Genomic DNA, 57,017 nt, shown 5'->3' on the forward strand with positions numbered 1-57,017 from the left:
CTTCCCTTCGGTGTTTCCGACTCTATCAGATCTTTTCTCGACCCGATTTCCTCGGTGCTTTCCAGGTTCCCGCTCTCGCGTTTCCCTTTCCGGCGAATCCGACTTTATCAGAGATTCTGAGTCGGCATTTCCATCCCGCTGAGGTTTGCTCCTGACGCGCGGATGCGCCGGGTTCCCCTGCTGGCGGAGCCGTAAACGTACTGGAGCGGGGCGCCCCGATGCAAATCGGGGCGCCCCGCTCCGGTTACAGCCGTGTCCGGGCTTGACGGGCCCTCAGACCTCAACCACCACGGGCAGGATCATCGGCCTGCGCCGATACGTGTCCGAGACCCACTTGCCCAGGGTCCGGCGCATCAGCTGTTGCAGCTGGTGGGGTTCGACGACCCCGTCCTGCGCCGACTTCTCCAACACTTCCGTGACCTTGGGGAGCACAGCGGCGAAGGCCGAGTCGTCGATGCCCGAGCCACGGGCCTGGACATGGGGACCGCCGGTGATCTTGCCTGTCGACGAGTCCACCACGACGAAGACCGAGATGATGCCCTCGTCGCCGAGGATCTTGCGGTCCTTGAGCGCGGGCTCGCCGACGTCGCCGACCGACAAACCGTCGACGTACACGTAACCGGCCTGGACCTTGCCGGAGATCTTCGCCTTGCCCTCGATGAGGTCGACGGCGATGCCGTCCTCGGCGATGACGATCCGGTCGTGCGGGACACCAGTCAGGGCCCCGAGTTCCGCGTTCGCCCGCAGATGGCGCCACTCGCCGTGAACCGGCATCAGGTTCCTCGGCCGACAGATGTTGTAGAAGTACAGCAGTTCGCCCGCGGACGCGTGGCCCGAGACGTGCACCTTGGCATTGCCCTTGTGCACGACGTTCGCGCCCCAACGGGTGAGGCCGTTGATCACGCGGTACACCGCGTTCTCGTTGCCGGGGATCAGCGACGACGCCAGGATCACGGTGTCGCCCTCGACGATACGGATCTGGTGGTCCCTGTTTGCCATACGGGACAGGGCTGCCATCGGCTCACCCTGGGAACCCGTGCAGACGAGGACCACTTGTTCGTCCGGCAGGTCGTCAAGGGTCCTCACGTCCACGACCAGGCCGGGCGGGACCCTCAGGTAGCCCAGATCCCTCGCGATGCCCATGTTGCGGACCATCGAACGACCGACGAAGGCCACCCGGCGACCGTACTCGTGAGCCGCGTCCAGAATCTGCTGGATCCGGTGGACGTGGCTGGCGAAACTCGCCACGATGATCCGCTTGCGGGCACTCGCGAACACCTGACGCAGGACGTTGGAGATGTCTCGCTCGTGGGGGGTGAACCCGGGGACCTCGGCGTTGGTGGAGTCGGTGAGGAGAAGGTCGATGCCCTCCTCACTCAGACGTGCGAACGCGTGGAGGTCCGTCAGCCGGTTGTCCAGCGGCAACTGGTCCATCTTGAAGTCGCCCGTGTGGACCACCATGCCGGCGGGGGTGCGGATGGCGACCGCGAGGGCGTCCGGGATGGAGTGGTTGACCGCGATGAATTCGCAGTCGAAGGGGCCGACGCGCTCGCGCTGCCCCTCGGCGACCTCCAGGGTGTACGGGCGGATGCGGTGCTCCTGGAGCTTGGCCTCGATCAGTGCGAGGGTCAGCTTGGAGCCGATCAGCGGGATGTCGGGCTTCTCCCGCAGCAGGAACGGGACGGCGCCGATGTGGTCCTCGTGCCCGTGGGTGAGCACGATGCCCTCGACATCGTCGAGACGGCCGCGGATGGACGAGAAGTCCGGCAGGATCAGGTCGATTCCGGGCTGCTCCTCTTCGGGGAAGAGCACTCCGCAGTCGACGATCAGCAGGCGGCCGCCGTACTCGAAGACGGTCATGTTCCGGCCGATCTCCCCGAGGCCGCCGAGTGGGGTGACCCTCAGGCCGCCTTCGGGGAGCTTCGGCGGCGGTCCGAGTTCTGGATGCGGATGACTCAAAAGACTCTCCTCACGATGCGCGCCACGTACCTGTAGGGCACGCGGCGCGCATGACGTTCGTGCAAAAGCAGTTGTCGGTGTGGGGTGCAGGCACCTGTGTCCTGCCTATTCAGTTGTGAAGTCTTTGTCAGAGCTGTACCCCGCCAGCCGCAAGATCGATCTTGAGCTGGGCGGTCTCCTCCGGAGAGAGCTCGACCATGGGTGCGCGCAGCGGTCCGGCGGGCCGGCCCTGGAGGGCGAGGGCGGCCTTGGTGGTCATGACGCCCTGGGTGCGGAACATGCCGGTGAACACCGGGAGCAGCTTCTGGTGAATTTCCAGGGCCTTGTGGACGTCGCCGCTCACATAGGCCTCGGCCATGGCGCGCAACTCGGGCGTGACGACGTGGCCGACGACCGAGACGAAGCCGACCGCTCCCACGGAGAGCAGCGGCAGATTGAGCATGTCGTCGCCCGAGTACCAGGCAAGGCCGGACTGGGCGATGGCCCAGCTGGCGCGGCCGAGGTCACCCTTGGCGTCCTTGTTGGCGACTATCCGCGGGTGCTCCGCCAGGCGGACGATGGTCTCGGTGTTGATCGGGACACCGCTGCGGCCCGGGATGTCGTAGAGCATGACCGGCAGCTCGGTGGCGTCGGCGATGGCCGTGAAGTGCCGGTAGAGGCCCTCCTGCGGGGGCTTGTTGTAGTACGGCGTGACGGTCAGCAGACCGTGTGCTCCGGCCTTCTGTGCCGCGCGCGCCAGTTCGATGCTGTGGCGGGTGTCGTTAGTGCCGACACCGGCGACGATGTGGGCGCGATCGCCGACCGCCTCCAGGACGGCTCGTACGAGCTCCGATTTCTCCGCGTCGCTGGTGGTCGGGGACTCGCCGGTGGTGCCATTGACGATCAGGCCGTCGTTGCCCGCGTCCACCAGGTGGGTGGCGAGTCGCTGCGCGCCGTCGAGGTCAAGTGCGCCGTCCGCCGTGAAGGGCGTGACCATGGCGGTGAGGATCCGCCCGAAGGGGATCTGCGGAGTGGAGGTCGGAGCCATGGGTAACACGCTACTCGTTGCCCCGTGTGCGGTCTTCCCTCGGGGGGCGGGAAAAGTCCGGACAAAGATGGAACCCGGCACTGCCTGCTCGGGGGTTCAAGCAGTGCCGGGTCCGTTCGATCAGGCTAGATGAACTTCTGGAAATGCCGCAATACGGACACTTCACTCGGCTCACCGTGCATCTCCGTCCGGCCGGAGTGCGGGTGTGCGCTACGGCGCCACACGGCCGTTGGCATTGAAGGCGGCGTACGTGAGCGGCATGAGCCTGGCCCACTCGGCCTCCATCTTCTCGCCGACCATCTCGATCTCCCGCTGCGGGAAGGACGGGACCTTCGCGAGTTCGTGCTGGGTGCGCAGGCCGAGGAAATGCATCAGAGAGCGGGCGTTGCAGGTCGCGTACATCGAGGAGAACAGACCGACCGGCAGGACCGAACGGGCGACCTCGCGAGCGACGCCTGCGGCGAGCATCTCCTGATACGCCTCGTACGCGTGTACGTACGCGTCCTCCATCACGCGCCCCGCCAGCTCCTGCTGGGCCTGGGTGCCCTCGACGAACCGGTACTTGCCCGGACGGCCCTCCTGGACGAGCTTGCGGGACGCGTCGGGGACGTAGAAGACCGGCTCGAGCTCCCGGTACCGGCCCGACTCCTCGTTGTACGACCAGCCCACGCGGTGCCGCATGAACTCTCGGAAGACGAAGATCGGGGCGCTGATGAAGAACGTCATCGAGTTGTGCTCGAAGGGACTGCCGTGCCGGTCCCGCATCAGGTAGTTGATCAGACCCTTGGAGCGCTCGGGGTCCTTCTTCAGCTCGTCCAGGGACTGCTCACCGGCCGTGGAGACGCGGGCGGCCCACAGCACGTCGGAGTCGGCCGCGCTGTGCTTGACCAGTTCGACGGTGACGTCACTGCGGAAGCTGGGCTTGAGGTCGTCGGCGGGGGTGTCGGTCACGGTGCAGGAGGTCCTTCCCATCACAGGCTCGGGCGGCGCCCACTCTACGGCCCGGCACTGACAACGGGGCGTTCGGTACCGGGCCGCGACATTCGTTCGCGAACTTCTGCGAATTCGGCGAAACAGGGCACCTTCCGCATCGATCGCTCGTCTGTCTTGGTGACAACGACTTGTTCCAGTGCCGCGGCAGGCGACGTTCGCCCCGTCGGCACCGGCCTCCCAGATCCCCGCCCGTTTCGAGACCCAGAGGAGAAGCGCTCCCCATGTTCCGTCGGCGCGAGCCCGTACCGTTCGCCTTCCTCGCCGAAGCCGACTCCTTCCGCAGCAATGTCACTCCGCCGCCGCGCGAGCGTGCGTCCGCAGCTCAGAAGGCGACACGCTGGTTGATGGGGCTCACCATCGTCGGGGGGCTCGTGGGCGCCCTGATCATAGGGATGCCCTCCATGTCCCATCAGTCGCCCGCGGCGACGCAGCACTCCGAGGCCTCCGACGGACGCTGAGGCCCCCTTGGGCCCCCGAGGGTGGTGAGCTGGGACATGGCTCGGTAGCCTCACCGGGCACAGCCCCAAGGACCGAGTGAGGATCAGTCGTGCCCCTGCCCTTTCTGACGGCCGACCCTGCGTCCGACCAGGTAGCGGATGATCTCCCGCTGCCCTACGACGACCATGACCGCTGGCGGCGCCCCTACCGCCCCGGTCCGTGGCGCGTGGGCGCTGCGGCGATACTGCTCCTGATCGCGTCGTACGTGTTGTTCGCGGCCGTCATCATCGCGCTCACCGGCACACCGTCCAGCGCCGGCACGGTCTTCGGCATCGCGCTGGTCCTCATCGTCGGCGCCCTGCGGATGCTCCGCATGGGTGTGTGGGTGAGCGCTCAAGGGCTGCGCCGGGTGGGCTTCTTCAGGACGCTTACGACGTCCTGGCAGAAGGCGGACTCGGTACGGACGGTGCAGCAGCCGGTGCGCTGGCTCGGACTGCCGCGCACAGTACAGGGACAGGCGCTGGTCCTGGTACGCAAGGGTCGTGCGCCCGAGGACATGCCGCCGCTGCTGACCACACACAATGCCGACTTCCTCGCCCGCCCGCAGGCCTTCGACCGGGCGGCGGACGCGGTCGAGGCCTGGGCCGCGGAGTACCACCGGGACTGACGCGGTACGACGAAGGGGCCGCCTCGTTCACGTTCGGCGAGGCGGCCCCTTGCTCGTCCTTGCGCGCCGTTCGTCCCTACGGACCGGGCCGGAGCGTCGGCGCGCATCGTCGGCCGGGCCCGGGACGGGCGATGGTCAGGACGTGACCGTGCCGGCGTCGTGCAGGGCGATCGCCCGCTGCATCGCCTTGCGGGCGCGGGGCGTGTCCCGCGCGTCGTGGTAGGCGATCGCCAGGCGGAACCAGCTGCGCCAGTCGTCCGGGGCGTCCTCTGTCTCCGCCTTGCGCCTGGCGAAGACCTCATCGGCCGAGTCGCGGTCGATCCGGCCGCTGGGCGAACGCCTCAGCTCGTCGACGGGCAGGCCGCCCTCGGCGTCCAGCTCGGCGGCGAGTCGGTTGGCCTTGCGGACGAACTGCGTGTTCTTCCAGAGGAACCAGACGCCGATGACCGGCAGGATCAGCACCGCGATACCGAAGGTGACGGTGATCGCGGTGCCGTGCTGGATCAGGAGCACACCGCGGCTGCCGACCAGGACGAAGTAGACGACCAGGACGCCGGCCGTGACGGCGTAGGTGATCTTCGCGCGCATCGTGGCTACTTCAGATCCAGGAAGTGCTCGAGGCCGAAGGTGAGGCCCGGAGTGGTCACGACGCGGCGGACACCGAGCAGGATGCCCGGCATGAAGCTGCTGTGGTGCAGCGAGTCGTGGCGGATGGTGAGGGTCTCACCCTCGCCACCGAGCAGCACCTCCTGGTGGGCGAGCAGACCACGCAGGCGGACCGAGTGCACCGGGACGCCGTCGACGTTCGCGCCGCGGGCGCCGTCCAGGGCGGTCACCGTGGCATCGGGCTGCGGATCGCTGCCGGCCTTCCGGCGGGCGTCGGCGATGAGCTGGGCGGTGCGCGTGGCGGTGCCGCTGGGGGCGTCCGCCTTCTTCGGGTGGTGTAGCTCGATCACCTCGACGGACTCGAAGTAGGGGGCGGCCACCTCGGCGAACTTCATGGTCAGCACGGCGCCGATGGAGAAGTTCGGAGCGATGAGGGCGCCCGTCTCCGGGGACAGCGCGAGCCAACCCTTCAACTGAGCAAGGCGCTCGTCGGTCCAGCCCGTCGTGCCGACCACGGCGTGGATGCCGTGCCGGACGCAGAAGTCGAGGTTCCCCATCACCGAGGCCGGGGTCGTCAGCTCGACCGCCACCTCGGCGCCGGTTTCGACGAGGGTCTCCAGTTTGTCGCCCCTGCCGAGGGCGGCGACCAGTTCCATGTCCTCGGCGGCCTCGACGGCCCGTACCGCCTCCGAACCGATCCGGCCCTGGGCCCCGAGGACCGCCACGCGCAGCTTGCTCATGTTCCTGATTCCTTGGTCGAACGTGTCGAGGACTTATGCGACCGCGTCGTGCAGACGGGACGCCTGCCTGTCCTTGAGCGGGCCGATCACCGAAAGCGAGGGACGCTGGCCCAGGATCTCGCGGGCCACGGACCGGACGTCGTCCGGGGTGACCGCGGCTATCCGGGACAGCATGTCATCTACGGACATCTGGTCGCCCCAGCACAGCTCGCTCTTGCCGATACGGTTCATCAGCGCACCCGTGTCCTCGAGGCCGAGAACGGTGGAGCCCCTCAGCTGACCGATCGCGCGAGCGATCTCGTCATCCGGCAGGCCGTGCTCGGCGACGTGGTCCAGCTCGTCGCGGCAGATCTTGAGCACGTCGTGCACCTGGCTCGGGCGGCAGCCGGCGTACACACCGAAGAGGCCACAGTCGGCGAAGCCCGAGGTGTACGAGTACACGCTGTACGCGAGGCCCCGCTTCTCCCTCACCTCCTGGAAGAGGCGCGACGACATGCCGCCGCCGAGAGCGGTGTTGAGGACGCCCAGCGCCCAGCGGCGCTCGTCGGTACGGGCCAGGCTGGGCATACCGAGGACGACATGCGCCTGCTCGGTCTTGCGGCCCAGCAACTCCACGCGGCCGGCGGTACGGATGGCACGGCGGCCGACGCGCGGGGCGATGGGCGTGGCGTCCAGCCGCTTGAGGGCACCGGCCTTCTCGAAGGCGGCACGCACCTGGCGTACGACCTTGTGGTGGTCGACGTTGCCGGCGCAGGCGACCACCAGGTGAGTGGGGTCGTAGTGCTTGCGGTAGAAGCGGCGGATGCGGTCGGCGGTGAGGGCGTTGACCGTGTCGACCGTACCGAGGACCGGGCGGCCGAGCGGGGTGTCGCCGAGCATCGTGTGCGCGAACAGGTCGTGCACACAGTCGCCAGGATCGTCCTCCGTCATCGCGATCTCTTCGAGGATCGCGCCGCGCTCCACGTCGACGTCCTCCTCGCGGATGAGCGAGCCGGTGAGCATGTCGCAGACGACGTCGATGGCGAGCGGCAGGTCGGTGTCGAGCACACGCGCGTAATAGCACGTGTACTCCTTCGCCGTGAACGCGTTCATCTCGCCGCCGACCGCGTCGATCGCGGCGGAGATGTCCAGCGCGCTGCGGCGTGAGGTGCCCTTGAAGAGCAGATGCTCCAGGTAGTGCGTGGCGCCGTTCAGGGACGGCGTCTCGTCGCGCGAGCCGACGTGCGCCCAGATGCCGAAGGTGGCGGAACGGACGGAGGGCAGGGTTTCCGTGACGATGCGCAGACCACCGGGGAGGGTGGTCTTACGGACGGTGCCGATGCCGTTCTCGCCCTTGATGAGGGTTTGGGTACGGGCGACGGCCCGCCCCTCCGAAGAGGTGCGGGCCGTCGCCTTGAAGCCACGGGACGTCACTTGTCGGTGTCGTCCTTCGCCTCGTCGCCCTCGCCCTCGATCACGGGGATGAGGGAGAGCTTGCCGCGGGAGTCGATCTCGGCGATCTCGACCTGGACCTTCTGGCCCACGCCGACCACGTCCTCGACGTTCTCCACGCGCTTGCCGCCGGCGAGCTTGCGGATCTGCGAGATGTGCAGCAGGCCGTCCTTGCCCGGCAGCAGGGAGACGAACGCGCCGAAGGTGGTCGTCTTGACGACCGTGCCCAGGTAGCGCTCGCCGACCTCCGGCATGGTCGGGTTGGCGATGCCGTTGATCGTGGCGCGGGCGGCCTCGGCGGAGGGGCCGTCGGCGGCACCGATGTAGATCGTGCCGTCGTCCTCGATCGTGATGTCGGCGCCGGTGTCCTCCTGGATCTGGTTGATCATCTTGCCCTTGGGGCCGATGACCTCGCCGATCTTGTCGACCGGAATCTTGACGGTGATGATCCGCGGGGCGTTCGGGGACATCGCGTCGGGCCGGTCGATGGCCTCCGTCATCACGTCGAGGATGTGGAGGCGGGCGTCGCGGGCCTGCTTGAGGGCCGCGGCCAGGACGGAGGCCGGGATGCCGTCCAGCTTGGTGTCGAGCTGGAGGGCGGTGACGAACTCCTTGGTACCGGCGACCTTGAAGTCCATGTCGCCGAAGGCGTCCTCGGCGCCGAGGATGTCGGTCAGCGTCACGTAGTGCGTCTCGCCCTCGATCTCCTGGGAGATCAGGCCCATGGCGATACCGGCGACGGGGGCCTTGAGTGGCACACCGGCGTTCAGCAGCGACATTGTGGAGGCGCAGACGGAGCCCATGGACGTCGAGCCGTTGGAGCCGAGGGCTTCGGAGACCTGGCGGATCGCGTACGGGAACTCTTCGCGCGTGGGCAGCACCGGCACGAGGGCACGCTCGGCCAGCGCGCCGTGACCGATCTCGCGGCGCTTGGGGGAGCCGACGCGGCCGGTCTCACCGGTGGAGTACGGCGGGAAGTTGTAGTTGTGCATGTAGCGCTTGCGGGTCACCGGGGAGAGGGTGTCCAGCTGCTGCTCCATGCGGAGCATGTTCAGCGTGGTGACGCCCAGGATCTGGGTCTCGCCACGCTCGAACAGGGCCGAACCGTGAACCCGCGGAATGGCCTCGACCTCGGCGGCCAGCGTGCGGATGTCGGTGACACCGCGGCCGTCGATGCGCTTCTTCTCCTTGATGACGCGCTCACGGACCAGGGTCTTGGTCAGCGAGCGGTACGCGGCGGAGATCTCCTTCTCGCGGCCCTCGAACTCCGGCAGGAGCTTCTCGGCGGCGAGCTGCTTGACGCGGTCCAGCTCGGACTCGCGCTCCTGCTTGCCGGCGATGGTGAGCGCCTGGGCCAGCTCGGGGCGGACGGCGGCGGTCAGCGCCTCCAGGACGTCGTCCTGGTAGTCGAGGAAGATCGGGAACTCGGCGGTCGGCTTGGCGGCCTTCGCGGCGAGGTCCGCCTGGGCCTTGCAGAGCACCTTGATGAAGGGCTTCGCGGCCTCCAGACCGGCGGCGACGACCTCCTCGGTGGGCGCCTCGGAGCCGCCCTCGACAAGCTTGATGGTCTTCTCGGTGGCCTCGGCCTCGACCATCATGATCGCGACGTCGCCGTCCTCAAGGACGCGACCGGCGACGACCATGTCGAACGCGGCGTCCTCGAGCTCGGAGTGCGTCGGGAAGGCGACCCACTGGCCGTTGATCAGCGCGACGCGGACGCCGCCGATCGGGCCGGAGAAGGGCAGACCGGCCAGCTGCGTGGACGCGGAGGCGGCGTTGATCGCCACGACGTCGTACAGGTGGTCGGGGTTGAGCGCCATGATCGTGGCGACGACCTGGATCTCGTTGCGCAGGCCCTTCTTGAAGGACGGGCGCAGCGGACGGTCGATGAGCCGGCAGGTCAGGATGGCGTCCTCGGAGGGGCGACCCTCGCGGCGGAAGAAGGAGCCGGGGATCTTCCCGGCGGCGTACATCCGCTCCTCGACGTCGACCGTCAGCGGGAAGAAGTCGAGCTGGTCCTTGGGGTTCTTGGACGCGGTGGTGGCCGACAGGACCATCGTGTTGTCGTCCAGGTACGCCACGGCGGAACCGGCGGCCTGCTTGGCCAGACGGCCCGTCTCGAAGCGGATGGTACGGGTGCCGAAGGAGCCGTTGTCGATGACGGCCTCGGCGTAGTGGGTCTCGTTCTCCACTAGCTTTTTCTCCTCGTCTTCGTCCCGGCTGCCCGTGTGGCAGCGGGACGGTGGCGGAGAAGCGCTCTGCGGGCCGGTCTTCGATCGAAGCACCCGGGGATCAATTCCCCCGGGGGCCACTACCGAGGACCGGCGGCTGCGCGGTGCGCTCCTCCTCGTTCGGTGTGTGCGACGGCACCTGGCGTGCCCAGGTGCTGTCACACTGCGTCGTACGTATGGCGTTCTGCTACCACATTACAAAGCCGCGGTGACAGTCCGCACGTACAGCAAAAGGGAGCGGCCCCCTATCGCGTGGGAACCGCTCCCCTTCACGGCGTCTTACTTGGCGCCGCCGGCCGCACCGCGGCGGATGCCGAGGCGGTCGACCAGCGCACGGAAGCGCTGGATGTCCTTCTTGGCCAGGTACTGCAGCAGGCGGCGACGCTGACCGACCAGGATCAGCAGACCACGGCGGGAGTGGTGGTCGTGCTTGTGGGTCTTGAGGTGCTCGGTCAGGTCCGAGATGCGGCGGGACAGCAGCGCGACCTGGACCTCGGGGGAGCCGGTGTCACCCTCCTTGGTACCGAAATCGGCGATGATCTGCTTCTTCGTAGCGGCGTCGAGCGACACGCGTACTCCTCGTGATCTTCTGGTGGCCTCCGAGTGCCCCTGGTCTGCTTCTCAGGGGAGCTTCCGTGACTCGGGAGGCGGGGATCCGCTGGGCGCGACCTCCAGATTCCCGCTGCGGCCCTTTCGGGCTCGGGTGGGGTCCGGGGGTGCGTACACGAACGGCCGTCACACAGGCTACCAGCCTGGGCGGAGGTGCCTGGCCGGCCGGTCGCTCGCCGACCCCTCGCACGCCGGCGATCTCCTGGGCGCGACTCGGCGCTGCCGACGCCGCCAGCCACCTGTATCGGGTCCTTGGCGTGATCGTCGTCCGGCATGAGCTCCCGCTTCGCGAGGAAGACGCGGTCCCGGTCGATGACGGTGTCCGTATTCCAAGGAGTGCTCAGCTCGTACCGGTCATCGCTCGCAAGGGTGAAAAGAGGAATGGTGTCTCCTTCCGGTGCGCGAGTTCCGGAGGACGACCGCGCTCAGGCCGACCCGCCCGCGGTCGGCCGGTACACCGGAAGCCGGCCTCCGCTCATCCGCAGCGGGTGAATGGGGTCCTGTTTCCCGTCCCTCGAGTTACACAGAAGGAGGTTCCGGAGACTCTCGGCAAGCGAAGCCCCCCGGAGAGGCCTCGCCATCAGGTCAGAGCGACGGCCGCGGGCGGAGAGCGTCGTCGAGGCCGACAGAACGGTCGCCCCTGTCTTCTGCGCGGATGAGAAGACCACGCCACCCTCTGTGCCGTGTCTCTCACGTGATATTGGGCGTCGGCCTGGCCCACGACAGGGGGACCCGGGTGCGGGGGCCTGGATCCGGGTCCTACACCCCGCAGCGACAGGCTTGCCCAAGTACTGTGAACGGGTAGCTCGTTCGTACATCGTGAAGGGACCCGTCCACCATGGCCGATGCGCTGGACAAGGAACTCAGGGAACGCAAGGAGCGCGAGAAGGACGAGCTCTACGCCCTGGACATCTCGGGGGTCGAGTGGCACAGCGCACCGGGTACCGAGGAGCACGAGGAACGGGTCGAGATCGCCTATCTGCCGGACGGCGCCGTCGCCATGAGGTCGTCGCTCGATCCGGACACCGTGCTTCGGTACACGGAGGCGGAGTGGCGGGCGTTCGTACTCGGAGCGCGGGACGGGGAGTTCGACCTGGAGCCGGCGCCGCACAACGGCGGGCTCGCTGCGGAGTGATGTGAGACGGAACGGGGTGCCACTCGTATGTGACGCCCCCTTCTCACGTCGCACCGGCACTGGCGTTGCTCGCGGGGAAGCTGCGGATGACTCGCTGCGGCAAGCATCAACTGGGCTGATGCACACGGGCGTTGGTGCAAGTGGCACGGATGGTGGGCGCGGGGCTTCCCGGTTCGACCACGATCAACTACCCACGGTGTGACGCGATACCCAAGCCTGGAGCGGTCAACGGGCCTGCCCTGGAAACACGCTTGGTGACTAGGCTGGGACTGGGCGCTCCACGAGATCCGATGACGGTCCGTCGGCGCCCTGGGGGACAGCCGGGCGGAATCGGACGGCGTCGGACGGTTTCGTACAACGAAAGCGGTCGCCCCAGCACGGCATGAGGGTGCTCGACCACACCAGGAGGAACTGTGAACAGCGATCGGAACGGGATCCGCGGGGGCTGGGCTTCACCCGACGATGACCAGTCCGACGCCGAGTCCGCCATGGAGATGACGGGCGAGTTCACCATCGACTACGCGCCGCCCGCCTGGTACACGCAGAACGCGTCCGGGGCGTCGGCGGACCAGTCCTCGACGGGCACGGAGAGCGAGGCTGCAGCCACTCCCGATCCCGCGCCGCCGGCACCCGCCGTGGGCGGGGACGAACCCGCGCCGGTCGTTCCGGCGCCGGTCGGAAACCCCGGCGATGTGCCGAACTCCGCGTTCGGCGAGGGTTCGCCGGCGTGGAGGCTGTCGGCCGACGTACCCGCGGCCGAGCCGTCCAATGGAGACCTGGCGAGCGGCGCCACCATGCGGTTCTCCCGGTCCGCCCTCAAGCGTGAGTTCGAGCAATTGGCTGCCGCGAGGAATGCGGCCGAGGGCGTCGACGCGGCGTCGGCCGAGGGCGCACGGGAGACGGAAACCTCCGAAGACGACGGCGACTTCGAGTTGAGCGCGCCCTCCGCGGACACCGCAGCTACGGCCTCGGGTGATGAGGCTTCGGAGGCCGACACGGGCGGTGGCGCCGCCGAGAGCGACCTGGACCCCGCCGCCCTGGACACGAGCGGTGCGGTCGGCGACGCGGGTGCTGCCGCCCCGGAGGGTGCGAGTGAGAAGGAGGGCGCGCCCGCTGGGGATTCCGCGTCCCAGGGGGTGACGGTTCCGCCGACCGCGGACCCGGCCCCGGCAGCCGCGGAGCCCACGTCCGCCGGCACCGAGGCCTCGCCCCGGCCGTCGGACTCCGCGCCCGAGTCCCCGTCCTTCACCTCCCCGGCGCCGGAATCCGCGCCTTCCGAGTCCCTGGTCTCCGAGCCCTCTGAGCCTCTGTCGTCGACCTCCGAGTCTCTGTCCTCGACCTCCGAGCCCTCTGAGCGCCCGTCTTCGGACTTCGCGTCCCCTGAGCCCCCGTCTTCGGACTTCGCGTCCCCTGACGTCCCTTCCGCCGAGTCGGACTCAGCGGCCCGGAGTACGAAGGAAGCGGATGCCGAGGAGGCCACCGACGAGAGCACGGTGCCTGCGGACGCCAAGCCCGCGGATGCCGAGCCCGCGGATGCCGTACCCGCTGACGCCGAGTCCACCGACGCAGTACCCGCTGACGCGGCCACCGGTGCGCCCAGAGCCCCGGAGGCTGTGGATGCCTCCGGGAGCGAACAGTCGCCAGGCTGGGCCCCGCCGCCGGTGCCGCAGAGCACGGTCCCGCCGTTGCCGCCCGCCTACCAGCCGGCCGCTCCGACTCCGGCGGCGCAGTGGCCTGCCACCCCCCAGCCCGCCGATGCCGCTCCCGCAGCGGCCGCGCAAGGTGAGGCGCCTGCTCAACCACCCGTACCGCCCCAGCGGCAGCCGTTCCAGCCGCAGGCACCGCAGCCCGCCCCGGCCGCCTGGAACCAAGCCGCGCCGAGCGGGCCCGCCGACGCACCGCAGCCCGGTTACGGCTTCCCACAGCCCAACACCACCGCGCCGCAGCCCGGTTACGGCATCCCACAGCCCAACACCACCGCGCCGCAGCCCGGTTACGGCATCCCACAGCCCGACGCCGTCACTCCCCCGACGTCCAACCCCCCTGCACCCCAGCCCGGTTACGGCTTCCCACAAGCCAACGGGCCCGTACCCCAACAGAGCGGCTACGGCTTCCCACAGCAGACCGCCCCGGCCCCGGCTCCGCACCCCCAGGCGTCCACCCCGACCACCCCCGCTCCGCAGCCCCAAGCACCCACCCCGAGCCCGACCCCTCAGGTGTCACAGCCTGCGGCCCCCGCTCCCACACCGCACCCCGCCCAGCCGCAGCCCCCGGCCCCCCAGGCCGACTACGGATTCCCACCGCAGGCCGCGCCCAACTCCCCGGTCCAGCCGGGCGGTTATGGATTCCCTCAGCCCCCCGCGCAGCCGCAACCCCCGATCGACCCTCGAGCGGGCACCGCATGGCCGCAGCCCGTGCAGCACGACCAGCGGCAGCCGACCAACCCCGGTGCCGCACCGATCGGTTACACCGCCGCGGTGGAGCTGTCCTCCGACCGGCTGCTCAACAACAAGAAGCAGAAGGCGAAGAGCAACCGTCCGGTCGGTGGCGGCCGGTTCAAGTTCGGCGCCAAGAAGGAGGAAGCCGAGCGGCAGCGGAAGCTGGACCTGATCCGGACACCGGTGCTGTCGTGCTACCGGATCGCCGTCATCAGTCTCAAGGGCGGTGTCGGCAAGACCACCACGACCACCGCGCTGGGCGCCACGCTCGCCACCGAACGGCAGGACAAGATCCTCGCGATCGACGCCAACCCCGACGCGGGTACGCTCGGCCGCCGCGTGCGCCGCGAGACCGGGGCCACCATCCGTGACCTGGTCCAGGCGATCCCGTACCTCAACTCCTACATGGACATCCGGCGGTTCACCTCGCAGGCGCCCTCCGGCCTGGAGATCATCGCCAACGACGTCGACCCGGCCGTCTCCACGACCTTCAACGACGAGGACTACCGGCGCGCGATCGACGTGCTCGGCAGGCAGTACCCGATCATCCTGACCGACTCGGGCACTGGTCTGCTGTACAGCGCGATGCGTGGAGTGCTCGACCTCGCCGACCAGCTCATCATCATCTCCACGCCGTCGGTCGACGGTGCGAGCAGTGCGAGCACCACGCTGGACTGGCTGTCCGCGCACGGGTACGCGGACCTCGTCTCGCGCTCCATCACCGTCATCTCCGGGGTCCGCGAGACCGGAAAGATGATCAAGGTGGAGGACATCGTCGCGCACTTCGAGACCCGGTGTCGCGGTGTCATGGTCGTACCGTTCGACGAGCACCTGGCGGCGGGCGCGGAGGTCGACCTCGACATGATGCGGCCGAAGGTGCGCGAGGCGTACTTCACGCTGGCCGCGATGGTCGCCGAGGACATCGTGCGCCACCAGCAGTCGCACGGCCTGTGGACATCGGACGGCAACCCGCCCCCGGTCGCCGCCCCGCCGCTGCCGGGCCAGCCTCTCCCGGGCCAGATCCCCAGTCAGCCCATGGCCGGACAGGTCCCTGGCCAGCCCATGCCCGGCCACGTCCTGGGCCAGCCCATGCCCGGACAGGTCCCAGGCCAGCAGATCCCTGCTCAGCACGCCCCCGGCCAGGTTCCGCAGCCGCCGCAACACGCACAGGCACACCCGCAGCCGGGCCAGCAGCCCTATCCGCAGCCCGGGTCTCACCCCGGCGTGCCACAGCAGCCACAGCAGCCGGGCCAGCAGCCCCCGGCCCACCCGGCGCAGCCCCAGCCCGGACACCCGTACCCGCAGGCCCAGCAGCCCTATCCGCCGCAGCCGCAGCCGGGTCAGGCCCCGCCTCCGCCGCCGTCCCAGCAGTAGCTCACAGAAACGGGGCGGCCCGCACCTGATGGCGCGAGCCGCCCCTCTCTCGTGGCACCGTCAGCGCGGGCGGCTACGGCCTCATCCCGCGTCGTTCGCGTCATGCGCCGCGATCAGCTCACGGCAGCACTTCACGTCCTCCGCCATCTGCTCCAGCAGGGCTTCCAGCGACTCGAACTTGGCCTGGCCGCGGACGAAGGCGAGGAAGTCGACGGCGACGTGCAGCCCGTACAGGTCCAGGCCCACCCGGTCGATGGCGTACGCCTCCACGGTCCGCTCGGTGCCGTCGAACTGCGGGTTCGTACCCACGGAGATGGCGGCCGGCATCGCCTCGCCCTCGACGTGCAGCCACCCGGCGTAGACACCGTCGGCCGGGATCGCGGTGTGCGGGAGCGTCTCCAGGTTGGCCGTCGGGAAGCCCAGCTCCCGGCCTCGCTGGGCGCCGCGCACCACCACGCCCTCGACCCGGTGCGGACGCCCGAGGACCTCGCGCGCGCCCTCGACGTCACCCGCGGCGATCAGCCGCCGGGTCAGCGTGGAGGAGAACGGCTCGCCGCCGCCCGCCTCGCCGGACTCGTAGAGATCCACCACCTCGACGTCGAAGTCGTAGGTCTCGCCCTGCTCGGCCAGGAACTCGACATTCCCGGCGGCCTTGTGCCCGAAGCGGAAGTTGGGGCCCTCGACCACACCCTTGGCGTGCAGCTTGTCGACCAGGACCTTGACCACGAATTCGGCGGGCGAGAGCCGGGAGAACTCGGTGGTGAAGGGAAGGATGAGGACCGCGTCGACGCCCAGCTCGGCCATCAGTTCGGCGCGGCGGTGGTGCGGGGCGAGCAGCGGCGGGTGGCTACCGGGGCGCACGACCTCGCTGGGGTGCGGGTCGAAGGTGACGACGACCGAGGAGACGCCCAGCTCCCGAGCGCGTTCCACGGCATGCCGGATGATCAGCTGGTGCCCGCGGTGGACTCCGTCATAGGAGCCGATGGTGACGACGCTGCGCCCCCAGTCCTGGGGGATGTCCTCCAAGCCACGCCAGCGCTGCACTGTCACCGCTCCTCGTCGAACCCGTGTCCGTCTCTGCCTCATTGCGCAGGTCTAAGAGTGCCATGCCGGGTCGCCCCGGCCCGCATCGGCATGGGAGCTGTGACGGGCGGCACTCGGGGCCCGCCCGGAACGGCGCGAGACGAACGCGCCCCCTTCTGCTCCCTCGCTTCACCCCTGAGCGCCTGCCCGATGGGGTGAAAAGCCGAGTGAGCAGGGATACATCTCTGTGAGGGGGAACCCCGGGGGACCGTGGAGCGGCGACCGCCGACTCGTGATCGCCGCTCCACGGGCAGGGCCGCCCTCGTGACCGCCGTGCGCGGTCAGCCGAACACGGCGAGGCTCTTCGCCTTGCCCTTCTGCTCCTCCACAAGCGCGAGGAACCGCCCTTCCGGGGCGAAGACGGCGACGGGTCCGGCTCCCGCGTACTCGTCCGGCATCTCCAGGCGCACGCCGTTGGTGAGCAGCCTGGCCCGCCTGGCGTCCACGTCCCAGCGTGGGAACGCGGCGGCGGCGGCCTCGGCGATCGGCATCACGGTCAGCTCCTGCTGGAGCTGGTCCAGAGTCCGCGCGGAGTCGAGCTTGTAGGGCCCGACGCGCGTGCGGCGCAGCGCGGTGAGATGCCCTCCGACGCCGAGGTCCGCTCCCAGGTCGCGGGCGAGCGCCCGGATGTACGTGCCGGACGAGCAGACCACGGACACCACCAGGTCGAGGACGGGGGTGCCGTCCTCGGCGACGGCATCCCGGATGTCGTACACGGTGAAGGAGGAGACCGTGACCGGCCGGGCCGGGATCTCGAACTCCTCGCCTTCCCTCGCCCGCTTGTACGACCGCACGCCGTCGATCTTGATGGCGCTGACCTTGGACGGCACCTGCAGGATGTTCCCGGTCAGCTTCGCGATGCCGGCGTCGATGGCGGCGCGGGCGATCCCGGAGGCGTCGGCGGAGGAGGTGATCTCCCCTTCGGCGTCGTCCGTGACGGTGTTCTGCCCGAGCCGGACGGTGCCGAGGTACTCCTTCTCCGTCAGGGCGAGGTGCCCGAGGAGTTTGGTGGCCTTCTCGACGCCGAGGACCAGGACGCCGGTCGCCATGGGGTCCAGGGTGCCGGCGTGGCCGACGCGCCGCGTCTTCGCGATCCCGCGCATCTTGGCTACGACGTCGTGCGAAGTGAAGCCCGACGGCTTGTCGACGATGACAAGGCCGTCGGGCGTGGTGTGCTTCGAGGTCATTCGGCGGCGTCGTCCGTCTCGTCGGCGGAACCGGGCTTCTTGTACGGATCGGCTTCACCGGCGAACGAGGCCCCGGTGGCCGTCTCCCGCACCTGCGCGTCGGAGGCGCGCGCCTTGTCGAGGAGGTCCTCGATGGTCCGGGCGGTGTCCGGGAGGGCGTCCGCGACGAAGGTGAGGGTCGGCGTGAACTTCACCCCCGCGGCGCGTCCGACCTCGGAGCGCAGGATGCCCTTGGCGCTCTCCAGGCCGGCGGCGACTGCCTTCCGCTCCTCCTCGTCCCCGTACACCGTGTAGAAGACGGTCGCCTCCCGCAGATCGCCCGTCACCCGGGTGTCCGTGATGGTGACGTGTGTGCCGAGCCGCGGGTCCTTGATCCCGCGCTGCAGCTTCTGGGCCACCACCTCTCGGATGAGGTCCGCCAGCCTCTTCGCCCGCGCGTTGTCGGCCACTGGTCCGTCTCCCTGTCTTTCCTGTCTGGTTCTCTGGTCAGTCGTCGTCGCCGTGGAGTCGCCGTCGGACGGACAGCAGTTCCACCTCGGGGCGCCCGGCGACCAGCCGTTCGCACCGGTCGAGTACGTCGGTCAGGTGCCCCACGTCGCCGGAGACCACCGCCAGGCCGATGCAGGCCCGCCGGTAAAGGTCCATGTGGTCCACCTCAGCCGCGCTCACCGGGTACTTCCGCTGGAGTTCGGCGACGATCGGGCGGACGACTGAGCGCTTCTCCTTCAGCGACCGCACGTCGCCGAGGAGGAGGTCGAAGGACAGAGTCCCCACGTACATGTGTGTATCCGGATGACCCGCCGGTACGGGATCGATGGCCCTGCCGCCGGTAGGGGCAGGGACACCAAAACCGTACAACGAACACCCGAACGGCTCGACGGGGTTTTTCCGGGCCCACCCCGGCACCGGCGAGGGTCCCGCCAGGCTGGGCGCCCGGCCCCGCACACGCCAAGGACCCACGCCAGAGGGCGCGGGTACCGGCCGGACGGAGCCGACTACGGCACTCCGATGAGGCCGGCCTCGGCGGGACGGGCAAGGCCGGTCGGCGGGGACTTGTCCCCGCCGACCGGCCAGAGCCGTCAGACGCGCGGCTTCTCGCGCATCTCGTACGTCGCGATGACGTCGTCGACCTTGATGTCGTTGAAGTTGCCGAGGTTGATACCGCCCTCGAACCCTTCGCGAATCTCGGTGACGTCGTCCTTGAAGCGACGCAGGCCCTCGATGTTGAGGTTCTCCGCGACGACCTTGCCGTCGCGGATGAGGCGCGCCTTGGTGTTGCGCTTGACCTCGCCCGAGCGGATGAGGACACCGGCGATGTTGCCCAGCTTGGACGACTTGAAGACCTCGCGGATCTCCGCCGTACCGAGCTCGACCTCCTCGTACTCCGGCTTCAGCATGCCCTTCAGGGCCGCCTCGATCTCCTCGATCGCCTGGTAGATGACCGAGTAGTACCGGACGTCCACGCCTTCGCGCTCGGCCATCTGCGCCGCGCGGCCGGCCGCACGGACGTTGAAGCCGATCACGATGGCGTCGGAGCCCATCGCCAGGTCGATGTCCGACTCCGTGACCGCACCGACGCCGCGGTGCAGCACCCGGATGTCGACCTCTTCGCCGACGTCCAGCTGGAGCAGGGAGGACTCGAGGGCCTCGACCGAACCAGAAGCGTCACCCTTGATGATCAGGTTCAGCTGCTGGACCTCGCCGGCCTTCAGCACCTTGTCCAGGTCCTCCAGCGACACACGGCGCGTGCGCTTGGCGAACGCCGCGTTCCGCTCGCGGGCGGCACGCTTCTCCGCGATCTGGCGGGCCGTACGGTCCTCCTCGACCACGATGAAGTTGTCGCCGGCGCCCGGGACGTTGGTCAGGCCCAGGACCTGGACCGGCGTCGACGGGCCGGCCTCGTGCACGTTGTTGCCGCTGTCGTCGAGCATCGCCCGGACGCGGCCGTACGCGTCGCCGACCACCATCGTGTCGCCGACCCGCAGCGTGCCTCGCTGGACGAGGACCGTCGCCACGGCACCACGGCCGCGGTCGAGGCGGGACTCGATCGAGATGCCCTGCGCGTCCTGGTTCGGGTTGGCCCGAAGATCCAGGGCGGCGTCGGCCGTGAGGACGACCGCCTCGAGGAGGCTGTCGATGTGCAGGCCCTGCTTGGCGGAGATGTCGACGAACATGGTCTCGCCGCCGTACTCCTCGGCCACCAGGCCGTACTCGGTCAGCTGACCGCGCACCTTGGTCGGGTCCGCACCCTCGACGTCGATCTTGTTGACCGCGACCACGATCGGCACGTCGGCCGCCTTGGCGTGGTTCAGGGCCTCGACCGTCTGCGGCATCACACCGTCGTTGGCCGCGACCACGAGGATCGCGATGTCCGTCGACTTCGCACCACGGGCACGCATGGCGGTGAACGCCTCGTGACCCGGGGTGTCGATGAAGGTGATCGCCCGGTCTTCGCCGTTGACGTGGGCACCGACCTGGTAGGCACCGATGTGCTGGGTGATGCCACCGGCCTCGCCCGCGATGACGTTCGTCTTGCGGATGGCGTCGAGCAGGCGGGTCTTACCGTGGTCGACGTGACCCATGACGGTCACGACCGGCGGACGGACGACCAGGTCCTCCTCGGAGCCCTCGTCCTCACCGAACTCCAGGTCGAAGGACTCGAGCAGCTCGCGGTCCTCCTCCTCGGGGCTGACGATCTGAATCGTGTAGTTCATCTCGCCGGCGAGGAGCTGCAGCGTCTCGTCGGAGACGGACTGCGTGGCCGTGACCATCTCGCCGAGGTTCATCATGACCGCGACGAGAGACGCCGGGTTGGCGTTGATCTTCTCCGCGAAGTCGGTGAGCGACGCACCGCGCGACATGCGAATGGTCTCGCCGTTGCCGCGAGGCAGCATCACGCCGCCGACCGACGGGGCCTGCATGGCCTCGTACTCCTGACGGCGCTGCCGCTTCGACTTGCGGCCGCGACGCGCCGGACCGCCGGGACGGCCGAACGCACCCTGCGTGCCACCACGGCCGCCCGGACCACCGGGACGTCCGCCGAAGCCGGGACGACCGCCACCGAAGCCGCCGCCACCACCGGGGCCGCCGCCACCGGGACGACCGGCGAAACCGCCGCCGCCACCCGGACGACCGCCGCCGCCACCGGGACGACCGGCGAAACCGCCGCCGCCACCCGGACGACCGCCGCCGCCACCGGGACGACCGGCACCGGCCGGGCCACGGCCGCCGGGGCCGCCACCGGGACGCGGGCCGGCAGCGGGACGCTGCGGCATCATGCCCGGGTTCGGACGCGGGCCGCCGGGACGCGGACCGCCGCCCTGCGGACGGGGCATCGAGCCCGGCGTCGGACGGGAACCGCCCGGCGCCTGCGGACGCGGACCACCGGCCGCACCCTGCGGACGGGGACCACCCTGGCCGGCGCCCTGCGGACGCGGGCCACCCGGGGCACCGGGGCCGCCGGGACGCGGGGCACCGCCCGGCCGGGGCGCCTGCGGGCGCGCCATGCCGGTGGAGCCACCGGAGGTGAAGGGGTTGTTACCCGGACGGGGACCGGCCGGACGGGCACCCGGACGCGGGCCCTGACCGGACGGACGCTGGCCACCGGGACGCGCGCCCTGACCCTGACCCTGACCGGCCGGACGGCCGCCGGGCTTCGGGGCGCCGGGGCCGGGACGGGCACCCGGACGCGGGGTCTGGGCAGCCGGAGCCGCCGGGGGCGCCGTGAACTCGGGCGCGGCCGGGGCGGGCCGCGGCGCGGGCTTCGGGCCCGGCGTCGGGCGGGGACCCGGGGCGGGCGCCGCGGGCTTTTCGGCAGCCGGAGGCTTGGGAGCCGCCGGGCGCGGGGCAGCCGGACGTTCCCCCGCCGCCTTGGCGGCGCGGGCGATGCCCCCAGGCTGCGCCGGGGAAGGCGCGGCCGGTTTCGCCGGGGATGCCTTGCGGGGGGCGGCGGGCTTCGCGCCACCGCCGTTGCCCTGCTGCAGGGCGTCAGTCAGCTTGCGTACTACGGGCGCCTCGATCGTCGAGGACGCCGAACGGACGAATTCACCGAGTTCCTGGAGCTTGGCCATGACGACCTTGCTCTCCACGCCGAACTCCTTGGCGAGTTCGTAGACCCGGACCTTAGCCACTTCGCTCCTTTGAGGTCCGGGTTGCGGCCGGACCGTCGCTAGTTCATGGGCGTACTCATCGCGTACTCATCGAGTGCTCATCGCAATCTCGACCTGCTTTCGACTCGCGAGGTACCAGACCGCACAGGGAGTCCGTGCGGTACGTCTTACTCTGTTGCCTGCTCAGCAAGGTGCTTCTCAGCAACCTTCTGTCTGCCCGACGTACTGACGCAACGCCTTTATGTCGAGCGGTCCCGGGACGCGGAGCGCCCGCGGGAACGCCCGGCGGCGCACCGCCAGGTCGAGACACGCCGGCGCGGGGTGTACATACGCACCCCGGCCCGGCAGCGTACCGCGAGGATCGGGAACGCATGCATCCTCGATCGCCACGATGCGCAGCAGTTCGTTCTTGGCCGCTCGCTCCCGGCACCCCACACAGGTGCGCTCAGGGCATGAGCCGACAGGCGTCCGGCCAGACACGACTAAGTCTACCTCCCCGCACCGACCTCACCCCTTTGGGGCAAGAATCGAACACTAGCTGTGCGCAAAACTGTCGTGATCTCAGCGACGCCCGGCCGGGATCTGTTCCCGGCCGGGCGTCGGATGCTTCAGTCCTGCTTGTCCGCGGGCTGCTCGGTGTCGGGCCGGATGTCGATCCGCCAACCGGTCAGCCGGGCCGCGAGACGGGCGTTCTGCCCTTCCTTGCCGATCGCCAGCGACAGCTGGTAGTCGGGGACCGTCACCCGCGCGGAGCGAGCCGCGAGGTCCACGACCTCCACCTTGGAGACGCGGGCCGGGGAGAGCGCGTTCGCCACCATCTCGGCCGGGTCGTCCGACCAGTCGACGATGTCGATCTTCTCGCCGTTCAGTTCGCCCATGACGTTGCGCACACGGCCGCCCATCGGGCCGATGCACGCTCCCTTGGCGTTCAGACCCGATCGGGTGGAGCGCACCGCGATCTTCGTGCGGTGACCGGCCTCGCGTGCGATCGCGGCGATCTCGACGGACCCGTCGGCGATCTCCGGGACCTCCAGCGCGAAGAGCTTCTTCACCAGGTTGGGGTGGGTGCGGGACAGGGTCACGGACGGGCCTCGCACGCCCTTCGCCACCCGTACGACGTACGACCGGATCCGCCGGCCGTGTTCGTACGTCTCGCCCGGCACCTGCTCCTGCACCGGCAGGATGGCCTCCAGCTTGCCGATGTCCACGAGGACGTTCTTGGGGTCACGGCCCTGCTGGACGACACCGGTGACGATGTCGCCCTCGCGGCCCGCGTACTCGCCGAGCGTCGCGTCGTCCTGGGCGTCGCGCAGGCGCTGCAGGATGACCTGCTTGGCGGTGGTGGCGGCGATGCGGCCGAAGCCCGACGGGGTGTCGTCGAACTCTCGCGACTCCTGCCCCTCCTCCAGGTCCTCGGGGTCCTCCTTCGCCCACACAGTCACATGGCCGGTTTCCCGGTTGAGCTCCACGCGCGCGTGGCGGCGGCTTCCCTCGGTGCGGTGGTAGGCGATGAGGAGGGCCGCCTCGATCGCCTCGACCAGCAGGTCGAAGGAGATCTCCTTCTCCCGAACCAAGCCCCGCAGGGCACTCATGTCGATGTCCACGGCTACGCCTCCTCCTCTTCCTTCATGTCCTTCATGTCCTTGCGGTTGAACTCGACCTGGACCCGCGCCCTGGAGATGTCCGGGAAGGCGAGTCGGCGGGTGGTGGCCTTGCGGCCCTTCACACCGGGCACTTCCAGGTCGACTCCTTCGTCGTCGACCCGCAGAATCCTCGCGACCAGCTCGCCGTCCTCGGCCAGCTGGAACCTCACCAGTCGGCCGACGGCCCGTACGTAGTGCCGGTGTTCCCTGAGGAGGCGCTCCGCGCCCGGGGTTCCTACCTCGAGGGTGTATTCGCCCTCGCCCATCGCGTCCGTCTCGTCGAGCTTCGCCGAGAGCGCACGGCTCACATCGGCGATCCGGTCCAGATCGGCACCGGTGTCGGAGTCGACCACGACGCTCAGCACCCGCTTCCGCCCGACGGAGTCCACCGCGATCTCTTCGAGATCGAGTCCCTGGGAGTTGACGAGCGGTTCCAGCAGCTCTCGCAGCCTCTCGCTCTGGGTGGTGCTCATCCGGGTGACTCCTCGGCCGCGTGTGCTGTTGTGGGGAAGGGCGCGTGTCAGGTCAAAGGGTATCCGGTCCCGGAGGGTGTTGCCGTCCATCTACGCCGCCACCCGGGCGGAGGAGCGATCGCCGAGCCGGTGGCGGGTGCCGGGGCGGCGCGCGGGTACCGTGATCACGGGCTAGAGCCTGTGTCCCCCAACCGCCCATCCGTTCGTACGAGGTCTTCGAGGACGTCTGCCGTGCCGTTCACCCCGCATCCGCGCGCCATCCTGCGCAGAAGGAGCCTGCTCGCCTCCGCCGCTGGTGCCGCGCTGCTCGCGGGCTGCTCCGACGCCATCGACCCGGCTGCCACGGACGGCGTCGTCTCCGTCGCCGACCGGGCACGCGCGCGTGCGGCGCGCGACAGTCAGGTGCTGGCCGGGCGGTACGCCGCCGTGATCGCCGCCCATCCGGCGCTGGCGGCACGGCTGCGGCCGCTGCGGGCGGAAGTCGTCCGGCACGCGAAGGCGTTCGGCGGCACCTCGGCGGCCCCGTCGGCCACGGTCTCGACATCGGCGTCCGTCTCCGTCTCCGCCTCACCGGCCCCCTCCCCCGTGCCCGCGGACCCCAAGTCCGCCCTCGCCGATCTGGCCGCGGCCGAGCGAACCCTGGCCGGCCGGCGGACCGAGGCGCTACTGAAGGTGCCGGGCGAACTCGCTCGGCTGATGGCGTCCGTGGCGGCGGCTGGGGCCGCGCATGCGTACCTGCTGACGGAGGGTGCGAAATGAGCATGGCCACCAGCACACCGAAGCCGACGAACAGCGAACTCACGGCCCTGCAGGCCGCCCTGGGCGCCGAGCACGCGGCGATCTACGGCTATGGCGTCGTCGGCGGACGGATCCGGCAGGCACGGCGGCAGGAGGCACGGGAGGCGTACGACGCCCACCGCGCCCGACGGGACCAACTCGCCCGCGCCGTGAGGGACTTGGGTGGCAGACCGGACGCCGCCGCGGCTGCGTACGCGCTGCCCTTCCCCGTCCCGGACTCCGCCGCCGCAGTGCGGCTCGCCGCCGAGTTGGAGGAGCGGGTGGCCGGGGTGTACTCCGATCTGGTCCGTGCTTCGACGGGCGAGCGGCGGCGTTTCGCCGCCGAGGCGCTGCAGGAGGCAGCGGTGCGGTCGGTGCGCTGGAGCGGCGAGAGCGTAGCCTTCCCTGGTCTCGCCGAGCGAGTGGCAGCCACCCCCACCGCGTCGGCGTCACCGCGGACGTGAGGCGTACGCGCACACCGCACGCGTGCGAAACGATCTGGAAGGGAACAACTCGCGCATGGCTTTCGAACCGCCACAGCGCCTGGTACGTGCGCTCGGCGAGAGGCAGCGGAACGGTGGCGCCGACTGGCTGGGCAAGCTCTCCGAGCTGGTGCGGCAGGCCGTTGATCTACGCGAGTTGACCGTGGAGCGGGTGCAGGCGCCCGGGGGTCGCAGCAGCCTGGTGCTGCTGGTGCGGCGGGCGGACGGCACGCCGGCCGTGCTCAAGATGGTGCCGCCGTGGGCCCGGCCGGAGGCCGAGCGGGCGGCGCTCGCGCACTGGGACGGCTTCGGCGCCGTACGGCTCCTGGACGCGGACCCCGAGCAGGGTGTCCTGCTGCTGGAACGGCTGCATCCGGAGCTGTCCGTGCGTTCGCTGCCGGAGGCGAAGGCTCTGCTGGAGGCGGCCGGCACGCTGCGTCGACTGTGGGTCGAGCCGCCCGCCGGTCAGGCCTTGGAGACGGTGGCCGCCCGGACCGGGCGGCAGGCCGAGGCCATGCGCGCGGACGGGCAGGCCGACCCCGAGGCGGCACCGCTGGTGGAGGCGGCCTTGGCGGCCCGCGAGGAACTGCTCGCCGCACCGCCCGAGGAGCGGCTGCTGCACGGCACCTTCCGGCAGAGCAAGATCCTTGCCGGGGAGCGGCTGCCGTGGCTGGCCGTGGGTCCCGATCCGGTGGTCGGCGAGTGCGCCTTCGACCTGGCGCGACTGGTGCGCGACCGGGTGGAGGACCTGATCGCGGCGCCTTCGGGAGCGGCGATCACCCGCCGCCGGGTGAAGCGGCTCGCGGAGTCGCTGGACCTGGACCAGGAGCGGCTGCGGGGCTGGACGCTGTTCCGTGCGGTCGAGTCCGGGATGCGCGCCCGCCGGGTCGGGCGCCCGCGGGACGCGGAACTCCTGCTGGAGTTCGCGGCCTGGTTGTAGCGAACGCCGACGGCGGCCGAGCGTGATCGCTCCGGCCGCCGTCAGTGTCTCTGCCGCGCAGTCGCGTGTCCGCGTCAGGCGGTGAGGCGCGCGATCGCCTCGTCCACAGTCAGCTCCTCGCGCTCGCCGGTCCTGCGGTCCTTCAGCTCCAGGACGCCCTCGGCGGAGCGGCGGCCCGCCACCAGGATCTGCGGGACGCCGATCAGCTCGGCGTCCGTGAACTTCACGCCCGGCGAGACACCGGCCCGGTCGTCCACCAGGACGCGCACGCCGGCCGCGGCCAGCTTCTGGGAGACGTCGAGGGCCAGCTCGGTCTGGAGCGCCTTGCCCGCCGCCACGACGTGCACATCGGCCGGGGCGACCTCCTTCGGCCAGCACAGTCCGTGCTCGTCGGCGTGCTGTTCGGCGAGGGCCGCGACCGCGCGGGAGACGCCGATGCCGTAGGAGCCCATGGTCACCCGGACCGGCTTGCCGTTCTGGCCGAGGACGTCCAGCTTGAGGGCGTCGGCGTACTTGCGGCCGAGCTGGAAGATGTGGCCGATCTCGATGGCGCGGTCGAGCTTGAGCCCGGCACCGCAGTTCGGGCACGGGTCGCCCTCCTGCACCACCACGACGTCCACGTACGCGTCGACCTGGAAGTCGCGACCGGCGACCACGTTCTTCGCGTGCGTGTTCACCTTGTTCGCGCCGGTGATCCACGAGGTGCCGGGGGCCACGCGCGGGTCGGCGAGGTACTGGACCTTCTCCAGGCCCTGCGGACCGACGTAGCCGCGGACCAGGTCCGGGCGGTCAGCGAAGTCCTCGGCGGTGACCAGCTCGACGGCGGCCGGAGCGAAGTGCGCCTCGACCTTGTTCATGTCGACCTCACGGTCGCCGGGGACGCCGATGGCGACGATCTCGCCGTCGACCTTGACGAGAAGGTTCTTCAGAGTGGCGGAGGCCGGGACACCGAGCGAGGCCGCGAGGGTCTCGATGGTCGGGGTGTCGGGGGTCGGGATCTCCTCCAGCGCGGGCACGTCGGCGGCGTCGACCGGCTTCAGCTCGTAGGCGATCGCCTCGGTGTTGGCGGCGAAGTCACAGCTCGGGCAGTCAGCGAAGGTGTCCTCGCCGGCACCGGCCGGGGCGAGGAACTCCTCGGACTTGGAGCCGCCCATCGCGCCCGCGGTCGCGGCGCAGATGCGGTAGTCGAGGCCGAGGCGCTGGAAGATCCGCTGGTAGGCCTGGCGGTGCAGGGCGTACGACTCGCCGAGGCCCTCGTCGGCGGTGTCGAAGGAGTACGAGTCCTTCATCAGGAACTCGCGGCCGCGCAGGATGCCGGCGCGGGGACGGGCCTCGTCGCGGAACTTGGTCTGGATCTGGTAGAGGATCACCGGCAGGTCCTTGTAGGAGGACGCCTGGTCCTTCACGATCAGCGTGAAGATCTCCTCGTGGGTGGGGCCGAGCAGGTAGTCGCCGCCCTTGCGGTCGTGGAGGCGGAACAGCTCGGGGCCGTACTCGTCCCAGCGGCCGGTCGCCTCGTACGGCTCGCGCGGCAGCAGAGCGGGCAGCAGCACCTCCTGGCCGCCGATCGCGTCCATCTCCTCGCGGACGATCCGCTCCACGTTGGCGAGAACCTTCTTGCCGAGCGGCAGCCAGGTCCAGATCCCGGCGGCGGTGCGGCGGACGTAGCCGGCGCGGACCAGGAGCTTGTGGCTGAGGACCTCGGCGTCCGCCGGGTCGTCACGCAGCGTCTTCGCCATCAACTGGGACATGCGCTGGACGGGTGCGTTCGCCATGGTTCTCGTACTCCTGCTGGGTATGGGTGATGGCTAGGAGGTTAGCCGGGGGGCCTGCGCTGGCGGTAATCGGTCAAGGCCTAGCGTCTGCGCAGCGGCAGTGGGGCCCCCATCACGGCGTACGGGCTCGGCGCGCTGGGGAAGAGCACCTGTCGCGCCAGGTCCACGTAGCCCAGCGAGTGGTACAGGCCGCGGGCCGGGCTGTCGGTGTCGATCGCCGAGAGGATCGAGCGCGGCTCGGTGGCGCCGTCCGTGATGGTGGTGATCAGGGCGCGGCCGATGCCCCGGTTCTGGTGGCGCGGATGGACGTGCAGTTCGGTGATCACGAAGGAGTTGTCGAGCCAGCCCTCGTGGCCCTGGGCGCGCAGATACGGTTCGACGATGGTGGACCACCAGTGCGTGCGATCGTTCGGCATGCCGTAGACGAATCCGGCGAGCCGTCCGTCGGGCGTGGTGGCGCCGAGCGCGCGGGCTCCCGGGTACTCCATGTGCCGTAGCACGATCTGGCGGCGTACGGCGATCTCGTCGGGTCCGAGCCCGAACGCGACGGCCTGCACGGCGAGTGCCTCGTCCACCCGGGCGCACAGGTCGAGGGGGCCGATCACGACGTCGCCGGGGTCGCGGTGACCACGACCGGGAAAGCGGAGCATGCCCCGGAGCCTACCGGGGTGCTTCGCCGCGTACCGGGGACTACGGGTCAGAGTCAGAACAGCACGCTCATGAACGCGCCGATCTCCTGGAAGCCCACCCGCTGGTACGTCCGCCGGGCAGGGGTGTTGAAGTCGTTCACGTAGAGGCTGACGACGGGGGCGAAGTCCGCGAGGGCGTAGCGCAGCACCGCTGCCATCCCCGGCGCCGCACGGCCCTGGCCACGGTACTCAGGGGCCACCCACACGCCCTGGATCTGGCAGGCCTGGGGTGTGGCCGCGCCGATCTCCGCCTTGAAGACGACCTTGCCGCTCTGGTCCAGGCGGGCGAACGAGCGGCCCGCGCCTACGAGTTCCGCGACCCGGGCCTGGTAGATCAGTCCTCCGTCGCCGGCCAGCGGCGAGATGCCGACCTCCTCGGTGAACATCGCCACGCACGCCGGCATGATCGTCTCCACCTCGTCCTTGCGGATGCGGCGGACGTACGGATCCGGGGCGATGTCGGTGGGCATGCGGTCGGTGACCATGAGTGGCTGGTGGGCCCGGACTTCGCGGGCCGGCCCCCAGTTCGGCTCCAGCAGGCGCCACAGCTGGGCGGTGGGTTCGGAGGGGCCGACGATCGAGGAACAGCGGCGGCCCGCCCGCCGGGCGCGGTCGGCGAAGGCCCGCACCGCTCGCGGGGTCGCGCAGAGGGGGACGAGGTTGGCGCCCGCGTAGCACAGCGAGGTCAGCATGCCGTCCTCGTACCAGCCCCACATCTCGCCGCCGAGACGCCAGGGGTCGAGGCCGGCGACCTGGACCCGGGACGTCACGAAGGCGTTCGCGACCGGCTCGCGGTCGAGGACGGCGAGCGCGGCGTCCAGGTCACTCGGTTCGAGGACCCGGGTGGTCGTCTGCGTCAACACGTGCGGGGGCCTCACCCTGGGGTCTACTGGTCCCCGCACTGTACCTGCCGCGCTTGAGGCGCGCCCGCTCGGTCGCAGGCTGCGCACCTGCGGTCACTGAGTGGCGAACCCCAGGAACGCCTCCCAGGTGGCGGGCGGGAGGGTGAGGGTGGGGCCGGTGCCTGGGGTGTGTTTGGAGTCGCGGATGTGGATGGCGGTGGGGCAGGGGGCCACCTCTACGCATTGGCCGCCCTCCCCGTCGCTGTAGCTGGACTTGCGCCAGGTGAGGGCGACTTCGAGGCACTGGCCTCCCTCGCCGCTGCTGTAGCTGCTCTTGAACCAGTTCATGTCTCTCCCAGCAACTTCTCTACAAGGGCCAGTGATTCGCGCGGCGTCAGGGCTTGGGCGCGAAGAAGGCTGTACTGCTCGTCCAACTCCCTGACGGTGTTGCGGTCGGTGAAGAGGCGGCTGTAGGTGTGCACCTCTGCATAGGCGATCCTGCGCCCATTGCTCGATCCGATCAAGGTGAAGGGTCCGGCAAGTGCCGCATGCTCCTCCCGGTCGTTCGGCATGACCTGGATCTCCACATTGCGCTGCCGTCCGACAAGCAGGAGCTGCTCCAACTGCCCTCGCATGACCACCGTTCCTCCCAAGGGTCTGCGAAGGATCGCCTCCTCCATCACGAAGCTGATGGTCGGCGCTGGCTTCCGGGAGAAGATCGCCTGTCGCGCCAATCGAGCCGTCACACGCCGCTCAACCACATCCTCGTCCAACAGAGGCCGCCGCATGGTGAACACCGCCCGCGCGTACTCCTCCGTCTGCAACAGGCCGTTGACCACGAGCGTGTCGTACACGTGCCATTCCACCGCCTCCTTCTCCAACTTCGCCGCATCCCTGAAGAACGGCGGATACTGCGCCCTCTCCACCTCCTCAATCAACTCCAGCAACACCCCATGTGCCCCCAGAACTTCATCCGACCGCGCGATGAACTCCCCCGATGGAATCCGTCTCCCCTGCTCGAACGCCGCGATCGTCGACTCCGAGTACCCCGTACACGTCCCGAGTTGGGCTCGGGTCATGCCCGCCGCCGTCCGCAACCTCTTCAACTGTCGTCCGAAGATGTGCAGTACCTCGCTCGCCTGCTCCTCGCTGCTCATGCACCCCTCACCGCTCTCGCCCAGCCCTCGGTTACGGCTCCGCCCGCGTACAGACACACCCCCGCCGCGTACAGCCCCCAGCGGTCATGGCTGAGCCCCTGGTCAACGCTACGCAGAGTGCGTGACCGTAAGCGATATGAAGCCGACTACTCCCCCGGACTGGCATATTCAGAAGTGCACAGCCCCCGCACACGAGTTCGCCATGCGGTTCACGTCCACTCCTCGCGGTGCACGCCTCGCCCGGCGTCTCGTCTCCCACCGTCTCGACGAATGGGGGCACCCCTACGACAGCACCCTCAACGAGACCGTCACCCTCATCGCCGCCGAGCTGGCCGCCAATGCCGTACGGCACGGGCATGTGCAGGGGCGGGATTTCCACCTCCGGCTCAGCGAGGCGGCGGGAGGGGTCCGGCTGGAGGTCTCCGACACCCGTACCGAGCGGCTGCCCGAGCCCCGGCCCCCGCAGGACCCGGCGGCCGACGAGTCCGGGCGCGGGCTGCTGCTCGTGGAGGCGCTGGCCGACCGGTGGGGCGTCGAGCCGCGCAGCCCCGGGAAATGCGTGTGGGCGGAGGTACGGCGAAGTCCCGCCACCGAGCGGTGACGGGACTTCGGGGAGTACGCGGGACGGGGATCAGCCGGCGACCGCGACCGACGGCTCGCCGGAGGCCACGCCGTCCTTCTCCATCTGCTCGGCGATCTTCATCGCCTCCTCGATGAGGGTCTCCACGATCTTCGACTCGGGGACGGTCTTGATGACCTCGCCCTTGACGAAGATCTGGCCCTTGCCGTTGCCGGAGGCGACGCCGAGGTCGGCCTCGCGGGCCTCGCCGGGGCCGTTGACGACGCAGCCCATGACCGCGACGCGCAGCGGGACCTCCATGCCCTCCAGGCCCGCCGTGACCTCCTCGGCCAGCTTGTACACGTCGACCTGGGCGCGCCCGCAGGACGGGCAGGAGACGATCTCCAGGCCGCGCTCGCGCAGGCCCAGGGACTCCAGGATCTGGGTGCCGACCTTGATCTCCTCGACCGGAGGAGCGGACAGGGAGACGCGGATGGTGTCGCCGATGCCCTGGGAGAGCAGCGCGCCGAAGGCGACGGCCGACTTGATGGTGCCCTGGAAGGCGGGGCCGGCCTCCGTGACGCCGAGGTGCAGCGGGTAGTCGCACTGCGCGGCGAGCTGACGGTAGGCCTCGATCATCACGACGGGGTCGTTGTGCTTGACCGAGATCTTGATGTCCCGGAAGTCGTGCTCCTCGAAGAGGGACGCCTCCCAGAGGGCCGACTCGGCGAGCGCCTCGGGGGTCGCCTTGCCGTACTTCTGCAGCAGCCGCCTGTCCAGCGAGCCCGCGTTGACGCCGATCCGGATCGGGGTGCCGTGGTCCTTGGCGGCCTTCGCGATCTCCTTGACCTTGTCGTCGAACTGCTTGATGTTGCCCGGGTTGACGCGGACGGCGGCGCAGCCCGCCTCGATCGCCGCGAAAACGTACTTGGGCTGGAAGTGGATGTCCGCGATCACCGGGATCTGCGACTTCCTGGCGATGGTCGCGAGCGCGTCGGCGTCGTCCTGTGTCGGGCAGGCGACGCGGACGATCTGGCAGCCGGACGCCGTCAGCTCCGCGATCTGCTGAAGCGTCGCGCCGATGTCCGACGTACGCGTCGTCGTCATCGACTGCACCGACACCGGGGCGTCCCCGCCCACCGGCACGGATCCGACCATGATCTGCCGGCTCTTGCGGCGCTCGGCAAGCTTGGTCGGAACGGACGGCATGCCGAGTGAAATCGCAGTCATCTGGTGTGCAACCCCAAGTTGTGGATCAAGGTCCGGTCCCGGAAAGTGGCGGGCTCCCAGGCTCCGAGATTACGCCACGCACGTACACCCCAGCGCATCACCGTCCGTAAACCCCCCGATAGGAGGCGGCCGGGAAAACGTCAGGAGGTGGCCGGGAAAACGTTCTCCCCGGCCACCGCCGACCGCGCGTGGACTACGAGATCTTGACCGGATTCACCACGTCGGCGATCAGGACCAAGATCGTGAAGCAGATGAACACACTGGCCACGACGTACGCCACCGGCATCAGCTTCGCCACGTCGAAGGGTCCCGGGTCGGGGCGGCGCAGCACCTTGGCCACGGCGCGGCGCAGCGACTCCCACAGGGCGCCCGCGATGTGCCCGCCGTCGAGCGGGAGCAGCGGAAGCATGTTGAACAGGAACAGGGACAGATTGAAGCCCGCGACGAGCAGCAGCATCATCGCGATCTGCTGGGACGGCGGGATGTCGAGGGTGAAGACCTCGCCGCCGACACGGGCCGCGCCGACCACACCCATCGGGGAGTCCGGCTGGCGTGGGCCGTCGCCGAAGGCCGCGTCCCACAGGGCGGGGACCTTGCCGGGGAGGGCGACCAGCGACTCGACGCCGTTCTCCATCATGTCGCCCATGCGCTGCACGGACTGGCCGAAGGACTGCTGGACGATGCCCGTGGCGGGGGTGAAGCCGAGGAAGCCCGCGTACACGTACTTGCCCTGGACGTAGCCGCCCTTGCCGTCCGTCTTGCTGACCTGGTTCTTGATCAGGTGGGCGTGCAGGTCGACCTGCCGGCCCTTGCGCTCGACGGTGATCGTGACGTCCTTGCCGGGGTTGGCGCGGATCTCGGACTGGAGGCCGGCCCAGTCCTTCACGTGTGCGCCGTCGAACGCGACGATCTTGTCGCCCGGCTCGAGCCCGGCGGCTTTCGCGGGCGCGGCCGGGTCACCCTTGGCGCACTCCGCGCGGTTCTCGCTCTGCTGGATGACGCAGTCGGAGACCTTGGAGACGGTGGTGGTCTGGCTCTGGACGCCGAAGGTCATCATCACGCCGAGGAAGATCGCCACGGCGAGGATCAGGTTCATGAACGGGCCCGCGAACATCACGATGACCCGCTTCCACGGCTTGCGCGTGTAGAAGAGGCGGTTCTCGTCCCCGGGCTGCAGTTCCTCGAAGGACTGCGCCCGCGCGTCCTCGATCATCCCGCGCCACGGCGAGGTGGAGCGGGCCTCGATGCGGCCGTCCGGGCCCGGCGGGAACATGCCGATCATGCGGATGTAGCCGCCGAGCGGGATCGCCTTGACCCCGTACTCGGTCTCGCCCTTCTTCCGCGACCAGATGGTCGGGCCGAAGCCGACCATGTACTGCGGCACCCGGATGCCGAAGAGCTTGGCCGTCGACAGGTGCCCCAGCTCATGCCAGGCGATCGAGACCAGCAGGCCGACCACGAAGACGACTATGCCGAGGATCATCATCAGGGTCGTCATGCATGGGCCTCCGCGGTTGCCGTCTGCGCCGTCAGTTCTCGGGCCCGGGCGCGTGCCCAGGTCTCCGCTTCGAGGACGTCCGCGACGGTCAGGGAAGTTCCCGCCCGGGGGGTTCCGTGCTCCTCCACCACCCGGATGACGGTCTCCATGATCCCGTTGAACGGCAGGCCGCCGTTCAGGAACGCGTCGACACACTCCTCATTGGCCGCATTGAACACCGCCGGAGCCGTGCCCGCGAGCTGTCCCACGTGCCGGGCGAGTCCCACCGACGGGAAGGCCTCGTTGTCGAGCGGGAAGAACTCCCAGGTCGACGCCTTGGTCCAGTCGATGGAGGGCGCCGCGTCGGGCACCCGCTCGGGCCAGCCGAGTCCGATGGCGATCGGCCCACTCATGTCGGGGGGCGTCGCGTGCGCCATGGTCGATCCGTCCGTGAACTCCACCATCGAGTGGACATACGACTGCGGGTGTACGACGACCTCGATGCGGTCGAAGGGGATGTCGTACAGCAGGTGTGCCTCGATCACTTCCAGGCCCTTGTTGACCAGGGTCGCGGAGTTGATCGTGATGACGGGGCCCATGGCCCAGGTCGGGTGGGCCAGCGCGTCCTTGGGCGTGACGTTCGCCATTTCCGCCTTCGTCCGGCCGCGGAACGGGCCGCCGGAGGCGGTGACGACGAGTTTGCGCACATCCGCGCGGGTACCACAGGCGAGGCCCTGGAAGAGGGCGGCGTGCTCGGAGTCGACCGGGATGATCTGGCCGGGCTTGGCGAGCGCCTTCACCAGCGGGCCGCCGACGATGAGCGACTCCTTGTTGGCGAGCGCGAGGGTGCGGCCCGCCTCCAGTGCGGCGAGCGTGGGCGCGAGGCCGATGGAGCCCGTGATGCCGTTCAGGACGGTGTGGCAGTCGGAGGCGGCGAGCTGGGTGGCCGCGTCGGGTCCGGTGAGGATCTCGGGCAGGGGCTCCGCCGGGCCGTACTGGGCCGTGAGTGCCTCACGCAGGGCCGGTACGACGTCCTCGCGCGCGACCGCGACCGTGCGCACGCGCAGCCGGTGGGCCTGCTCGGCGAGCAGTCCGACCCGGCCGCCGTTCGCGGAGAGTCCGGTGACGTTGAACCGGTCGGGGTTGCGCAGCACGAGGTCGACGGCCTGGGTGCCGACGGAGCCGGTGGAACCGAGGATCACGACGTCCCGCGTTCCGTCCACGGGGTCGTAGACGAGATGGGGGTCGGCAAGAGGGGCTGGACTGTCGCTCATCCCCCCATTGTTGCCGCACCTCGCCGCGGGAAGGACAGGGTGTCCCCAGAGCACGTGCTGCCGTATCGGACTCTGTTATCAGAGTCTGCCGCCGATTGAAGCGGAATCCCCCTCTGTGAAGCCCAAGTGAAGATCACGTGATAAACACTTCATTCCTGGCCGGTGAACGACCGGCCTGTGGACGACATCCTGGGGGGATCTCCATGCGTATACGCGCAGCCCTGCCCGCACTCGCGGGCGCCGTGGCCCTGGCGGGCACGGCGGTTCTGGCCACTCCGGCGCAGGCCGCCAGCGGTGTGACCATCTACCACGTCTGGTACGACAGCCCCGGCAAGGACGACCGCTCGAACAAGAGCCTCAACGCCGAATGGGTGCAGATCAAGAACAACGGCTCCTCGGCGGTCTCGCTGAAGGGCTGGATCCTGAAGGACGCCTCGAACCACAAGTACACGTTCCCCAACGTGAAAATCGGCGCGCACAAGACGATGAAGGTGCACACCGGCAAGGGCACGGACACGACGGCGGACAAGTACCAGAACCGCCGGGCGTACGTCTGGAACAACACGAGCGACACGGCGACGCTCACGAAGGCGAACGGGTCGAAGGTCGACTCGTGCTCGTGGACCAAGCCGGGGTCGGGCCACAAGTACTGCTGAACTCCGCACGTCCCGCTCGTCTCCGTGGGATGAGCCGGGGAACCACGGGAGGCTAGCGCCCCACTAGCGCCTGCGTCGGCGACGTTTGCGGGACCTGGACCTCCCCGATTGTCGCGGCGGCCCGGTGTCCTCGGGGGCCGCCGTGAACTCGCCCTCCACGACGCCGTCCGGTGTGTCCATCGTCGGGGCGCTGAAGCGGAGTCCGTCGGTGGCCGGACGGCGCACTTCCGCGCCGTCCGACTCCTCGCCGCCGACCTCCAGGTGGAAGGCGTACCCGACGGTCTCCTCCTTGACGGCGTCGACCATGGCGGTGAACATGTCGAAGGCCTCCCGCTCGTACTCGATGACCGGGTCCCGGCCCAGCGTCGAGCGCAGGTGGATGCCCTCGCGCAGGTAGTCCATCTCGGCGAGATGGTCGCGCCACTTACGGTCGAGGACCGTGAGCGCGATGCGCCGCTCCAGGTCCCGCAGGACCTCGGGGCCGAGTTCGGCCTCGCGCTCCCGGTAGGCCGCGTGGATGTCCGCCATCACGGCCTCGGCCAGATCGGCCCTGGTGAGGTAGGCGCGGTCACCTGCCCGCTCCTCAAGCTCCTCGGCGGTGACCCCTACCGGATAGAGCTGTTCGAAGGCGCCCCACAGCCGCTCCAGGTCCCACTCCTCGGGGAAGCCCTCGTCGGTCTCGTGCTCGATGTACGCCGCGACGGTGTCGTCCATGAAGTGCAGGACCTGGTCGTGCACGTCCTCGCCTTCCAGGAGGCGCCGGCGCTCGGCGTAGATCTGCCGGCGCTGCCGGTTGAGCACCTCGTCGAACTTCAGGACCTCCTTGCGGGACTCGAAGTGCTGCATCTCCAGCTGCGCCTGTGCGGAGACGATCGCGCGGGTGACCATCTTGTGCTCGATCGGCACCTCGTCTGGCACGTTCGCCATGGTCATCACCCGGTTGACGACATCGGCCCGGAACAGCAGCAGCAGATCGTCGTCGAGCGAGAGGTAGAACCGGGACTCGCCCGGATCCCCCTGGCGCCCGGAACGGCCGCGCAACTGGTTGTCGATGCGCCGGGACTCGTGGCGCTCGGTTCCCAGGACGTAGAGACCGCCCAGCTCCACGACCTCCTCGTGCTCCCGCGTGGTCTCGGCGGCGATGCGGTCGGCCGCCTCTCGGCGTTCCTCCGCGGTCATGTCCTCGGTCTGTCCGAGAAGCGCCAGCGCCTCCGGGTTCCCGCCGAGCATGATGTCGGTGCCGCGCCCGGCCATGTTCGTGGCGATCGTGACGGCGCCCCTGCGGCCGGCCTGGGCGACGATCGCGGCCTCCCGGGCGTGGTTCTTCGCGTTGAGCACCTCGTGCCGGATGCCCTGCCTCTGCAGCCGCCGGGACAGTTCCTCGGACTTCTCGACGGAGGTGGTGCCCACCAGGACGGGCCGGCCCGTGGCGTGCTTCTGGGCGATGTCGTCGACGATCGCCGCGTACTTCGCCTCCTTGGTGCGGAAGATCTTGTCGGGGTGGTCCAGGCGCCGATCCGGCTTGTTCGGCGGGACCGCGACCACGTGCAGCTTGTAGATCTTGAGGAACTCGGCCGCCTCCGTCATCGCCGTACCGGTCATGCCGGCGAGCTTGTCGTAGAGGCGGAAGAAGTTCTGCAGGGTGATCGTGGCGAAGGTCTGGTTCTCGCCCTGGATCGCCACGTTCTCCTTCGCCTCGATCGCCTGGTGCAGCCCGTCGTTGTAGCGGCGGCCCGGCAGGATGCGTCCGGTGTGCTCGTCGACGATCAGCACCTCGCCGTCCACGACGACGTAGTCCCTGCCCTTCAGGAAGTGCTGCCTGGCTTTGAGGGCGTTGTTCAGGTGGCTGAGGAGATGCGTGTGCTGCACCTCGAACAGTTCGTCGGCGCCGCGCTCGCTCTCCATGCCGAGCCCGTCCATCACCTTCTGCAGCCCGCGGTCCGTGACGGACACCGTCCGTTTCTTCAGGTCGTACTCGTAGTCGTGGCGGCGCCGCAGGTCCTCCTTCTCGTCCCGGCCCTCGGGCCCGGGGAACATCTCGTCCTGGATGCGCACCCCCTCCATGGGCCGCACGATCCGGGCGAAGGCCTTGTACCAGTTACCGGAGTCCTCCACGGCGGGCCCCGAGATGATCAGCGGTGTGCGTGCCTCGTCGATGAGGATCGAGTCGGCCTCGTCGACGACGGCGAAGTGGTGGCCGCGCTGCACCAGTTCGTCCTTCGACCGCGCCATGTTGTCGCGCAGGTAGTCGAAGCCGAACTCGGTGTTGGTGCCGTACGTGATGTCGCACTCGTACTGCGTGCGGCGCTCGTCCGGGGGCGACTGGGACTTGATGACGCCGACGGTCAGGCCCATGAACCGGTAGGCCCGGCCCATCCACTCGGCGTCCCGCCCGGCCAGGTAGTCGTTGACCGTGACGACGTGAACACCCTTGCCGGTCAGGGCGTTCAGATAGACGGGCAACGTGGCCGCCAGCGTCTTTCCCTCGCCAGTCCGCATCTCCGCGATGTTGCCGAGGTGCAGTGCCGCCCCGCCCATGATCTGGACGTGGAAATGGCGCATGCCAAGTGTCCGCCAGGCGGCCTCGCGTATCGCGGCGAACGCCTCCGGCAGCAGATCCTCAAGGCTCTCACCGGCGGCATGACGCTCCTTGAACTCCCGCGTGAGAGCTTTGAGTTCGTCGTCGGTGAGCTCCTCGAACACCTTCGCAAGGGAGTCGACGTGCTTGGCGATGCGCTCCAACTGGCGCAGTACGCGCCCCTCTCCGACCCGCATGATCCGGCTGGTTATTCCGTCAAGACCGAGACCCGGCACTGGAACGCCCCCCAACTACATCGCGTCCACGAGCATCCGTATCCAGCGGTTGGCGCGCTGGAGAATGTGGACGCCTTGCTGATTGGCCTTGATCACCTCACGCAGCACGGGGTCCTGGGCGAACTCCACGGCACTGCGGAAAAGCTGCTGAATGACGGGCCTTTCACCCGGCCGCCCGGCGTCGAGCAGGGCGTCGACGTCCCTCAGGTCGATTCTCCGGACGGGAATCGGGTCGAAGGAGGCGACCGGTGGCCTCGGTTCCTCGTCGACCACGGCGAGCGCGCAGTCGTTCAGCAGGACGGCCAGCGCGTCCCGGTGCGCCTCGAAGACCCCCGGAGCCATGGTGCGCGCTGTCTCGACAAGCGGCAGGACGTCGTTCCGCACGGTCCGCAGCGCATGGACCCGTTCCCCCTCGTCGAGCTGTCGGCGCGCCCGGTCGCGGGCGTGTGTCAGCAGCTCGGAGATTCTGTGAGCGTTTTCGTCCCCGTTTCTTTGGCGCATGCGCCGCCCCCGTTCGCCTTTTACTCATTCTCGTCGCGTGACTTCCGAGCGACAAGCAGCAGAATGACGGACGGGGCAGCGATCGGCCTGCGGGGTGAAATTCCTTGGAAGCGACGGAAGTTCACCCCGCGGAAAAGGGTCAGCGAATGGGGCGGTGGACGTTTTTCCGGCGTGCCGGGCCCGGTGTCGCGTCGGCGATCCACGGTCCGTCCCCGGACGGGTCCACGATCCCTTGTTCCAGCCATTCGTACGTCCCGGACAGGACGCCCTTGACCACCGTGCGGTCCAGGTTGTCGGTGTTGCTCCACAGGCGGCCGAAAAGTTCCTCGACACGGATGCGGGACTGCCGGCAGAAGGCGTCGGCGAGCTGGTACGCCTCGCGACCGTGCTGCCCCCTCCTGCGCAGGTGCTCGGCACGTACGCAGGCCGCGCTCATCGCGAACAGTTCGGCGCCGATGTCCACGATCCGACCCAGGAAGCCCTGCTTGGTCTCCATGCGGCCCTGCCAGCGGGACATGCCGTAGAAGGTGGAGCGGGCGAGCTTGCGGGCGCTGCGCTCGACGTACCGCAGGTGCGGCGAAAGGTCGACCTGCTGGTGGAACTCCCCGTACGCGCCCGGGAGCTGGCCCGGTCCGGCGACCAGCTTCGGCAGCCAGCGGGCGTAGAAGGCACCGGCGTTCGCCCCCGCCCTCGCCTTGTCGGCCAGGGACTTGTCCGGGTCGATCAGGTCACCGGCCACCGACAGGTGTGCGTCCACCGCCTCACGGGCGATCAGCAGGTGCATGATCTCCGTGGAGCCCTCGAAGATGCGGTTGATGCGCAGGTCGCGCAGGAGTTGCTCGGCCGGCACCGCCCGCTCGCCGCGGGCCTTGAGGGACGCCGCCGTCTCGAAGCCGCGGCCGCCGCGGATCTGGACCAGCTCGTCGGCCATCAGCCAGGCCATCTCGGAGCCGTACAGCTTCGCGAGGGCGGCCTCGATACGGATGTCGTTGCGGTCCTCGTCGGCCATCTGGGACGACAGGTCGAGCATGGCCTCCAGGGCGAAGGTCGTCGCCGCAATGAAGGAAATCTTGGAGCCGACCGCCTCGTGCAGCGCGACCGGCTTGCCCCACTGCTCCCGGGCCCCCGACCACTCCCGGGCGATCTTCAGACACCACTTACCGGAGCCCACGCACATGGCGGGCAGCGACAGCCGGCCGGTGTTCAGCGTGGTGAGCGCGATCTTCAGGCCCGCGCCCTCCGGACCGATGCGGTTGGCGGCCGGGACGCGGACGCGGTGGAAGCGGGTGACGCCGTTCTCGATGCCTCGCAGACCCATGAAGGCGTTGCGGTTCTCGACGGTGATGCCTTCCGACGCCGCCTCCACGACGAACGCCGTGATGCCGCCCTTGTGGCCCTCCGACCTCGGGACCCGGGCCATGACGACCAGCAGATCGGCGACCACGCCGTTGGTGGTCCACAGCTTCACGCCGTCGAGAACGTACTCGTCTCCGTCGGGTACGGCGGTGGTGGCAAGGCGGGCCGGGTCGGAGCCGACGTCCGGCTCGGTGAGCAGGAACGCCGAGATGTCGGTGCGGGCGCAGCGCGGCAGGAACGTGTCCCGCTGCTCCTGGGTGCCGAAGAGTTTCAGCGGCTGCGGTACTCCGATCGACTGATGCGCGGACAGCAGCGCGCCGATCGCCGGGCTCGCGGAGCCGGCCAGGGCGAGCGCCTTGTTGTAGTACACCTGGGTGAGGCCCAGGCCGCCGTACTTGGTGTCGATCTTCATACCGAGGGCGCCGAGCTCCTTGAGCCCGTCGATCGTCTCGTCGGGGATCTGGGCCTCGCGCTCGATGCGGGCGCCGTCGACCTGTGTCTCGCAGAAGTCGCGCAGCTTGGCCAGGAACTCCTCACCACGCTGCGCGTCCTCGTCGTCGGGCATCGGGTGCGGATGGATGAGGTCGAGCCGGAAGCGGCCGAGGAAGAGTTCCTTGGCGAAGCTGGGCTTGCGCCAGTCCTGCTGGCGCGCGGCCTCAGCGACCTGGCGTGCCTCACGCTCGGTGACGGTGGGCTTGGGAGTGGGAGCTGTTGGTGCGGACATGAGGCTCACCTCGCCGCGAATCGGGATCCGATGGGGCGTACTGCGGCCAAGATGACGTACAACCGCAAAGATCGCTGGACGGCGATCCCATGGACGTACGTTACCGACCGGTGCTACTCGATCGTTCGTACCCCATTTGGGGCGAGGTCACCAGTCCTCGCGCAGCCACGGGCCCGGGAAACAGCGTCAGCCGAGGCCCCTCTCGCCTTCCGGGACGGGCGCGGTGGGCGGTGTTGCGTCGGGGGGCCTTCCGGGGGACGGTTCGGGGTACATCCCCGCGAAAGGAGCCCACGGTGTCCGAGGACCTGAGCGCGGTGGCGCGATTCCTGTACGAGGCGGGAACGCTGAAGAACAGCGCACGCACCGGGTGGTGGATGGTGGGCGTGCACAACCCCGAGTCGGTCGCGGAGCACTCATGGCGCACCGCCCTCATCGCGACGATCATCGCCGGGCTGGAGGGCGCGGACCCGGCCAGGGCCGCGTTCCTCGCCGTGTGGCACGACTCCCAGGAGACCCGCACCGGAGACGTGAACCACCTCGGGAAGAGGTACGCGAGCACAGCCGACCCGCGCGAGATCACCGCGGACCAGGTCGCCGGCATGCCCGAGGTCCTCGCCGAGGCCGTGAAGGAGCTCGTCGCCGAGTACGAGGCGTCACAGAGCCCGGAGGCCGTCTGTGCCCGTGACGCCGACAAGCTGGAGTGCATGATCCAGGGAGTCGAGTACAAGGCCCAGGGCTACGAGAACGCTCAGCGCTGGATCGACAACAACCGTGGCCGCATCACGACGAAGACCGGTCATGCGCTCGCCGACGCCGTGCTGGAGACCGGCTCGCTGGACTGGCTGCGGGTGGCGCTCGGCGAGGAGCGGCGCTGACGCCAGTACCGCAACAGGCGACGTTTGCCCCGTCGCGGCGGCCGGCGCGTAGGGTGCCCCGATGACCGAAATGCCAGAGGAGTTCGCACGGAGCACTGTCGAGCGCGAAGGGGAGCCCGGTGCGGCATGGCTTGCCGAACTACCCGGGATCGTGGACGAGTTGCTGGAACGCTGGGGGTGCGTGCCGGACGGCGAGGTCATGCACGGGGGTGTCGGGATCGTCGTCCCGGTGCGACGGCATGCCGGAGGGACCGCTGTGCTGAAGGTGTCGTTTCCGCACCCCGGCAACGTCCATGAGCCGGACGCTTTCGAGGCGTGGGGCGGGCGCGGGGCGGTCTTGCTGCACGAGCGCGACGACGGGCGCTTCGCGATGCTGCTGGAGCGGGTACGGACCTCGACCCTGGCACAGGTCGAGGACGGCGACGAGGTGGTGACGGTCGCGGGGCAGCTCAATCACCGGTTGGCCGTTCCCGCGCCGCCCGGCCTGCCCCGACTGCGGGAGCAGGCCGACGCCTGGGAGGAGCGGCTGCGCAAGGATGCCGGGGAGCTGACGCACGCACTGCCGCGTGGGGTGGTGGACGCCGCCGTGGCGACCGTCCGCGAGCTGGGTCGCGCCCAGCCGGACACCCTCGTCCACGGGGACCTGCACGCCAGGAACATCCTGCGCGCCGACCGTGAGCCATGGCTGGCCGTCGACCCGAAGGGGTACGCGGGTGACCCCGCGTACGACGGCGGCACGCTGCTCAAGTCGCGCGCACTGACGCTCCTGGAGGCGGGCGACCTGCGCAAGGCCGTTCACCGGGTCCTGGACGTGTTCGCCGAAGCCGCGGAACTCGACCGCGAACGGGTCCTTCGCTGGGCCCAGTTCCATGCCGTCGAGGCCGCGTTCTGGGGTCGCCGTCACGGCTTCCGGGTTGCCCGCGGCGGATCACGACTGGCCTGGATCACCGCATTCGTGGACCACTTGGCGGAAATACTCACGGAACGCGCTCAAGGGCTGTGAATTCGTTCGAGGACCGGACCCTCGGGCCGACACCGTCGGGTCACACGGAGCGGCGCATGACCACCCGCGGCCACCGGTCCAGGCCGTGCGCCGCCTCCCGCGCACGGATGTCCCGGAGGCCGGGGCTGAGCACGGCGTCGTCGAGGGGCTGGAAGCCGCAGCGCGCGTAGTAGGGCGCGTTCCACGGGACATCGGTGAACGTGGTGAGGGTCAGGGCGGGAAGGCCGTCGGTCACCGCCCTGACGGCGGCGTGTTCCAGCAGCGACCGGCCGATACCGCGGCGCGCGCTGTCCGGGTGCACCGACACCTGTTCGATGTGGAGGTTGCCGTCGACGCGTTCGGCGATGAGGTAGGCCACCGGTACATCGGCGGAGTCGACCGCGACCCAGGCCAGCCCGGCCTTCTGGTAGTGGGCGAGTTCGTCGAGCGGGAGCGGCTCGTCGTCGGCGATCTCCGGCATGCCGATGTCGTGGAAACAGCGCCCGGCAGCTCGCTCGATGTCCTGGAGCAAGGGCAGTTCTTCGGTACGGACCGCTCGTATACGCATGACTCCATGGTGCCTTCGCGGTCCGTGCGTCGGTGAGGCGGCCCCGACGGACCGGGACCGCACCGCGAAGCTCATCGCCGTAGGCCAGGAGTTCGCCAGGATTGAGCCATCGGTGGTCGATTTCCGGTCGGCTCGCGGTACTGTGCGGCGGTGACCACGCATTCGAACACACCTGCAGGCTGGTACCCCGATCCGCACGGGGCGCCCCGGACGCTCCGCTACTGGGACGGCTCCCAGTGGACCCAGCACACGCAAGCCGACCAGCAGGTCCAGTCCGCGCCACAGGCGGCGCAGCAGGCCTCCGTCGATGCGCGCGTCCAGCGCCAGGTGCAGGTGCAGGCCGGGGTCGCCCCGAGCGGTGGCGGCGGCGGCACCATGTTCAGCGAGCCGGTGCTGGTGGTGAACCAGAAGGCCAAGCTGATCGAGCTGACGAACGAGTACAGCGTCTTCGACCAGAACGGCAACCAGATCGGTTCGGTCACGGAGGTCGGGCAGAGCGCGCTGCGGAAGGTGCTGCGCTTCCTCTCCAGCATTGACCAGTTCATGACCCACAGGCTGGAGATCCGCGACGCCTACGGGCAGCCGCAGCTCAAGCTGACCCGGCCCGCGAAGATCTTCAAGTCGCGGGTGGTCGTGGAGCGTCCGGACGGCCAGGTCGTCGGCGAGATCGTCCAGCAGAACGTGTTCATGAAGATCAACTTCGCGATGAACGTGAACGGCCAGAAGGTCGGCGCGATCAAGGCGGAGAACTGGCGCGCCTGGAACTTCGCGATCGTCGACCACGCCGACAACGAGGTCGCCCGGATCACCAAGACCTGGGAGGGCCTGGCGAAGACGATGTTCACCACCGCGGACAACTACGTCCTGCAGATCCACTACCAGCTGCCCGAACCGCTGCTGAGCCTGGTGGTGGCCGCGGCCCTGACCGTGGACACGGCACTCAAGCAGGACAGCCGGGGCCTCGGCTGAGGCACGGGGTGGCGGCCCCTGCCATCCGTGATGAAGCGGACAGCCGGGGCCGCGCCACACTCGGCAACCGTTCCGTGGCGACCCGTACGTCGAGCCCGTCGTCCGCTACGAGCGACGGCGCTACTCGCGGTCGTCAACGGGTGGCCATGCCCGAGACTAGGAACCGGCCGGGTGGTGCGGTTCGCGCCACATGGCCCACAGAACCGGCCCGTTCTCCGGTAGCCGCAGCTCCTCGCGCACGGTGAAGCCGAAGTGCTCGTAGAAGGGGAGGTTGGACGGCTTGGAGGACTCCAGGTAAGCGGGCAGGCCGGCTTCGTCGGCCTTGGCCAGCCCCGAGCGCAGCAGGGCGGCTCCGTGCCCCTGGCCCTGGGCGGCCGGGTCGGCGCCGATCAACGCCAGGTACCAGTGCGGTTCCTGGGGTGTGTGCTTGGCGACCGTCTCGATCGTGTCCCTGAACAGGGGAGCTCGGTCACCAAGGATGTTCAGGAGCTCCTGAACGGTCTCCGCGTCGGGAACGGCCTTGGCCTGCGCCTCCGGCGGCACCCAGAAGGCGGCTGCCGAGTCGGTGCGCTCACATACGGCGTGATGGACGTACTGCCGGGTGAAGATCGTGGTGAAATAGCGGCCCATCGCCGCCTCGCGCGAGGCGCCTTCGGTGAAGAACCCGCGCATCATCGGGTCGTCATCGAAGGCGCGAGCCAAGGTGCGACTGATCAGCGGAGCATCGTCGATCGTTGCCGTCTTCGGGGTAACGGTTATTGACATACGGGTCATTCTGCACCCCGATGATCTTGGTCGACGGGGTGGGGTCCGGTCGGCCACCAGGGGCAACGGGGCCGCACTATGACGGGAGTTGCGTACCCCGCGATGATCCCGCGGTGCTCCCGCGACCCCGAAGAGCCGGCCAAGAATCGACTGTTTCCACAGGTCAGCGGGTATCAACGACAACGGCCGAAGCCCCCGCACAGTGGGTTATTCGCAGCGCGCTGACCTGCGGTTTTCCTCCGACCTGCGCAAACGCTCGCCGGTTCGGCCCGTCTCACCCCGTTTCGGCGCGTCTCAAGCCGTCTCAGCCCGCTGCCGTGTTCCCGTGGGAACACGGCAGCGGGAACACCAACACGTTTTCGCCCTGCCCTGCGGACACCCGCTCCGGCACTCCATGTCGGCGGAAAGCAGCCCCTCCTCCGCCTCCCCTATTGCCGGGCGGACACGGCAGCGACCCCTCATGCCCCACTCCGCGGCGTCGAAGTGGAAGCGATCGGTTACGCCACGCGTGGCGATGCGTTCGGCGATCAGCCCTGGATCAGCGGTGTGAACCCATTGCACGTCTGCTTCGTTTCGTCTTCCGCTGGCGAGTCCGTCTCGTGGAACAGGCCTGACACCGGGGGTGGGTCGGCGGCGCTACTGTGTCAACCCGCCTGAACTCCGCCAGATTTGGAGCTGCCCCCACGTGAACAGCGTCGATCCTTTTCGTCTCGTCGTTACTGGCGGCGGGACTGGTGGGCACACGTACCCCGCGCTGACCGCAGTGCGTGCTCTGCAGACGCGACTGGCCGCTGACGGCAGGGCACTGGAGGCTCTCTGGATCGGAACGGCCGACGGCTTGGAGGCACGCGTGGCCCCGGCCGAGGGCATTCCGTTCACGAGTGTGGCGACCGGAAAGATCCGCCGCTCCAGCAATCCGCTGAAGCTGGCCTCGCCAGCGAACGTCCGCGACATGGCACGGGTGCCGCTCGGTGTGATGCAGGCCCGGAAGGCCATCGACAAGTTCCGGCCGGACGTGGTGCTCGCGACAGGCGGCTACGTCGCGGTGCCGGCCGGGCTCGCTGCGCGGATGTGCCACCGGCCGCTCGTGCTGCACGAGCAGACGGTGCGGCTGGGACTGGCGAACCGGAAGCTCGCGGCGTCGGCTGCGCGAATCTGCGTGTCGTCGGAGTCGACGCTCTCTCTGCTGGGGGAGTCGGTGCGGCAGGTCGCGGTGGTAACAGGGAACCCGGTGCGGCCGGAAGTCTTGGCGGGGCACGCGGACAAGGCAGTCCAGGCGCTGGGGCTGTTCGGTTTCGACCGGCAATTGCCGACCGTGTACGTCACAGGCGGTGCCCAGGGAGCGCAGCAGATCAACGAACTGATCGGTGAGGTGCTGCCGTGGCTGCTGGGGATGGCAAACGTGATCCACCAGAGCGGTCCGGACAACGTGGACGGCCTGCGGGCACGGGCTGCCGGGCTGCCCTCCGAGCTGCAGGGCCGCTACCACCCGACAGGCTTCGTGGGCCCGGAGCTGCCCGACGTCCTGGCCCTCGCGGATGTGGTGGTTTCCCGCAGCGGCGCGGGGACGCTCGCGGAGCTGACCGCGCTGGGCAAGCCGGCTGTGTTCGTGCCGCTGGCGTCGTCGGCGGGCAACGAGCAGGCGTACAACGCGCGGCATCTGCAGGAGGCCGGGGCCGCAGTTGCGCTCGAAGGCGATGTGACGGCCGACCGGATGCGGGAAGCAGTGGGTCCGCTCTTGGCCGATGCCCACTTGCGGGGGGCGATGGCGGAGCGGGCTCGTGCGCACGGCCGTCCGGACGCGGCCGACAGGCTCGTGGACGAGATCCTGTCCGTTGCCGCGTCCGGCTGACCAGCTTTCAGGTCAGGAACTTGCGCATGATGCGGCTCCCACGGTCTGGAGGGCCTGTCCGAGGGCGGTTGCGACCTGGTCGACGTCCGTCTCGGTGAGGTGTTGGTGGAAGGGCAGCGTCAGGATCTCCCTCGCGACTTGCTCGGTAGCGGGCAAGTCGCGCCGCCAGGTGGCGAAGGCCGGCTGGAGGTGGTTGGGCGGGTAGTGGACGCCCACGCCGATGCCCTGGGTCCGCAACTGCGCGAACACCTCGTCCCGGTGAGGGATGCGGACCTGGCACAGGTGTGGCACAGATCGGTCGGGGTCGACGTCGACCATGGTGACGCCGTCCAGTGGAGCGAGTACACGCCGGTATGTGCGCCAGAGGCTTTGGCGGGTGCGCTCGGTGTTCTCGAAGTGAGCGAGTTGGGCCAGGCCGATGGCGGCGTTGATGCCGGACATCTGGTAGCGCAGGCCGAAGTCTTCCACGCGGTAGCTGGTGACGTTCGCGCGTTCCGCCTGGGACTGGACGACGCCGAGAAGCCGCAGCCGGCGGACGGTGTCGGCTTCGTGGCGGGTGCGCGGGACGACCATGCCGCCCTGGCCGCAGGTGAGGTTCTTGATCGGCCCGAAGGAGAAGCAGGTCAGGTCACCGGTCGCGCCGACGCGCCGGGCGCCGTAGCGAGAGCCGAAGGCGTGCGCAGCGTCCTCGACGATGACGATGCGCCGCTTGCTCAATTCCTTGCGGATGGGAGTGAGGTCGACGGCCCGGCCGCCGAACAGGACGGGGAGGACGGCGGCCGTCTTGTCGGTGACCGCCTCCATGACGAGCTGGTCGGTCACGCACAGCGTGGCGGGGTCGATGTCCACGAACCGCGGAATCGCGCCGACGGCGAGGACCGCCTGGACGGTCGCGCAGAACGTCATGCTGGGGACGATCACCTCCTGGCCGGCACCGATCTCGGCGGCGAGCAGCGCCGTGTGCAGGGCGGCCGTGCCGGAGGTGACGGCCACGGCGTCGCGGACGCCGAGGAACTCGGCGACCTTCCGCTCGAACCGCTCGGTGACGTCCGTGTGCCCGTACTGCCCGGACTGGAGGACGTCGGCAACCGCGGTGGTCTCTTCCCCGTACAGGTACGGGCTGGCGTTGCGCCGGGCATCCGGCCTCGGCGAGTTGGTATGCGTGGTCACTTCGCCTCCGTGTTCGGCCGGATGATCGGTCGAATCAGCGCGCTGGCCGTCTCCAGGGCCGAGGATGCGTCCGCAGCCGACGGCCCGGCGGCGACGAGCAGGCCGATCTTGTGGCCGGAATGGTCATGCGGCCGTACGAGGTCGCCCGGCTTGGCGTACAGCTCGACATCGGTGATCCAGGGGGTGTTGCGGGTGTCGGCGACACCCTCCCACCTGACCAGCTCGCCTTCCACGGCGAGCGGTGAGCCGATCAGCTCCAGCGCCGCATGCGCGGCGCGCGTTGGCGTCAGGTGGCCGCCGAACGGCTCACCGAGCGCGAGCGCGATGAGCGCACGCACGACGTCCACTCCATAGGCGGCCGCGAGCAATCGCGGGACGCCGTCACCGCCGAGACGTGCGTTGGCCTCGATGACGCGCTCCCGGCCGTCGTAGGCAGCTGCTGACAGGGGTCATGGCAGCGGGAGCGACAGCCGTCGTGGGCGCCCGGCCCGCCTCGGCCGCACCGGTGCCCGACCTCGAAGAGTCGCTATTCCGCCTCCCACAGGCCGCGCCCGTGCCGCTGCCCCAGTTGATCGGGCAGATCGCAGCCGCACGGCGGGACTACTGCGCCACCCAATACACCAGTCTCGGCCACGAGCTGCCCCAGCTGATCGCGTCAGCGGAAGCCACCAGAGACGCCTCGACCGGCCGCGCCCGCGACACAGCGCACTTGGTGGTCGCCCGCGCGTACGTGCTGGCCGCCAAACTCGCGACCAAGCAACACAGCGACGCGGCGTGGGTGGCCGCCGACCGCGCCCTGTACGCCGCACGCTCCAGTGGAATCCCGGTCGCAGTCGGGGAGGCCTCCCGCATGCTGGCGATCGCCATGCGCCGATCCGGCCGACCTGCAGCCGCGGTACACCTGCTCACCCAAGAGGCCGCAGACCTGGATACCTCGCAGGACAAAACTGGAGCAGTCCGTACAACACTGCTGCTGACCGGGGCATACTCGGCGGCCACAGGCGCAGACCGGTCGACGGCATTGACCCTCCTACAGGAGGCCGAGCAGGAGGCGGACCGCAGGCCGGCAGTGTCGGGGCTGTTCACCGTGGAGGCCTCCCGGACACAGGTGGACGCGTACCGGATCAGCGTGCTCAACGCGCTCGGCACCCCGGACGAGGCCGTCGCGGTCGCGGCCCAGCTCAACATGAGCCACATGCCCAACGCGGAACGGCGCGCACGAGCCTGGACCGACATCGCCCGCATGTGGAACGCACTTGGGAACGGGTCACAGACATTCGAGGCCCTGCAGCGGGTCGAGCAAGAGGCACCGCAGGAAGTCCGTCGGCCCGCCCTGCGGGCGCTGACGGCCGGACTTCTGTATGGGCCGGTCCGTGTGGAAGGCGTGCGGGAGTTCGCGAGGCGTACCGGGGCTCTGGCCAGCTGAGCCGCCTACTCGGAGCGCCAGGTGTTCCACCCTGGCGGCACCGCAGGCCCTCTCACAGGCACAGGGTCGCCGCATGGTGGGGGCAGCACAGTGTACGGCTGGCGGTGTTCCCATTACTCCGAAAGAGTCGGCCAGGAATCGACTGTTTCCCAAGGTCAGCGTAGGGATACACGCCGACGGCCGAAGCCCCCGCACAGTGGGCTCCGGCCGTCGGTTGTGGTTGGCTCAGAGAGCCAGGTCCGTCAGGACCAGGACGCGCTCGTAGGTGTAGTCGTCCATCGCGGAACGCACGCCCTCGCGCCCGACACCGGAGCGCTTGGTGCCGCCGTACGGCATCTGGTCGGCCCGGAAGGAGGGCGCGTCACCGATGACGACACCGCCGACCTCGAGGGCGCGGTGGGCACGGAAGGCGACCTGGAGGTCGTGCGTGAACACGCCTGCCTGGAGGCCGTACTTGGAGTCGTTGACCGCGGCGAACGCCTCGGCCTCGCCGTTCACCTTCTGCACGGTGAGGACCGGTCCGAAGACCTCCTCGCTGGCGAGGGTCACGCCGGCCGGGACGTCGGTGAGCACGGTCGGCGCGTAGGTGGCACCGTCCCGCTTGCCGCCGGTCAGGAGCGTGGCGCCCGCGCCCACGGCCTCGTCGACCCAGGACTCCACGCGCTTCGCGGCGTCCTCGCTGACCAGCGGGCCGACGTCCGTCGCGTCATCGGAGGGGTCACCGGTGACCAAGGCCTCGACGGCGGCCACGATGCGCGGCACCAGCCGGTCGTACACTGCGGCGTCGGCGATCACCCGCTGCACGGAGATGCAGGACTGGCCGCCCTGGTAGTTGGAGAACAGGGCGATACGCTTCGCGGCCCAGTCCAGGTCCTCGTCGCTCGCGTAGTCGGCGAGGACGACGGCCGCGCCGTTGCCGCCCAACTCCAGGGTGCAGTGCTTGTGCGGCACCGAGTCCATGATCGCGTAGCCGACCTTCTCGGAACCGGTGAAGGAGATGACCGGCATGCGCTCGTCCTGGACGAGGGCGGGCATCTTGTCGTTGGTAACCGGCAGGACCGACCAGGAACCGGCGGGCAGGTCGGTCTCGGCGAGCAGCTCGCCGAGGATCAAGCCGGACAGCGGAGTGGCCGGCGCCGGCTTGAGGATCATCGGCACGCCCGCGGCGATGGCCGGGGCGATCTTGTGGGCGCACAGGTTCAGCGGGAAGTTGAACGGCGCGATACCAAGGACAACACCCTTGGGGAAGCGGCGGATCAGCGCCAGACGGCCCTGGCCGCCGGCATCGGTGTCGAGGCGCTGGCCCTCGCCGCCGTTGAAGCGGCGGGCCTCCTCGGCCGCGAAGCGGAACACGGAGACGGCACGGCCGACCTCGCCGCGGGCCCACTTGATGGGCTTGCCGTTCTCGGCGGAGATGAGCTGCGCGATCTCCTCGGTGCGCTCGACGAGCCGCTTGGCGACGTGGTCGAGGGCGGCGGCCCGCGCGTGGGCCGGGAGGGCGGCGAACTCGTCCCGTACGGCGTACGCGGCGGCGACCGCCTCCTCGACCTGGGCCTCGGTCGGGACACTGACCTTGCCGACGAGCCGGCCGTCCCACGAGTTGGTGACGTCGAAGGTGGTCTCGCCGGTGGCCTGGCGGCCGGCGAGCCAGAAGGCGTGGGTGGCAGTCATGTTCGGGTCCCGGCCCTTCCGAGGTTGGATGTCCTTGGGTTGCGTCGTCCACGGTAGGGCCGGGGCGGCAATGGGTCGTTTGTCCGGGGAGTAGCACTGTGGTGCGGGCGTAGTACGGGATGTACAGCGGTTACGCGGATGTGGGCGGACTTGTGGCCTTCAAGGGTGCGGTCGCGGTGCCCGACAGGACGGCCGGCACGGTGAAAACGATCGAGCTCGGGCCGGAAGGTGGCACGGGGGGGATCTCGGTGTCGGCGATCGGTGTTCGTCGTGCTTTGTCAGGCGGGAAGCGTGCCGGCGATCGTGGCGGCCATGGCTTGTGCTCCGGCGCCGTTGGGGGCTGGGTCATGAGTTCAGTTCTCCTGGGAGCGCAGCAGGTGGCGGGTGAGATCGTCGAGGCGGGCCGCGTCGGCAAGGGCGAACGACGGGTTGTCCAGGTTGATCCGGTCGGCCGGGGTGAAGGCGCTGAGCGGTTCGGAGGGTGGGGCGTCGATGCGGGCGGTGATCGGTTTGATGCCTTCCTCGACGGTGGCGCCGTGCTTCTTGAGTGCCGCGACGTGGGCGGCAGTGGCCGGGTCGTACTCGCCGGCGAAGCTGGTCGAGACAGGGCCGGGGTTGATCAGCACGTAGCGGGTGGGGCTGGCGGCATTGCGGGCGGCGAAGGCGACGCCGAGCAGGTTGTTGGCGCGGCCGGCCTGCATCTGGGCAGCGACGCCGTCGTAGCAGTGTTCGAGCATGACGTCGTTCCAGTGGATGCGGCCGACAGGGACGCCGGGCGCGGGCCCGGACACGTTGACGATGACGCGCGGCCGGTCCAGACCGTGGCTGAGCAAGAACCGGCTGAGGTACTCCAACGCAAAGGTGCCTTCCATGCCTTCGGCCGTGACGAACCGGGCGGAGCGGAAGTATCGCGCGCCCAGCACCAGCGCGTGCACAGCGGCGAAGCCGTCGTTGATCTCCTCGATGACGCGCCGGTTGTCGGCGACCAGGCTCAGGTCGGCCTGGATGAAGTGCGCTTCGGGAAGAGCGGCGGCCTTGGCGGGGTCACGGCCGACGATGACGACGGTGTCGCCACGGTCGAGGTAGGTGCGGGCCAGGGCACGGCCCATCCCGTCAGTGCCACCGGTGATCACGATCGTTGTCATGAGAACGCCTTTCCGGACATAGAGGGTTCTTCCTGAGCGGCGGCCGGCGTTTCGGGGCGGCCGGGCAACAGCCGGACGGCGGCCAGCACGATCGCGAGCATCGCGACGACAAGCCTGAACACGCCGTGGAAGCCGGAGACCGGGCCGCCGGAGGTCTGCAAGATGAGCGTGACCAGGGCAATGCCGAGGGCTGCGCCGAGCTGGTTGAGGACATAGAGCACCGAACTGCCCTGCGCGACCATGGGAGCGGGCAGGGTTCGGTACAGCGAGCCCATGGTGGGCGCGCTGAAAGAGCCCATGCCCAGGCCGATGGTCAGGGCCGCCAGTACCGGCACCGCCTCGGGGGTGTGGGCTCCGACGAAGGTGAAGGCCAATGCGCTGAGAAGTGCCAGGACCGCGCCTCCATAGGCCAGACCACGGGTGCCGAGCCGGTCCGACAACCGTCCGGCCAGTGGCATGGCGATCGCGCCGCCGAGGCCGGCGGGGGCCATCAAGAGTCCGGCGGCCAGCACGCCGCGCCCGTGGACCTGCTGGTAATACAACGGGAGCACGAACAGGGTGGCGAAGTTGGCCAGGCCGCCCAGGCCCATGATGGTGACGCTGACTGTGAAGCCGCGGCTGGCGAACAGTCGCAGGTCGATCAAAGGCGGCATGCGCCGGGCGCGGAGGGCGTGGACGCCATAGGCGATCAGCAGCACAACGCCCGCAGCCAGTGGGGACAGCGCCTGCCAGACGGTGAAAGCAGCATGTTCGGCCGTCTGGGACAGGGCCAGAACCAGCGCGGCGAAGCCGGGGGCGAGCAAGGCAAGGCCGACGACGTCGAGGCGCTGCCGTGGCGCCTGCGGGTCTGCCGGGGGGTCGGCGGGGATCATGCGCAGCGCGAGCAGAGGCGCGCTCCCGGATGGGCACCCGCCAGATCGACGACACCGAACTGCACGAAATCGCCCGCGCCGCCGTCCGCACCTTCGTGGCAGCCTTCGGTGAAGCCGACGGTTGGACAGCGACAATCAACGCCGCCGGCCAGGCCGATCAGTTGTGCCTGGAGGCGCCGTCACTCCCCCGCCGCGGCCGTCGCCTTGAGCGCCAGCCACAGCTCCATCCGTACATCCGGGTCGTCCAGCGAGCGCCCCAGGATCTCCTCGACCCTCCGCATGCGGTAGCGCAGCGTGTGGCGGTGGACGCCGAGGTCGGCCGCCGCAGCGTCCCACTGGCCGTGGCGCGACAGCCAGGCCCGCAGCGAGGCCACCAGATCGCCCCGTCCCGTGGCGTCATGCTCGCGCAGGGCGCGCAGCAGGCCGTCCGCGAAGGCGCGCACTGCGTCGTCCGCGAGCAGCGGCAGCACCGACCCGGCCGCCAGTTCCTCGTGCTCGACCAGCGGCCGGCCCCGGCGTCGGGCCACCGACAGTGCCTGTTCCGCCTGCTTGTACGCGGCCGCCGCGGCGATCGGCCCGGCGGGCGCCGACATGCCCACGACCAGTTCGTTCTCGTCGGCGGCCGGCTGCTCGCGGGCCGCGGCCCGCGCCGCCTGCACCGCCGGCACGTAGTCCTGGCACGCGGTGACGGCGGCGCCGCCGTCCACGGCAAGCACGACGAGCCGCTCCCCGTCGGGCACGACGAGCACGGCCTCGCCGGAGCGCGCGGCCGCGGACTCCACCGTCTCGGCGAGCCCGTCCAGCGGATCGCCGTCCGTGTCGGCCCCCGCCAGCGGCGCGGCGGCCTGTGGCGCAGGCGCCACGCGCGCGTGCCCGTCGGCGTGCGCCCGGGCGGCCGACGCGGACGCCGACTCGGCGAGGATCAGCCGGAACGGCGCGTCCAGCAGAGCGCCGTACAGGTCCCCGGCCACCGCCCGCGCGTGGTCCGGCTGCCCGGCGAGCAGCAGGCGCAGCACGGCCGCCCCGATCCGCTGCTCGGCGGCGTGCAGGGACCGCGACCGTTCGGTGGTGAGGGTCAGCAGGGCGACGGCGGAGTGCACCGCGTACCGTTCGGCGGTGCCCAGCGGAGCCGCGGTACCCACGGCGAGCGCGGCGCGCGGGCGCCGCCCGGTGCCCAGGGAGTGCAGTTCGACCCGGTCCTCGCCGCTCGGCCCGCCGACCACGGAACTCGCCGGCGCGGGCCGCTCCCGCAGCCGTTCCACATCCGCGGTGAGCCGCGCGGCGCGGCGTCCCGCCCACTCGGGCGCGGCGGCGACGACGGCGCCGGACGCGTCGTACAGCGCGGCCCAGCCGTCGACCTGCGCGGCGAGCGCGCCCAGCAGCCCCTCGGGGCCCTCACTGAGGGCCTGGCGGGTCAGCTCACGCTGGGCGGCGAACCCGGCGGTCACCGCCCGGTACTGGTCAGCGGCGTTGGCCGCGGACACCGCCTTGCTGATGGCGAGGAAAGGGGTGCGCCGGGGCACCTCGAGCAGCGGGAGCCCTTCCTCGCGCGCGGCGACCACGAGAGCCTCGGGGATCTCGTCGTAGTTGACGCCGACGGCGAACCCGAGCCCGACCACGCCCGCGCCGGCCAGCCTCTTCACATAGCGCCGCATGACCTCCGGGTCCTCGGCGTCCAGCTTCAGCGCGGTGATCAGCAGCAGCTCACCGCCCTCCATATAGGGGACGGGGTCGGCGAGTTCGCTGACGTGTGCCCAGCGGACGGGGACGTCCAGGCGACCCTCGCCCGCGCGCACGGCCAGCTTGAGCGCGGAGTGATGGACGAGCGAGGCGAGCGTGAGGGGCATGAGGCCTTCAGGTCAGCACGGACTCTGTTCTGCGCAGAGTCCGTGACGGTCACGGACTGTGTGATCTCTGTGATCCTTTGGCCGCCGCGTATGAACGACCTATGCCGATTCTGCCTCACCGTACGGTCGCCTCGGACGCTTATGTCCGGACGTCCTGCTCAGGCGCCCGACCGCGCAGGTCCACGAGCAGTGGTGGCGCGTGCTCGCCCTTCCTGTCCGTCAGGGACAGCACCGCGTGCCCCGGCGGCACCGAGTGCGCCAGCTCGGACGCGGACCACCGCTCACGCTCCACCTGGCGGACGGTCACGGCGTCCGTGGTCACGGCCTTTCCGGTCACCAGCTTGCGCAGGGCGTGGATGGCCCGGGTCATGGGCTGGTGCGCGAAGACGGTGTGCTTGGCGACGTCCCGTGTCTCCACCCACTGTGTGCCCCAGGCCTGGGCGAACCGGCTGCCGTCCCACGTGGTGACGCCGGAGAAGGCCATACGGCAGCCGACCGCCCCGAGCAGCGGCCCGTGCAGGGCCTCGGGGACGTCGCCGATCGTACGCAGGGCGAGGACCACTCCTGCGTTCCGGGAGCGCAGCCGCTGGATGCGGCGTACCGACTCGGCGGTCACGGTCCCGGTGGCGTCGTCGAGGACCAGACAGGCGAAGTGGGAGCGCTCGCCGCCCCGCACGACGGCATCGAACTGGGCGAGGACCAGCCGGGTGATCAGCCGGGACGCCTCCTCGTGCCCGTGCTCGGGGAGGTCGATGCGGACCCGGAGCGGATGGTGGGCCACGGCGCGCAGCGAGAACGGCCGTACCGTGCCGCCGGCGCCGAAGAACTCGGCGAAGGCCGGACGGTCCAGCAGGGCGAGCCGGTCGGCGAGCGCCGGCCCCGCGTCGGCCGCGGTGCCGATCTGCCGGACGCGGGCGTCGAGTTCGCGACGCATCGCGGCGTGTTCCTCCCCCGAGAGAGCCTCGCGGAGGGACGACAGCGCCGACGGCTCGCCCTCCAGCAGCTCCCGCAGCACGGGCAGGGACGGGAAGGCGCCGTGCACCGCCCGGTAGGGGCCGAGCAGTTGCGCGAGCGCGGTCACGGCCCGCTGCCCGCCGACGGTGTCGAGGTCCCCGGCCAGGCCCTCGGCGAGGAAGGCGGCCGCTTCGTCGGGGTCGTCGCAGTCCGCGTAGGGGTCCAGGTCGTGGACGGACGAGGGGTCCCCGATCCGTACCACGACGTCGAACGCCGAGTCCGGGGCAAGCGGTGTACCGGCGGCACACACCGCGACGACGGCGCACCGGCCGGTCAGGGCCCGTAGCGCGAGGGACTCGACCACCGGCGCGACCAGATGGCGGGTCTTCCCGGAGCCCGGCGGCCCCACGGCCAGGAGCGAGGTGGCGAGCGCGTCCGTGCCGAGGGCCGCGCCCGCTCCGCGGTAGGCGAGGGGCGTGCGCTCCCCGGCCGCCCACTGCCCGATGCGGACCTGGTCCACGAGCA

The 57,017-nt window shown here is 69.9% G+C and carries 50 protein-coding genes (1 of these 50 running past the window's edge); 14 read left to right on the forward strand and 36 right to left on the reverse strand.

Features of this window, described 5'->3' with window-relative positions; translation table 11 throughout:
* Window positions 1-273: 273 nt before the first annotated feature.
* The 3 genes from ACWDEX_RS17765 to thyX form a co-directional block, all read right to left on the reverse strand.
* Window positions 274-1,959 carry a ribonuclease J gene (locus tag ACWDEX_RS17765; protein ID WP_450464430.1) on the reverse strand — a complete coding sequence of 562 codons (1,686 nt, stop codon included), beginning with the start codon at window positions 1,957-1,959 and terminating at the stop codon, window positions 274-276.
* A gap of 127 nt (window positions 1,960-2,086) precedes the next feature.
* The gene (gene dapA / locus ACWDEX_RS17770; RefSeq protein WP_450464432.1) at window positions 2,087-2,986 is read right to left on the reverse strand and encodes a 4-hydroxy-tetrahydrodipicolinate synthase; all 900 of its coding nucleotides are present in this window, start codon (window positions 2,984-2,986) and stop codon (window positions 2,087-2,089) included.
* Window positions 2,987-3,196: 210 nt separating this feature from the next.
* Window positions 3,197-3,937, reverse strand: a complete 741-nt coding sequence (gene thyX, locus ACWDEX_RS17775; RefSeq protein WP_450464434.1) for an FAD-dependent thymidylate synthase — start codon at window positions 3,935-3,937, stop codon at window positions 3,197-3,199.
* A 263-nt stretch (window positions 3,938-4,200) separates the two neighbouring features.
* Between thyX and ACWDEX_RS17780 the strand changes: the two genes are divergently transcribed.
* Both ACWDEX_RS17780 and ACWDEX_RS17785 read left to right on the forward strand, forming a co-directional pair.
* Window positions 4,201-4,437, forward strand: a complete 237-nt coding sequence (locus ACWDEX_RS17780; RefSeq protein WP_450464435.1) for a hypothetical protein — start codon at window positions 4,201-4,203, stop codon at window positions 4,435-4,437.
* Between the two features lie 89 nt (window positions 4,438-4,526).
* On the forward strand, window positions 4,527-5,084 hold the full coding sequence (locus ACWDEX_RS17785) for a hypothetical protein (RefSeq protein ID WP_450464437.1): 558 nt from the start codon (window positions 4,527-4,529) through the stop codon (window positions 5,082-5,084).
* Window positions 5,085-5,219: 135 nt separating this feature from the next.
* On the opposite strand, the gene ACWDEX_RS17790 is transcribed toward ACWDEX_RS17785, so the two are convergent.
* From ACWDEX_RS17790 to rpsO, 5 genes are all read right to left on the reverse strand, one after another.
* A complete protein-coding gene (locus tag ACWDEX_RS17790) occupies window positions 5,220-5,672 on the reverse strand; it encodes a hypothetical protein (RefSeq protein ID WP_450464438.1) in 453 nt (150 codons plus the stop codon).
* Between the two features lie 5 nt (window positions 5,673-5,677).
* Entirely contained in the window at window positions 5,678-6,430 is a 753-nt protein-coding gene (gene dapB, locus ACWDEX_RS17795) for a 4-hydroxy-tetrahydrodipicolinate reductase (protein WP_450464440.1), read from the reverse strand.
* 33 nt (window positions 6,431-6,463) lie between these two features.
* Window positions 6,464-7,843 carry a M16 family metallopeptidase gene (locus ACWDEX_RS17800; protein WP_450464441.1) on the reverse strand — a complete coding sequence of 460 codons (1,380 nt, stop codon included), beginning with the start codon at window positions 7,841-7,843 and terminating at the stop codon, window positions 6,464-6,466.
* Window positions 7,840-10,053: a polyribonucleotide nucleotidyltransferase gene (locus ACWDEX_RS17805; protein WP_450464443.1), complete on the reverse strand. Its 2,214-nt coding sequence runs from the start codon at window positions 10,051-10,053 to the stop codon at window positions 7,840-7,842. Before ACWDEX_RS17805 ends, ACWDEX_RS17800 begins: the two co-directional genes overlap by 4 nt.
* Window positions 10,054-10,371: 318 nt before the next feature.
* Entirely contained in the window at window positions 10,372-10,662 is a 291-nt protein-coding gene (rpsO, locus tag ACWDEX_RS17810) for a 30S ribosomal protein S15 (protein ID WP_450464445.1), read from the reverse strand.
* Between the two features lie 877 nt (window positions 10,663-11,539).
* On the opposite strand from rpsO, the gene ACWDEX_RS17815 reads away from it, so the two are divergent.
* Window positions 11,540-11,836, forward strand: coding sequence for a DUF397 domain-containing protein (locus tag ACWDEX_RS17815; protein WP_450464446.1), 297 nt, complete (start codon window positions 11,540-11,542; stop codon window positions 11,834-11,836).
* Window positions 11,837-12,249: 413 nt separating this feature from the next.
* Window positions 12,250-15,648, forward strand: a complete 3,399-nt coding sequence (locus tag ACWDEX_RS17820) for an SCO5717 family growth-regulating ATPase (RefSeq protein ID WP_450464447.1) — start codon at window positions 12,250-12,252, stop codon at window positions 15,646-15,648.
* 81 nt (window positions 15,649-15,729) lie between these two features.
* Here the strand turns inward: ACWDEX_RS17820 and ACWDEX_RS17825 are convergent, their stop codons facing one another.
* The 8 genes from ACWDEX_RS17825 to rimP all read right to left on the reverse strand — a co-directional run bounded on the left by ACWDEX_RS17825 (window position 15,730) and on the right by rimP (window position 24,143).
* Window positions 15,730-16,692 (reverse strand): bifunctional riboflavin kinase/FAD synthetase, encoded by a 963-nt coding sequence (locus ACWDEX_RS17825; protein WP_450464606.1) that lies wholly within the window; start codon window positions 16,690-16,692, stop codon window positions 15,730-15,732.
* 320 nt (window positions 16,693-17,012) lie between these two features.
* Complete coding sequence (gene truB, locus ACWDEX_RS17830; RefSeq protein ID WP_450464448.1) at window positions 17,013-17,918, reverse strand: tRNA pseudouridine(55) synthase TruB; 906 nt, start codon at window positions 17,916-17,918, stop codon at window positions 17,013-17,015.
* Window positions 17,915-18,367: a 30S ribosome-binding factor RbfA gene (gene rbfA, locus ACWDEX_RS17835; RefSeq protein ID WP_450464450.1), complete on the reverse strand. Its 453-nt coding sequence runs from the start codon at window positions 18,365-18,367 to the stop codon at window positions 17,915-17,917. Before rbfA ends, truB begins: the two co-directional genes overlap by 4 nt.
* Before the next feature lie 37 nt (window positions 18,368-18,404).
* Window positions 18,405-18,698 carry a DUF503 domain-containing protein gene (locus ACWDEX_RS17840; RefSeq protein ID WP_450464451.1) on the reverse strand — a complete coding sequence of 98 codons (294 nt, stop codon included), beginning with the start codon at window positions 18,696-18,698 and terminating at the stop codon, window positions 18,405-18,407.
* Between the two features lie 299 nt (window positions 18,699-18,997).
* Entirely contained in the window at window positions 18,998-22,048 is a 3,051-nt protein-coding gene (gene infB, locus ACWDEX_RS17845; RefSeq protein WP_450464452.1) for a translation initiation factor IF-2, read from the reverse strand.
* Window positions 22,049-22,225: 177 nt separating this feature from the next.
* Complete coding sequence (locus ACWDEX_RS17850) at window positions 22,226-22,507, reverse strand: YlxR family protein (RefSeq protein ID WP_450464453.1); 282 nt, start codon at window positions 22,505-22,507, stop codon at window positions 22,226-22,228.
* A 128-nt stretch (window positions 22,508-22,635) separates the two neighbouring features.
* Complete coding sequence (gene nusA, locus ACWDEX_RS17855; protein WP_450464454.1) at window positions 22,636-23,631, reverse strand: transcription termination factor NusA; 996 nt, start codon at window positions 23,629-23,631, stop codon at window positions 22,636-22,638.
* A 2-nt stretch (window positions 23,632-23,633) separates the two neighbouring features.
* On the reverse strand, window positions 23,634-24,143 hold the full coding sequence (gene rimP, locus ACWDEX_RS17860) for a ribosome maturation factor RimP (protein ID WP_450464455.1): 510 nt from the start codon (window positions 24,141-24,143) through the stop codon (window positions 23,634-23,636).
* Between the two features lie 231 nt (window positions 24,144-24,374).
* On the opposite strand from rimP, the gene ACWDEX_RS17865 reads away from it, so the two are divergent.
* Genes ACWDEX_RS17865 through ACWDEX_RS17875 form a run of 3 tightly spaced genes read left to right on the forward strand, consistent with a single transcriptional unit; the run spans window position 24,375 to window position 26,342 of the window.
* Window positions 24,375-24,902 (forward strand): hypothetical protein, encoded by a 528-nt coding sequence (locus ACWDEX_RS17865; RefSeq protein ID WP_450464456.1) that lies wholly within the window; start codon window positions 24,375-24,377, stop codon window positions 24,900-24,902.
* On the forward strand, window positions 24,899-25,384 hold the full coding sequence (locus tag ACWDEX_RS17870) for a ferritin-like domain-containing protein (RefSeq protein ID WP_450464458.1): 486 nt from the start codon (window positions 24,899-24,901) through the stop codon (window positions 25,382-25,384). The genes ACWDEX_RS17865 and ACWDEX_RS17870 overlap by 4 nt, the downstream gene beginning before the upstream one ends.
* A 55-nt stretch (window positions 25,385-25,439) precedes the next feature.
* Window positions 25,440-26,342: an aminoglycoside phosphotransferase family protein gene (locus ACWDEX_RS17875; protein ID WP_450464460.1), complete on the forward strand. Its 903-nt coding sequence runs from the start codon at window positions 25,440-25,442 to the stop codon at window positions 26,340-26,342.
* 74 nt (window positions 26,343-26,416) lie between these two features.
* On the opposite strand, the gene ACWDEX_RS17880 is transcribed toward ACWDEX_RS17875, so the two are convergent.
* The 5 genes from ACWDEX_RS17880 to ACWDEX_RS17900 form a co-directional block, all read right to left on the reverse strand.
* Complete coding sequence (locus ACWDEX_RS17880) at window positions 26,417-28,117, reverse strand: proline--tRNA ligase (RefSeq protein ID WP_450464461.1); 1,701 nt, start codon at window positions 28,115-28,117, stop codon at window positions 26,417-26,419.
* Between the two features lie 80 nt (window positions 28,118-28,197).
* On the reverse strand, window positions 28,198-28,767 hold the full coding sequence (locus ACWDEX_RS17885; protein WP_450464462.1) for a GNAT family N-acetyltransferase: 570 nt from the start codon (window positions 28,765-28,767) through the stop codon (window positions 28,198-28,200).
* 53 nt (window positions 28,768-28,820) lie between these two features.
* On the reverse strand, window positions 28,821-29,669 hold the full coding sequence (locus ACWDEX_RS17890; RefSeq protein ID WP_450464464.1) for a GNAT family N-acetyltransferase: 849 nt from the start codon (window positions 29,667-29,669) through the stop codon (window positions 28,821-28,823).
* A gap of 93 nt (window positions 29,670-29,762) precedes the next feature.
* A complete protein-coding gene (locus tag ACWDEX_RS17895) occupies window positions 29,763-29,996 on the reverse strand; it encodes a DUF397 domain-containing protein (RefSeq protein WP_450464466.1) in 234 nt (77 codons plus the stop codon).
* The gene (locus tag ACWDEX_RS17900) at window positions 29,993-30,805 is read right to left on the reverse strand and encodes a helix-turn-helix domain-containing protein (protein WP_450464467.1); all 813 of its coding nucleotides are present in this window, start codon (window positions 30,803-30,805) and stop codon (window positions 29,993-29,995) included. The genes ACWDEX_RS17895 and ACWDEX_RS17900 overlap by 4 nt, the downstream gene beginning before the upstream one ends.
* Before the next feature lie 136 nt (window positions 30,806-30,941).
* On the opposite strand from ACWDEX_RS17900, the gene ACWDEX_RS17905 reads away from it, so the two are divergent.
* Entirely contained in the window at window positions 30,942-31,406 is a 465-nt protein-coding gene (locus ACWDEX_RS17905) for an ATP-binding protein (protein WP_450464607.1), read from the forward strand.
* 30 nt (window positions 31,407-31,436) lie between these two features.
* Here the strand turns inward: ACWDEX_RS17905 and ispG are convergent, their stop codons facing one another.
* The 3 genes from ispG to dxr all read right to left on the reverse strand — a co-directional run bounded on the left by ispG (window position 31,437) and on the right by dxr (window position 35,345).
* Complete coding sequence (gene ispG / locus ACWDEX_RS17910; RefSeq protein ID WP_450464469.1) at window positions 31,437-32,594, reverse strand: flavodoxin-dependent (E)-4-hydroxy-3-methylbut-2-enyl-diphosphate synthase; 1,158 nt, start codon at window positions 32,592-32,594, stop codon at window positions 31,437-31,439.
* A gap of 193 nt (window positions 32,595-32,787) precedes the next feature.
* Window positions 32,788-34,080, reverse strand: coding sequence for a M50 family metallopeptidase (locus ACWDEX_RS17915; RefSeq protein WP_450464608.1), 1,293 nt, complete (start codon window positions 34,078-34,080; stop codon window positions 32,788-32,790).
* Window positions 34,081-34,088: 8 nt separating this feature from the next.
* Window positions 34,089-35,345, reverse strand: a complete 1,257-nt coding sequence (dxr, locus tag ACWDEX_RS17920; protein ID WP_450464470.1) for a 1-deoxy-D-xylulose-5-phosphate reductoisomerase — start codon at window positions 35,343-35,345, stop codon at window positions 34,089-34,091.
* Between the two features lie 203 nt (window positions 35,346-35,548).
* Here dxr and ACWDEX_RS17925 point away from each other — a divergent pair, with 203 nt between their 5' ends.
* A complete protein-coding gene (locus ACWDEX_RS17925) occupies window positions 35,549-36,001 on the forward strand; it encodes a lamin tail domain-containing protein (RefSeq protein WP_450464472.1) in 453 nt (150 codons plus the stop codon).
* A 63-nt stretch (window positions 36,002-36,064) separates the two neighbouring features.
* On the opposite strand, the gene secA is transcribed toward ACWDEX_RS17925, so the two are convergent.
* The 3 genes from secA to ACWDEX_RS17940 form a co-directional block, all read right to left on the reverse strand.
* Complete coding sequence (secA, locus tag ACWDEX_RS17930; protein WP_450464473.1) at window positions 36,065-38,776, reverse strand: preprotein translocase subunit SecA; 2,712 nt, start codon at window positions 38,774-38,776, stop codon at window positions 36,065-36,067.
* 54 nt (window positions 38,777-38,830) lie between these two features.
* Complete coding sequence (locus ACWDEX_RS17935; RefSeq protein ID WP_450464474.1) at window positions 38,831-39,316, reverse strand: hypothetical protein; 486 nt, start codon at window positions 39,314-39,316, stop codon at window positions 38,831-38,833.
* Between the two features lie 139 nt (window positions 39,317-39,455).
* On the reverse strand, window positions 39,456-41,396 hold the full coding sequence (locus ACWDEX_RS17940) for an acyl-CoA dehydrogenase family protein (protein WP_450464475.1): 1,941 nt from the start codon (window positions 41,394-41,396) through the stop codon (window positions 39,456-39,458).
* 293 nt (window positions 41,397-41,689) lie between these two features.
* Between ACWDEX_RS17940 and ACWDEX_RS17945 the strand changes: the two genes are divergently transcribed.
* On the forward strand, window positions 41,690-42,271 hold the full coding sequence (locus ACWDEX_RS17945) for an HD domain-containing protein (protein WP_450464476.1): 582 nt from the start codon (window positions 41,690-41,692) through the stop codon (window positions 42,269-42,271).
* Window positions 42,272-42,332: 61 nt separating this feature from the next.
* The gene (locus ACWDEX_RS17950; RefSeq protein ID WP_450464477.1) at window positions 42,333-43,274 is read left to right on the forward strand and encodes an aminoglycoside phosphotransferase family protein; all 942 of its coding nucleotides are present in this window, start codon (window positions 42,333-42,335) and stop codon (window positions 43,272-43,274) included.
* A gap of 40 nt (window positions 43,275-43,314) precedes the next feature.
* On the opposite strand, the gene ACWDEX_RS17955 is transcribed toward ACWDEX_RS17950, so the two are convergent.
* Complete coding sequence (locus ACWDEX_RS17955) at window positions 43,315-43,821, reverse strand: GNAT family N-acetyltransferase (protein ID WP_450464479.1); 507 nt, start codon at window positions 43,819-43,821, stop codon at window positions 43,315-43,317.
* A 150-nt stretch (window positions 43,822-43,971) separates the two neighbouring features.
* On the opposite strand from ACWDEX_RS17955, the gene ACWDEX_RS17960 reads away from it, so the two are divergent.
* Entirely contained in the window at window positions 43,972-44,790 is an 819-nt protein-coding gene (locus tag ACWDEX_RS17960) for a phospholipid scramblase-related protein (protein WP_450464480.1), read from the forward strand.
* Between the two features lie 156 nt (window positions 44,791-44,946).
* On the opposite strand, the gene ACWDEX_RS17965 is transcribed toward ACWDEX_RS17960, so the two are convergent.
* On the reverse strand, window positions 44,947-45,564 hold the full coding sequence (locus tag ACWDEX_RS17965) for a GNAT family N-acetyltransferase (protein ID WP_450464481.1): 618 nt from the start codon (window positions 45,562-45,564) through the stop codon (window positions 44,947-44,949).
* A gap of 676 nt (window positions 45,565-46,240) precedes the next feature.
* Here ACWDEX_RS17965 and ACWDEX_RS17970 point away from each other — a divergent pair.
* Entirely contained in the window at window positions 46,241-47,407 is a 1,167-nt protein-coding gene (locus ACWDEX_RS17970; protein ID WP_450464609.1) for a UDP-N-acetylglucosamine--N-acetylmuramyl-(pentapeptide) pyrophosphoryl-undecaprenol N-acetylglucosamine transferase, read from the forward strand.
* A 12-nt stretch (window positions 47,408-47,419) separates the two neighbouring features.
* Here ACWDEX_RS17970 and ACWDEX_RS17975 read toward each other — a convergent pair whose 3' ends face one another.
* Together ACWDEX_RS17975 and ACWDEX_RS17980 are read right to left on the reverse strand one after the other, a co-directional pair.
* Complete coding sequence (locus ACWDEX_RS17975) at window positions 47,420-48,577, reverse strand: DegT/DnrJ/EryC1/StrS family aminotransferase (RefSeq protein ID WP_450464482.1); 1,158 nt, start codon at window positions 48,575-48,577, stop codon at window positions 47,420-47,422.
* On the reverse strand, window positions 48,574-48,915 hold the full coding sequence (locus ACWDEX_RS17980) for a hypothetical protein (RefSeq protein ID WP_450464484.1): 342 nt from the start codon (window positions 48,913-48,915) through the stop codon (window positions 48,574-48,576). Before ACWDEX_RS17980 ends, ACWDEX_RS17975 begins: the two co-directional genes overlap by 4 nt.
* Window positions 48,916-49,028: 113 nt before the next feature.
* On the opposite strand from ACWDEX_RS17980, the gene ACWDEX_RS17985 reads away from it, so the two are divergent.
* Complete coding sequence (locus ACWDEX_RS17985; protein WP_450464485.1) at window positions 49,029-50,003, forward strand: XRE family transcriptional regulator; 975 nt, start codon at window positions 49,029-49,031, stop codon at window positions 50,001-50,003.
* Window positions 50,004-50,228: 225 nt separating this feature from the next.
* Here the strand turns inward: ACWDEX_RS17985 and ACWDEX_RS17990 are convergent, their stop codons facing one another.
* The 5 genes from ACWDEX_RS17990 to ACWDEX_RS18010 form a co-directional block, all read right to left on the reverse strand.
* Window positions 50,229-51,674, reverse strand: coding sequence for an aldehyde dehydrogenase family protein (locus tag ACWDEX_RS17990; RefSeq protein WP_450464487.1), 1,446 nt, complete (start codon window positions 51,672-51,674; stop codon window positions 50,229-50,231).
* A gap of 353 nt (window positions 51,675-52,027) precedes the next feature.
* Window positions 52,028-52,819 (reverse strand): SDR family NAD(P)-dependent oxidoreductase, encoded by a 792-nt coding sequence (locus ACWDEX_RS17995; protein WP_450464488.1) that lies wholly within the window; start codon window positions 52,817-52,819, stop codon window positions 52,028-52,030.
* Window positions 52,816-53,691, reverse strand: a complete 876-nt coding sequence (locus tag ACWDEX_RS18000; protein WP_450464489.1) for an MFS transporter — start codon at window positions 53,689-53,691, stop codon at window positions 52,816-52,818. Before ACWDEX_RS18000 ends, ACWDEX_RS17995 begins: the two co-directional genes overlap by 4 nt.
* Before the next feature lie 179 nt (window positions 53,692-53,870).
* Window positions 53,871-55,538: a PucR family transcriptional regulator gene (locus ACWDEX_RS18005; RefSeq protein ID WP_450464491.1), complete on the reverse strand. Its 1,668-nt coding sequence runs from the start codon at window positions 55,536-55,538 to the stop codon at window positions 53,871-53,873.
* 139 nt (window positions 55,539-55,677) lie between these two features.
* Window positions 55,678-57,017: the 3' portion of an ATP/GTP-binding protein gene (locus ACWDEX_RS18010; protein WP_450464492.1), read on the reverse strand. It continues 1,084 nt past the right edge of the window; 1,340 of the gene's 2,424 nt are visible here — the last part of the coding sequence; the start codon falls outside the window, past its right edge; it ends in the stop codon at window positions 55,678-55,680.

The organism is Streptomyces sp. NPDC001020 (assembly GCF_053599115.1).

Coding starts and splice junctions, on each gene's coding strand:
- dapA (WP_450464432.1), bottom strand. CDS start 2,986: ATGGCTCCGACCTCCACTCCGCAGATCCCCTTCGGGCGGATCCTCACC.
- ACWDEX_RS17780 (WP_450464435.1), top strand. CDS start 4,201: ATGTTCCGTCGGCGCGAGCCCGTACCGTTCGCCTTCCTCGCCGAAGCC.
- ACWDEX_RS17790 (WP_450464438.1), bottom strand. CDS start 5,672: ATGCGCGCGAAGATCACCTACGCCGTCACGGCCGGCGTCCTGGTCGTC.
- dapB (WP_450464440.1), bottom strand. CDS start 6,430: ATGAGCAAGCTGCGCGTGGCGGTCCTCGGGGCCCAGGGCCGGATCGGT.
- ACWDEX_RS17815 (WP_450464446.1), top strand. CDS start 11,540: ATGGCCGATGCGCTGGACAAGGAACTCAGGGAACGCAAGGAGCGCGAG.
- truB (WP_450464448.1), bottom strand. CDS start 17,918: ATGACCTCGAAGCACACCACGCCCGACGGCCTTGTCATCGTCGACAAG.
- ACWDEX_RS17840 (WP_450464451.1), bottom strand. CDS start 18,698: ATGTACGTGGGGACTCTGTCCTTCGACCTCCTCCTCGGCGACGTGCGG.
- rimP (WP_450464455.1), bottom strand. CDS start 24,143: ATGAGCACCACCCAGAGCGAGAGGCTGCGAGAGCTGCTGGAACCGCTC.
- ACWDEX_RS17870 (WP_450464458.1), top strand. CDS start 24,899: ATGAGCATGGCCACCAGCACACCGAAGCCGACGAACAGCGAACTCACG.
- ACWDEX_RS17875 (WP_450464460.1), top strand. CDS start 25,440: ATGGCTTTCGAACCGCCACAGCGCCTGGTACGTGCGCTCGGCGAGAGG.
- ACWDEX_RS17880 (WP_450464461.1), bottom strand. CDS start 28,117: ATGGCGAACGCACCCGTCCAGCGCATGTCCCAGTTGATGGCGAAGACG.
- ACWDEX_RS17885 (WP_450464462.1), bottom strand. CDS start 28,767: ATGCTCCGCTTTCCCGGTCGTGGTCACCGCGACCCCGGCGACGTCGTG.
- ACWDEX_RS17895 (WP_450464466.1), bottom strand. CDS start 29,996: ATGAACTGGTTCAAGAGCAGCTACAGCAGCGGCGAGGGAGGCCAGTGC.
- ACWDEX_RS17900 (WP_450464467.1), bottom strand. CDS start 30,805: ATGAGCAGCGAGGAGCAGGCGAGCGAGGTACTGCACATCTTCGGACGA.
- ACWDEX_RS17905 (WP_450464607.1), top strand. CDS start 30,942: ATGAAGCCGACTACTCCCCCGGACTGGCATATTCAGAAGTGCACAGCC.
- ispG (WP_450464469.1), bottom strand. CDS start 32,594: ATGACTGCGATTTCACTCGGCATGCCGTCCGTTCCGACCAAGCTTGCC.
- ACWDEX_RS17915 (WP_450464608.1), bottom strand. CDS start 34,080: ATGATGATCCTCGGCATAGTCGTCTTCGTGGTCGGCCTGCTGGTCTCG.
- dxr (WP_450464470.1), bottom strand. CDS start 35,345: ATGAGCGACAGTCCAGCCCCTCTTGCCGACCCCCATCTCGTCTACGAC.
- ACWDEX_RS17925 (WP_450464472.1), top strand. CDS start 35,549: ATGCGTATACGCGCAGCCCTGCCCGCACTCGCGGGCGCCGTGGCCCTG.
- secA (WP_450464473.1), bottom strand. CDS start 38,776: ATGCGGGTCGGAGAGGGGCGCGTACTGCGCCAGTTGGAGCGCATCGCC.
- ACWDEX_RS17935 (WP_450464474.1), bottom strand. CDS start 39,316: ATGCGCCAAAGAAACGGGGACGAAAACGCTCACAGAATCTCCGAGCTG.
- ACWDEX_RS17940 (WP_450464475.1), bottom strand. CDS start 41,396: ATGTCCGCACCAACAGCTCCCACTCCCAAGCCCACCGTCACCGAGCGT.
- ACWDEX_RS17950 (WP_450464477.1), top strand. CDS start 42,333: ATGACCGAAATGCCAGAGGAGTTCGCACGGAGCACTGTCGAGCGCGAA.
- ACWDEX_RS17955 (WP_450464479.1), bottom strand. CDS start 43,821: ATGCGTATACGAGCGGTCCGTACCGAAGAACTGCCCTTGCTCCAGGAC.
- ACWDEX_RS17965 (WP_450464481.1), bottom strand. CDS start 45,564: ATGACCCGTATGTCAATAACCGTTACCCCGAAGACGGCAACGATCGAC.
- ACWDEX_RS17985 (WP_450464485.1), top strand. CDS start 49,029: ATGGCAGCGGGAGCGACAGCCGTCGTGGGCGCCCGGCCCGCCTCGGCC.
- ACWDEX_RS17990 (WP_450464487.1), bottom strand. CDS start 51,674: ATGACTGCCACCCACGCCTTCTGGCTCGCCGGCCGCCAGGCCACCGGC.
- ACWDEX_RS17995 (WP_450464488.1), bottom strand. CDS start 52,819: ATGACAACGATCGTGATCACCGGTGGCACTGACGGGATGGGCCGTGCC.
- ACWDEX_RS18000 (WP_450464489.1), bottom strand. CDS start 53,691: ATGATCCCCGCCGACCCCCCGGCAGACCCGCAGGCGCCACGGCAGCGC.
- ACWDEX_RS18005 (WP_450464491.1), bottom strand. CDS start 55,538: ATGCCCCTCACGCTCGCCTCGCTCGTCCATCACTCCGCGCTCAAGCTG.